Genomic DNA, 55,092 nt, shown 5'->3' with positions numbered 1-55,092 from the left:
GTTTACGGCACTGCTGCTTGCCGACGCGGTCGAGAAGGGCACCCTCGGCCTCGACACGCCGGTCTCCTCGCTGCTGCCGGCGAGCGTCGTCATGCCTGAGGACAAACAGATACCGATCACGCTCGAGCATCTGGCGACACATATGTCCGGCCTGCCGCGGCTGCCGGACAATCTGGTTCCGGCCGACGACAACGACCCTTACGCCGACTACGATACCGCCAAGCTCCATGCTTTCCTGTCGAGCCACCAGCCGACGCGGAAACCCGGTGTCGAGCACGAGTACTCCAATCTCGGTGCCGGCCTTCTCGGCCACATCCTCGGCCTGAAGGCGGGCCTTTCCTACGAAGATCTCGTCGCAATCCGGATCTCGGCCCCCCTGGGCCTGAAGGACACGGCCATCACCGTGCGGCCCGATTGGACTGGACGGCAGGCCAAGGGCTACGATGCGGCGCTGGATCCTGCCAGCGACTGGCATCTGGCCAGCCTGCAGGGTGCGGGCGCATTGCGCTCGACCGCCGATGACATGCTGACGTTTCTGGCGGCGGCCATGGGCAAGACGCCCTCGCCGCTGGCGCCCGCCTTCGCGTCCATGCTGGCGACCCGGGCGCCGATCGGCAACGGCGATAACGATCAGCAGGCGCTCGGCTGGGTGATTTCGGGCAAGGGCGACGACCAGATCATCTGGCACAATGGCGGCACCGGTGGCTATCGATCCTTCGTCGGCTACCGTCCATCGACCGGGGTCGGCGTCGTGGCGCTGTCCAATGCATCGACGGAGATCGGCGTCGACGATATCGGTCGACATCTGCTCAATCGCAACGCGCCACTGGCCCCGGCCGTCACCCCGCGCACCGCCGTTGCGGTCGATCCCGCAACCTACGACGCCTATCTCGGCACGTACCGGCTTCATCCCGGGTTCGAGCTGACGATCTTTCGCGACGGAGACCGCCTGTTTGCCCAGGCAACCGGCCAGGACCGGCTGGAGATCGTGCCGGAGGCGGAGCATCGTTTCTTCACGAAGCTCATCGATGCGCAGATCAGCTTTACACTCAAGGGCGGGCGCGCCGAAAGCCTGACCTTGCATCAGGGCGGGCGCGACATGCCGGCTCCGCGGGTCGAAAAATGATAAAATGATTTGGTCTCCCGCCTGCCAGACAGGCGGGAGACGGTCCGGTATCGATCAGAAGATCAGATCGATGGCGAAGTAGCTCAAGGCCGAGATTGCCGCTGCGGCCGGCATGGTGATGAACCAGGCAATGACGATGTTGCCGGCAAGGCCCCAGCGAACCGCCGAGACACGGCGGGCGGCACCAACGCCGATGATTGCGCCGGTGATCGTGTGCGTCGTCGAGACCGGAATGCCGAGCCAGGTGGCGGCAAAGAGCGTGATCGCCCCGCCGGTTTCGGCGCAGAAGCCCTGCATCGGGTTGAGCTTGGTGATCTTCGAACCCATGGTGTGGACGATGCGCCAGCCGCCGAACAGCGTGCCGAGCGCGATCGCCGCCTGGCAGGTGATCACCACCCAGAACGGCACGTAGAATTCCGAGCCGAGATAGCCCTGCGAGTAGAGCAGCACCGCGATGATGCCCATGGTCTTCTGCGCATCATTGCCGCCGTGGCCGAGCGAATAGAGCGAGGCCGAAATGAACTGCATCACCCGGAAGGTGCGGTCGACGGCAAAGGGCGTCTGGCGCACGAAAATCCACGAAACGATCAGCACCAGAAGCAGCGCCAGGAAGAAACCGATCGCCGGTGACATGAAGATGGCGCCGACGGTCTTCAAGAGACCGGTCCAGACGATGGAACTGAAGCCGGTGCTCGCAAGACCAGCGCCGACAAGGCCGCCGATCAGCGCGTGCGACGAGCTCGACGGGATGCCGAAGAGCCAGGTGACGATGTTCCAGACGATCGCGCCGATCAGTGCCGAAAAGATCACCAGCGGGGTGACGATGCCGGGATCAATGATGCCCTTGCCGAGGGTTTCGGCCACGTGCAGGCCGAAGAACAGGAAGGCGATGAAGTTGAAAAAGGCCGCCCACATGACCGCGTATTGCGGCCTGAGCACCCGCGTCGAGACGATTGTCGCGATCGAGTTGGCGGCGTCGTGCAGACCGTTCAGGAAGTCGAAGAACAGCGCGATGCCGATCAGCCCGACGAGCAACGGAAAGGCGAGCGTCGCATCCATCAGACGTTCTCGATCACGATGCCGCTGATTTCATTGGCGACGTCCTCGAAGCGGTCGACGACCTTTTCCAGTTCGCCGTAGATCTCGCTGCCGATGATGTAGGCCATCGGGTTGCTGGCGCCGTGGCGGCGGAAGAGATCCTTGAGGCCCTGGTCGTGCAGCTCGTCGGAGCGACCCTCGATGCGGGTGATTTCCTCGGCAATGGCGATGAGACGGACATGGTTGGCGCCGATGCGATCAAGCAGCGGAATGGCCTCGGCGATCAGGTGCGCCGCCTTGACGACGGTGGTGCCCATTTCGCGCATGCCGGGGTCGAAGCTCTTCTGCTCGAACAGCCGGATCGTCTTGACCGTCTTGTGCATCATGTCGATGGCGTCGTCCATCGACTGGATCAGGTCCTTGATGTCGCCGCGGTCGAACGGCGTGATGAACGAGCGGCGGACCGCCAGAAGCACTTCGGCGGTGATGTGGTCCGCCTCGTCCTCAAGCGCGACGATCCGGTCGCAGTGTTTTTCCATGTCGTCGCCACCGGCAAGCAACTTGTCGAGCGCGTCGGCGGCACCGACGACGGTGCGCGAATGGTTTGCGAAAAGATCGAAGAAGCGATCCTCGCGGGGAAGAAGTTTGCGGAACCAGGCCAGCATCACACGTGTATCCATCTGTGGATTGTCATGCGGCTGTCATATTTCACCAGGTCCTTTATGAAAAGCACCGAATCAAAGGGGTTTGTCGCCTTTCCCCTGTCGATATCGGCCTATCCTGCGCGATATTGCGGCGCTGCCCATTTCGCCTTGCCTTGGCAGGCGCTTTCGTCCTAGCTGGCGCCCACTGTCGAATCCGGACTGCCGATGCCCAACAAGGTCTTTCTCAACCGACTGAAGCTTACGGAGTTCCGCAACTATGCGGCGCTCTCGCTTGAGCTCGACCAGCGCCATGTGGTGCTGACAGGGGAGAACGGCGCCGGCAAGACCAACCTCATGGAAGCCGTCTCTTTCCTTTCGCCCGGCCGCGGCCTCCGGCGCGCCGCCTATGCGGACGTGACCCGGGTCGGCGCCGGCGACGGGTTCTCGGTCTTTGCCGAAGTCGAGGGCATGGAGGGCTTAGTCGAGATCGGCACCGGGACTGCCGGCGTCACGGAAGGGCAATCCCGACGGCTGCGGCTGAATGGAACACCGGCAGCGACCGTCGACGAGCTGACCGACCATCTGCGCGTTCTCTGGCTCACGCCGTCGATGGACGGGCTTTTCACCGGCTCCTCTTCCGACCGCCGTCGCTTCCTCGATCGTCTCGTGCTTTCACTCGACCCGGAACATGGCCGGCGTGCAAGCGAGTTCGACCGGGCGATGCGCAGCCGCAACCGGCTGCTTGGCGACTATCGCCCGGACCCGGCCTGGCTGACGGCGATCGAGAAGGAGATGGCCGGGCTTGGTGTCTCGATGGCGCTGGCGCGGCAGGAAATGCTCGGCCTGCTGGCGGCACTCGTCGAGCGCACTGTCGATGACAGCGTGTTTCCTTCCGCCCTGCTTTCGCTTTCCGGTTTCCTCGACGATGAGGGCCATCGCCCGGCCTATGATCTCGAAGAGCAGTACCTGACGATGCTGCGCGAAGGGCGACCACGCGACGCGGCCGCTGGACGAACCCTCGACGGGCCACACCGGAGCGACCTCATCGTTCGCCATCGCAAGAAGGACATGGAAGCGGCGCGCTGCTCGACCGGCGAACAGAAGGCGCTGCTCGTCGGCCTGGTGCTGGCGCATGCGCGCCTTGTCGGCGACATGACCGGCCATGCGCCGGTGCTTTTGCTCGACGAAATCGCCGCCCATCTCGACGTCAACCGGCGCGCGGCGCTGTTCGATCTCGTCGACAATCTTGGCGGCCAGGCCTTCATGACCGGAACCGACCAGGCGATGTTCGAGGCGCTCAGCGAGCGCGGCCGGTTCCTCACCGTTTCGCATGGCAGCGTTACGGGATAGGCAACAGGGAACGAGGAAGAGAGTTTGCGGTTTTCCGCCCGCGTCCCGCTCTCACGTGCATGCAGCGGAATGGACGAGGAGGATGTGGCCATGACCGGTGAGACCAGGCTCGATCAAGCGGAGATCGCCCGCTACGCCCGCCATATCGTGCTGCCGGAAATCGGCGGCGCGGGCCAGCAGAAACTGAAGGCGGCGAGCGTGCTGGTGATCGGCGCCGGCGGGCTCGGTGCCCCGGTGCTCGTCTATCTGGCAGCGGCCGGCATCGGCCGGATCGGCATCGTCGATGACGACACCGTCGCGCTCTCCAACCTGCAGCGGCAGATCATTCATCGCACCCAGGATATCGAGCGCGCCAAGGTCGAAAGCGCCGCCGAAGCGATTGGCTCGCTGAACCCGCATGTCCGTGTCGACGAACACAGGCTGCGGCTCACCCCTGCCAATGCCGAGGCGCTGTTCCGGCAATACGATCTGGTGATCGACGGCTCGGACAATTTCGATACGCGCTACCTTGCAGCCGATACGGCGGCATCGGTCGGCATTCCGCTTGTCACGGGCGCCGTCGGGCGGTTCGACGGATCGCTGACGGTGCTGATGCCCTATCGCGCCAGCGCCGATGGACGGCCGAACCCGTCCTATCGCGATCTCTTTCCCGAACCGCCGCCGGCCGGCGTCGTGCCCTCCTGCGCCGAGGCCGGCATTGTCGGTGCGCTCACCGGCGTCATCGGCACGCTCCAGGCGATGGAAGCGATCAAGGTGATCGCCGGCTTCGGGGAACCGCTGGTCGGCCGGCTGTTGATGTATGATGCGCTTTCGGCACAGTTCAACACCATCCGCTACCGCCGCCGGGCATAGAGCAATTCCAGGAAACGTGTCTAACGGTTTTCCGTACTGAATTGCGTCATGGCGGGGGGTTAGCAACCCGAACGGCAGCCGCGTCGCACATCTTCGAGCCAATGAGAGCCGCAATGCAGATCTTTCGCATCGACCAGGATTTCGACCGGCATGAGGCGCTGCTGACGCTGATCCTGGATGCCTTCGCCTCCATGGACGGACGGATCGATCCGCCGTCGTCTGCGCATGCGCTGAGTGTCGAAACGCTGCGGCAGAAGGTTGCCGACGAGATCGCCTTCGGCGCCGACGACGGCGAGCGCCTCGTCGGTTGTGTGTTCCTGAAACCGGAGAGCGACTGCCTTTACGTCGGCAAGCTCGCCGTGGCGCCGGACGCCCAGGGCAAAGGCATTGGGCGCCGCCTTCTGGCGGAGGCGGAAACGACGGCACGGGCACTGAAGCTCCCGGCCCTGAGGTTGCTGACCCGTGTCGAACTCGTCGAGAACCACCGCGCCTTCGGCGCTTGCGGCTTCAGCCAGACCGGAACGATGTGCCATCCCGGTTTCACCCGGCCGACGGCAATCGAGATGCGCAAGGCGCTTTAAGCCGCCAGCACGACATGCGCTGCCTCTGCGGCAGCGCCATGCTCAATCGGCTGATCAGTCGCGGCCGGGCAGCACGCGGTCCGGCGGGCGGTGGCCGTCGAAAAAGGTGCGGATGTTGATCACCACCTTCTCGCCCATGTCGACGCGCCCTTCGAGCGTCGCCGAGCTCATATGCGGCAGGAGAACGACCTTGCCCTCGCCGGCAAGCTTGATCAGCTTCGGATTGACCGCCGGTTCGTTCTCGAAGACGTCGAGCCCGGCGCCGGCGATCTTGCCCTCGCGCAGCGACTTGATCAGCGCCGTCTCGTCGATGATGCCACCGCGCGCAGTGTTGACGATGTAGCTGTCCGGCCGCATCAAAGCGAGGCGGCGGGCCGACAGAAGATGATAGGTCGCGGGCGTCGAGGGGCAATTGACCGAAACGATGTCGACGCGGGCGAGCATCTGGTCGAGGCTGTCCCAATAGGTCGCCTCCAGCATCTCTTCGGTTTCGGCCTTCACCCGGTGGCGATTGTGGTAGTGGATCGACAGGCCGAACGCCTTGGCGCGGCGCGCGACGGCGGTGCCGATGCGGCCCATGCCGACGATGCCGATGCGTTTTCCGGCAATGCGCCGACCGAGCATCCAGGTCGGCGACCAGCCGGCCCACTCACCCTTGCGATCGGTCAGGATCTGCGCACCTTCGGCAAGCCGTCTCGGCACGGCGAGGATCAGCGCCATCGCCATGTCGGCGGTGTCCTCGGTCAGCACATTCGGCGTGTTGGTGACGGTGATGCCCTTGCGGGCGGCCGCGTCGACATCGATGTTGTCGACGCCGTTGGAGAAGCTGGCGATCAGTTTCAGCTGCGGTCCGGCCTGCTCGATCAGCGCCGCATCGATGCGATCGGTGACCGTGGGCACCAGCACGTCGGCGCGCTTGACGGCAGCGACGAGTTCCGGCTGGCTGCGCGGCGTGTCGTCGATGTTCAGCTCCGCATCGAAGAGTTCGCGCATGCGCGTCTCGACGATATCGGGCAGCTTGCGGGTGATGTAGACCGAGGGCTTCTTCTTGCTTGTCATTGCTGCGACGGGCCTTGTTGACGGGTCCTTAACCAAGTTGGGCGATACTTTCTCCCTGTAGCCGCAATTTCTACCAGACCCCACCGGGAAGACAAACAAAACTCGCGCCTTCGTCCCCGCGATTTGAGCCCCCTGTGTTGGGCCCGAAGTGAACTGCGCCTGCAAAAGCTAGTGCCACGGAAAATGGGCTTCGTCATGCGTCACGTCATTTCCAGATTCTCGCTCTCGTTGATCGCCGCCTTCCTTGGCGCAGGGATCATGACGTCGGCGGCTTACGCTCAGGCTGCCAAGGGCGCCAGCGGACTGCCATTGCCGCGCTTCGTCAGCCTGAAGTCGAAGAGTGTCAATCTGCGCATCGGCCCGAGCGTCGATTACGCGGTCGCCTTCCGCTACATGAAGCCGGGCGTGCCGGTCGAAATCATCCAGGAATACGACAACTGGCGCCGGATCCGTGACGCCGACGGCACCGAAGGCTGGGTGAACCAGGCGCTGCTTTCGGGCGACCGCACCGCGGTGACAGCCCCCTGGATGCGCGGCAAGGGTGAAGGCGTCTTCGTCAATATGCGCCGCGATCCGCAGGGCACGTCCCCGATCGTCGCCCGGATGGAACCGGGCGTCATCGTCCATGTCGGCGAATGCAACGGCGACTGGTGCCATGCCGAGACGCAGGGCGTGGAAGGCTGGATCGCCCAGAGCGAAATCTGGGGCGCCTATCCCGGCGAGGCCTTTAAGTAAGGCCGCGCCGAAGCTTCATCACATCATTCAGAAACGATCAGACCAGATCGGCCTGCTCGGCGGCGGCCGAAAGCGATACCATCGGCCGCGGCCCGATCTGGCCGATGACGATGCCGGCGGCGAGGTTGCCGAGCTTGCTGCAGTCTTCCAGCGAGCGGCCGGTCGTGTAGCCGTGAAGGAATCCCGCTGCATAGAGATCGCCGGCGCCGGTCGTGTCGACCACCTGGGCGATCGGCGTTGCGGCGACGCGAACGCGTTCGTCACCGCGCACGACCACCGAACCTTCTTCGCTGAGCGTCACGGCTGCAAGCTTGCAATCCTTGGAGAGCTTTTCCAGCGCCAGATCGAAATCCTCGGTCTCATAGAGCGCCAGCGCCTCCTGCTTGTTGGCAAAGACGATGTCGACCGTTCCGGATCGCATGAGCTCGAGGAACTCGTCGCGGTAGCGATGAACGCAGAAGCTGTCGGACAGCGTGATCGCGGTCTCGCGACCATTGGCGTGGGCAATCCTTGCGGTTTCGCGGATCGCATCCTTGGCGCGGGGCGGATCCCAGAGATAGCCTTCGAAATAGGTCACCTTCGACTGGGCGACGACGTCGGCTTCGACGTCCTCGGGGCCAAGCTCGACGCAGGCGCCGAGATAGGTGTTCATCGAGCGCTCGCCGTCTTCAGTGACGAAGATCATCGAGCGCGCAGTCGGCGGCGTGGTCTCCAGCGGCTTGGTCTCGAAATAGACGCCCTGGGCGCGGATGTCGTGGGCAAAGATCTCGCCGAGCTGATCGCTGGCGATCTTGCCGAAGTAGGCGGCGCGGCCGCCGAGGCTGGCGACGCCGGCCGCGGTGTTTCCGGCGCTGCCGCCGGAGGCTTCGACCGCCGGGCCCATACGCGAGTACAGCAACTCGGCCCGCTCGGCATCGATGAGGTTCATGGCGCCCTTGATGATACCGTTTTCGGTAAGGAAGGCGTCGTCGCAGCGCGCAATGATATCAACGATGGCGTTGCCGATCGTCAGCACGTCGTATGTTGTCATGAACCTCGTCCGGTCTCCGTGATGGCCGGTGTTCGTTAATACCGGTTTTCCGGCCATTTGGAAGACAAAAGACGCGACGTTGCAGTCATCATGCCGTTGGAAGTGCGTTTTCCTCGTAGGCGGCTGCGAATTCGGCGCTCGGCGGGATTGGCTTGATGATGTCGATCAGCACGCCGTTCGGATCGGCGGTGATGAAATGGCGCTGGCCGAAGTCTTCGTCGCGCAGGGTCTTGAGGATCGGCAGGCCGGCGGCAACCGCCTCCTCGTAGATGCGATCCGGATCCTCGACCTCGAAGTTCAGAAGCAGGCCACGGGTGGGCGCCCGCGCTTCTTCGGGGATCGTCTCGTGGCGATAATCGAGCACGGCCAGCGTCACATGCTCGTCTTCGACCGACTGCAGATGCACGTACCAGTCGGCGGTGAACAGCGCCTCGAAACGGAAATGTTCGATATAGAAGGCGGCCGTCGCGGCAACATCCGCCGTCATGATCACCGGATAATAGCTCGTCGATTTCATGGCTTTTCCTCACCTCGGTAATATCATACACTCTGTATGTTTCTTCAATTAACATACAGGCTGCATGTATGCAACAAGAAAACGCCCGCCGCTCGAACCGTGAACGCTCCGACACGACGCGCGCCGCGATCCTCGATGCCGCCCGCGGTCTGTTCGTCAGTCGGGGCTATGCCGATACGTCGACGCCGGATATCGTAGCGGCAGCCGGCCTGACGCGAGGCGCGCTCTACCACCATTTCGAGGACAAGAAGGCGCTGTTTCGCGCGGTCGCCGAGCGCGAGGCGGGGAACGTCGCGGCCGCGATCGAACAGGCGACGGATCTCGATCTTGCCGCACGCGAGGCACTGAAGGTCGGCGCCCGCGCCTATTTCGACGCCATGCGCGAGCCAGGGCGGATACGGCTGCTCCTGCTCGACGGACCGGCCGTGCTCGGCAAGCATGAGATGATGGCGATCGATGCGGCCAATGCGCAAAGAACGCTCGAGGAGGGTATTGCCGAGGCCATGGCCCCGGCCGCCGTTGCGCCCGAAAAGCTGTCGGCCATGGCGTCGCTGCTCTCGGCCGCCTTCGACCGCGCCGCGCTCGACATCGCCGACGGCGCTTCCACCGAGCTTTATACCGAGACGATCGGCAGCCTGATCGACCGGATGGTTGCGCCTTAAGGCGTGGCTGGTCGCGGCAGAGGCGGTCAGCCCGGCGCCTGGACGATCTGCTGCGGCAGTTCGACCAGCGGCGCCGGGATGTCACAGGTCTTTTCCGGCGACTTGCAGATATCGGCGATGACGCAGCGCTCGCATTCGGGCTTGCGCGCCTTGCAGCAATAGCGGCCGTGCAGGATCAGCCAGTGATGCGCATGGTAGATATACTCGTCCGGAATGATCCGGATCAGCTTGTCTTCCACCTCGTCCGGGGTCTTGCCCGGTGCCAGACAGATGCGATTGGCAATGCGCAGGATATGGGTATCGACCGCGATGGTCGATTGGCCGAAGGCCATGGAGAGCACGACATTGGCAGTCTTGCGGCCGACCCCGGGAAGCCTGACCAGTTCTTCGCGCGTGCGCGGCACCTCGCCGCCGAAATCGCGGATCAGCATTTCGCTGAGCGCGATGACATTCTTCGCCTTGTTGCGAAAAAGCCCGATGGTCTTGATGTAATCGCGCACCTTCTCCTCGCCAAGCGCCAGCATCTTTTCCGGCGTATCGGCAGCGGCAAAGAGCGCCCGCGTCGCCTTGTTGACCCCGGCATCGGTCGCCTGGGCCGAGAGTGCAACGGCAACGACGAGCGTGAACGGATTGACGTGCTCCAACTCTCCCTTCGGTTCCGGGCGCTGGATCGAGAAGCGGCGGAAGATTTCCCTGAGCTCGTCCTGGCTATAGAAGCTCTTGACCCGCGGGTTTGCCCGGCGGCTCGTCTTCGCTTTTGCGGCCCCCGGTTTTGCAACGCGCAGTTTCGCAGCACCTGGGGGCAATTTCGGCTTCACGTTTTTCATGATGCATCTATAGTCAAAGGTCATGAACAATGGCAACGCCACCCCAGCTGACGAGGAGCCACCGGTCTTCACCGCCGCGCTCACGCCCTATCGTTCCCTCGGGCGAAAGGGTTTCAGGATCTTCTTCCTGATTGCTGGCCTGCTCACCCTCGTGCACGCCTTCGTCTTCCTCGTCATCGGCGCCTGGCCGATCGTGTTCTTCTTCGGTCTCGACTACCTGCTGCTGTTCGGCGCCTTCTGGCTGAACTACCGCTCGGGGCTCAGCCGCGAAGAGGTCAGCGTCTCCAGATCCGATGTGTCGGTGCGCAAATTCACGCCGTCCGGCCAGATCAGCGAGCATCGCTTCAATCCCTTCTGGGCGCGCTTTTATGTCGCCCGGCACCAGGAGATCGGCATCGTCTCGATGACGCTCAGCGGTGGCGGCCGGCGCACGGACATCGGGTCGTTTCTCAACCGCGACGATCGCGAGACCTTTGCGCTGGCGCTCTCGGGCGCGCTTGCGACCGTTCGCCGTCGCTGACGCCGACAAACGATCCTGATCGTCGCATCCACTCAAGTTTCGGGTGGCTGCGACCCGTCCAAGTGATTACCTGTGACATGACAGGAGACGAGCCATGAACATTGCGACATCGCTACCCACCGACATCACGCCGAAAGGCACCGACTACGATACGGTCAGCCGCGTGATCGAAATGCTGACCGAGGACTATCGCGACCAGCCGTCGCTCGAAACGGTGGCGCAGCGGCTGAAGCAATCGCCGACGCAGTTGCAGAAGGTCTTTACCCGCTGGGCCGGGCTTTCGCCGAAGGCTTTCCTTCAGGCCGTGACCCTCGATCACGCCAAGCGCCTGCTGCGCCAGGAAGACATGCCGCTCTTGGAAACCAGCATCGAGGTGGGCCTCTCCGGCCCGAGCCGGCTGCACGACCTGTTCGTCACCCACGAAGCGATGTCACCGGGCGAATGGAAAGCACGCGGCGACGGCCTGACGATCCGCTTCGGCTATCATCCCTCCCCCTTCGGCACGGCGCTGGTGATGATCACCGATCGCGGACTGGCCGGCCTTGCCTTCAACGATGCCGGCGGCGAGCAGGCGAGTTTCGAGGACATGGCGCAGCGCTGGCCGAACGCCAGCTACATCGAGGACAGCGCGGCGACGGCCCAGTACGCCGCACGCATCTTCGAGCCCTCACGCTGGCAACAGAACGAACCGTTGCGCATCTTCCTCATCGGTTCCGATTTCCAGATCCGGGTCTGGCAGGCGCTGTTGAAGATCCCGCTTGGCTGCGCCACCACCTATTCGAGCATCGCCGGCACGATCGGCCAGCCGACCGCGTCGCGCGCGGTGGGTGCTGCGGTCGGCCGCAATCCGATCTCCTTCGTCGTGCCCTGCCATCGCGCGCTCGGAAAGAGCGGCGACCTCACCGGCTATCACTGGGGCCTGACGCGCAAGCGCGCAATCCTTGGCTGGGAGGCGGGCATGGCCGCCGACGGAACCATCTGACGGCATCGGTCAGGACACAAAAAAGGGGCGCCTGGCGCCCCTTTTTCGATCGTTGCAGTTAGGCTCAGTGCGCGGCGGACATGTCGCCGAGCACTTCCTTGGAAGCGACGGTCGAGTTGGCGTTGAGCTTGTAGACCATCGGCACGCCGGTCGCGAGGTTGAGCTTCAGGATCTCCTCCTTCGTCAGGCGATCGAGCACCATGACCAACGAGCGCAGCGAGTTGCCGTGGGCGGCGACCAGCACCTTCTGGCCGGACAGCACGCGCGGCAGGATCTCGGTCAGGTAGTAGGGCCAGACGCGGGCGCCGGTGTCACGCAGGCTTTCGCCGCCCGGAGGCGGAATGTCATAGGAGCGGCGCCAGATATGCACCTGCTCTTCGCCCCACTTCTCGCGGGCGTCGTCCTTGTTGAGGCCCGAGAGATCGCCGTAGTCGCGCTCGTTGAGCGCCTGGTCGCGGATCGTTTCGAGCTGGGACTGGCCAACCGCGTCGAGCACGAACTGGCAGGTGCGCTGGGCGCGGATCAGCGACGAGGTGAAGGCGATGTCGAACTTGATGCCGTAGTCGGCGAGCGCCTTGCCGCCGGCCTTGGCTTCCTCGACGCCGAGTTCGGTCAGGTCCGGATCGCGCCAGCCGGTAAACAGGTTCTTCAGGTTCCAGTCGCTCTGGCCATGCCGGACGAGGACGAGGGTGCCGCTCATGTCGAATTCCCCTTGATCGTGAGAGTGAAAAGGTCAGTTGAGCCCGAGCACGTCGAGCATCGAATAGAAGCCGGGTTTCTCGCCGCGCGCCCAGAGCGCCGCGGTGACGGCGCCGCGCGCGAAGATCGAGCGGTCGGTGGCGCTGTGCGACAGGGTCACCTGCTCGCCTTCGCCGGCAAGGATGACCGAATGTTCGCCGATGACCGAGCCGCCGCGCAGCGTCGCAAAGCCGATCGTGCCCACCGGGCGTGCACCGGTATGGCCGTCGCGCACCCGTACGGAGTGTTCGGCAAGCCCGATATCGCGGCCCCTGGCGGCCGCTTCGCCGAGCAGCAGAGCGGTGCCGGACGGCGCGTCGACCTTGTGCTTGTGGTGCATTTCGAGGATTTCGATATCCCAGTTCGCAGGCCCGAGCGCGCGGGCGGCCTTTTCGGTGAGCACGCCGAGCAGGTTGACGCCGAGGCTCATATTGCCCGACTTGACGATACGGGCGTGGCGCGCGGCAGCGCGGATCTTCGCCTCGTCGTCGCCGGAGCAACCCGTCGTGCCGATCACGTGGACGATCCGCGCCTGGGCGGCGAGCCCGGCGAATTCGACCGTTCCTGCTGGTGCAGTGAAATCGAGCACGCCTTCGGCAGCAACGAAAGCTTCGAGCGGCTGGTCGGTGACGGGCACGCCGATCGGGCCGAGACCGGCCAGCTCACCGGCATCGCGACCGATGAAGGGCGAGCCCGGTCGTTCGACGGCGGCATGCAGTCGGACGCCGTCCATCGCGTGAACCGTCCTGATCAGGGTCTGCCCCATGCGGCCTGCCGCACCCACCACCACGAGCTTCATATCATCAGCGCCCATCGGTGATTTCCTTCTTGTCCGCTATTGGATTTCGGCGCCGGCAGGCGCTTCGGCAGCCTGGTCTTCGGCAGACTGGCCCTGGAGATTGTGGAGGCGAGCGTAGAGACCGTCCGGTCGCCGTGCAAGCTCGGCATGCGTGCCTTCCTCGACGGCCGCCCCGTCCTTCATGACGATGATCTTGTCAGCGTTGACGACTGTCGAGAGGCGATGGGCGATGACGATCACGGTGCGGCCGCTCATGGCATGGTCGAGCGCCTTCTGCACCGCCGCTTCCGATTCCGTGTCGAGCGCCGAGGTGGCCTCGTCGAGCAGCAGGATCGGTGCGTTGCGCACCAGCGCGCGGGCGATCGACAACCTCTGGCGCTGGCCGCCCGAGAGCGTCATGCCGTTTTCACCGACCGGCGTGTCGTAGCCCTGCGGCTGCGCCAGGATGAAGTCATGTGCATAGGCGAGCCGTGCTGCTTCCTCGATATCGGCGTCGGTGGCATCGACGCGGCCGTAGCGGATGTTGTCGCGGATCGAGCCTTCGAAGAGATAGGGTTGCTGCGACACATAGGCGATGCCCTTGCGCAGCGACTGCTTCGTCACGTCGGCAATGTCCTGACCGTCGATCAGGATCTGGCCCGAAGCAGGATCGTAGAAGCGCGGAATGAGGCTGATGACCGTCGACTTGCCGGCGCCCGAGGGCCCGACCAGGGCCGTCGTCTTGCCACCTTCGGCGGTGAAGCTGACACCCTTCAGCACCTCGTCGCCATTGGCGTACTTGAAGCGGACGTCACGCAGCTCGACCGCAGCGTCCGTCATGACCAGTTCCTTGGCGTCGGGCTTGTCGCGCTGGTGCGGCACGGTGTCGAGGATCTCGTAGACCATGCGGGCGTTGACGGCCGCACGCTCGAGCGAGACTTGGAGGCGCGCCAGACGGCGGGCCGGATCGTAGGCCATCAGCAGCGCGACGACGAAGGCGAAGAAGGCGCCCGGCGGCACATCGGCATAGATCGCGCGGAAGGCGGAATAGGCAAGCACGGCGGAGATCGCGAGACCGGCGAATGTTTCGGTCATCGGCGCCGTGCGCTCGCTGAGCCGTGCAATACGGTTTGCCCGGTTCTCGGCGCGGTCGACGATCGTCTCGACCTTGCCGCGAAGCTCGCTCTCCATCGTGAAGGCCTTGACGATGGTGATGCCCTGGATCGTTTCCTGCATCGCGCCGAGCACGCGGCTGTTGACCTCGATCGCCTCGCGCGTTGCCGAGCGCAGGCGCCTTGAAACATAGCGAAGGCCAAGCAGGAGCGGCGGCGCCGCGACGAAGACGATGATCGACAGCAGCCAGTCCTTGGCGAACATGACGCCGACCAGGCCGATCAGGGTCAGGAGGTCGCGGGCGATCGAGGTCACCGTCAGATTGAGAACGTCGCGGATGCCGCTGACGTTCTGGCTGATCTGTGCGGCGAGCTGTGCCGATCGTGTCTCGTTGAAGTAGCCGACACTCAGCGCCATCAGGTGCGCATAAAGCCGGCGCTGGTAGCGTGCGACGATGTTGTTGCCGATCTTCGACAGCGCCACGGCCTGTCCATAGGTGGCAAAGCCACGCAGGATGAAGGCAAAGAGGATCGCGCCGCAGACGAGAAGAACGATGTCCGCCCGCTTGTTGGCGAAGGCTTCGTTGATCACGGTTTCCATGATCGAAGCGGTAAAACCGGTCGTCGCCGCGACCACGGCAAGGCAGCCGATGGCAAAGGCATAGCCGCGAATATGGTCGCGGCCGTTTTCGGCGATGACCCGCTTGAGGATGCCGCTGATCGTATCGGAATCAACCGCGTGCTGTTTTTTATTGCTGGCGCTCAAAAAGCCCGTCTTCCCTGGAACCCATCTGGCGAACCGGCAACCGGCCCGATCTTTCCCGGCGCTCTATAGTGGTTTGATGTCGCTTTGGCGAGTCTTTGCACACTCCTCCGGCGTCAGCTTCTCCAGCGGCGTCCCTCCGTTGCAACACCGAAGTCCCTCGGCGTGCGCGCGAAGGCAGCCAGTCCCGACAGCGCCGCCATCGGATGGATGACGGCAAAGGTCGGGATCGTCTTCATCAGCGCTGTGTGCGGCGCCTTGTCTTCGAAAGCTGCCCTGAACGGTGATTTCAAAAGCGCCGGCAGGATCTTTTGCGAAATGCCGCCGGCGAGGAAGACGCCACCGCGGGCCATGAAGATCAGCGCCATGTCGCCGGCGACACGGCCGAGATAGGTGCAAAACAGCGAGATCGTCTCGATCGCCGCCCGGTCGCTTTCGGCAAGCGCGTTGCTCGTGACCTCGGCGGGATCGTTCAGCACCGGATCCACGCCATCGGCAGCGCAGACGGCGCGATAAAGGTTCATGATGCCGCGACCGCACAGGATCTGCTCGCCGGCCATGCGGCCCTCGATCGGGTCGAGGAAAGGCCAGATGTGGAAATCGCGTTCCGTGCGCGGACCGATATCGACATGGCCGCCTTCGCCGGGCACCGGAAACCAGGTGTGCTGGGCAAAGACCAGCCCGCCGACCCCGAGACCCGTGCCCGGCCCAAGAACGACGCGCGACGTCAACGGGCGAACGCTGCCGCCGCCGATCTGCACCAGGTCTTCGTCGGCCGGTGCTGCAACGGCCAGCGCCTGCGCTTCGAAATCGTTGATGATCAGCACGTCTTCGAGGCCGAGCTTCGACAACATGTCGTTGGGCTTGATCACCCAGCCGGCATTGGTGAGCGGGATCTCGTCGCCACGGATCGGACCCGCCACCGCAAGGATCGCCGAGCGCGGCTGGACGGACGTCTTGTCGAGGATGCTCTTTTGCAGCGCCTCTTCGATCGTCTCGAAATCGCCGGTCTTGATCGGCGGCAATTGCTTCGGCTCGGCAAAGGCGTCGATCAGCAGGGCAAAACGCGCATTGGTGCCGCCGATGTCACCGATCAGGATCGGAAAGGGGAAAGCGTTTTCACTGGTGCCGGGCATCGCGAGCTCCATGCTGATCGTCAAGGCAGGTGGGTTGATGTCTAGCAGCTAGAACAGGTCGAGGAAACGTGGCTGCAGCTCTCGTGTCGTCCTGCCGCCCTCAAGCACGACAGGCGACCACGATCATGATTTCGGGCTGAAGTCGGTCAGCTGTTCGGCCGTCGCGCGGTTGAGCGCCATCGGAATGTCATAGACGATCGCCAGCCGCATCAACGCCTTCACGTCGACGTCATGCGGCATCGCCGTCAGGGGATCGACGAAGAAGATCAGAAGCTGAACCTCGCCGGTGGCGATCATGGCGCCGATCTGCTGGTCTCCGCCAAGCGGACCGCTTTTCAGCCGGGTGACGTCGAGCCCGGGGCAAACATCCAGCACCCGCCCGCCTGTCGTGCCGGTCGCAACGATGCGCCAGCCGGACAGAACCGCCTCATGCGCCTTGGCGAAGGCGGCGAGATCGTCCTTCTTCTGATCGTGAGCAATCAGGGCAATGCACTTCCGATCCGGCATCCCGGGCCTCGCCACAAAATTTAAATCGATTTGATCGGGCTATACATGAGCGCCGACGCAATGGGAAGACTGCGGCCCGCAAAGCGTGACGGGCCGCCTCGGCCTATTGCGCAGTCGGGCGCGCGGCGGGGACGGGAATATCGGCCGGCGGTACATCGCCAGCGGCGGCACCGATCACCTGTTCGATGCCCTCAGCCGGAGCCGGGGCGGCAACCCTTGCGCCACCGCCGAAGGTGGCAGCCGCTTCGGACACGGGCGCCGGGCCGTCCAAAACCAGCGCGCAGGCCTTCGGCAGATCGGCCAGCGTCGTCACCTTCGGCTTCACCGGCTTTTCATTCGGCTTCTTCGTCGGCTTGGCCCAGGGCTCGTCGGTGAACCACCAGGCAAGCGACTTGTCGCAGCCGTCGCCTTCCGGCACGGCCGCCTGGTCCTTGCAGGTTGTCGAGCCCGCCGGGCACTTGATGCGGATGTGGAAATGATAGTCATGGCCGTAGATCGGGCGGACCTTGCCGAGGTTCGAACGGTCCCCGGTCCACGTATCGCAGAGCTTCTTCTTGATCGCCGGATTGACGAAGACGCGCTCCACCTGCGGGTAGCTGGCGGCCAGCATGATCAGCTGCGCGTGCTTCGGCGTCCAGATCGAGCGGTCGACCGTCAGGAACTTGTTCTTCTGCAGCATCGACGTTGCCGAGATATCCTCGCGCTCGCGATAGGAGAGCGTGCGCTGCGGCATCGGGGTCAGCCAGATGTCGGCGTCGAGGCCGATCTGGTGGGATGCGTGCCCCGACAGCATTGGTCCGCCCCGCGGCTGCGAGATGTCGCCGAGCAGAAGGCCGGGCCAGCCGACCTTTTCAGCGGCATCGTGCGAGAACCGTTCGATCAGCGAAATCATCTGCGGGTGGCCCCAGCGACGGTTGCGCGACAGCCGCATCGCCTGCCACGTCGGTCCGTCCGTCGGGATTGCGACGCCGCCGGCAAGGCAACCCTTGGCATAGAAACCGTAGGAATTGGTCGGCATTTCGGCCGGCAGGGCCTTGGCGCCGAACAGCGTCTTTGCCGGCGTGCCGTCCGCATAAGCGCTGTCGGCGATCAGCAGACTCGTTCCAAGCACAAACGCCAGGAGCGCCGAGCCGCAACGTCGAAGTGGAGCAACCATGTATTTCGTCCCGTCGATTTACGCAGACCCAGGCGCCGATGAGCGGCTTGCCCTGTCCACGATCCCCTATCCTAAAGCCGGGTCTTTGCCCGAGCCTTGTGAGTCGCACGCCTCACCGGGATGTGACGGAAAAAATTCGCCTGATTTGCGGCAGTGCCTGTCAATTGCCCGGATTTCGCCTATGCTCGGACAAAAGAAGGTTGAAATATAAAGGGGTACGGGCTGGATGCCACACGTCTGCAGGACCATGAAACCTGGCCTCGCCGCCGCGTTCTTTACAGCGATCCTTCTCCTTCCTGCTGCAGCCAATGCCCAAGAACAGCCGGTCTGGCGCTACGGAACGTCGTCCATCGGCGCGTTGAAGTACAAGCAAGACTTCGCCCGCTTCGACTACGTCAATCCCGACGCTCCGAAGGGCGGGGAGTTGCGGATGTCCGAGAGCGGTACCTTCGACACGTTCAATCCCATCCTTTCCAAGGGCGAGGCGGCGAGCGGCGTCACCTCGCTCGTCTTCGACACGTTGATGAAATCGGCCGAGGACGAGATCACCACCACCTACGGCCTGCTCGCCGAGGGTGTTTCCTATCCCGACGACATCGCCTCAGCGACATTTCGCCTGCGCGCCGAGGCGAAATGGGCCGACGGCAAGCCGGTGACACCGGAGGACGTGGTCTTCTCGTTCGAAAAGGTGAAGGAACACAATCCGCTTCTGTCCAACTACTACCGCCACGTGGTTTCGGCGGAAAAGACTGGCGACCGCGACGTCACCTTCCGCTTCGACGAGAAGAACAACCACGAACTGCCCAACATTCTCGGCCAGTTCCCCATCCTGCCGAAGCACTGGTGGGAGGGGCAGGACGAGAAAGGCAACAAACGCGACATTAGCCGCACGACGCTGGAGCCGGTCATGGGTTCCGGCCCCTACAAGATAGCCTCATTCCAGGCCGGCGGCTCCATCCGCTTCGAACGCAGGGACGACTATTGGGGCAAGGACCTCAACGTCAATGTCGGCCAGTACAATTTCGGCGTGATCAGCTACGCCTTCTTCACCGACAGGAACGTGCAGTTCGAGGCGTTCCGTGCCGGCAATGTCGATTTCTACCAGGACAACAGCGCCAGCCACTGGGCCACCGCCTACGATTTTCCGGCGATGAAAGATGGCCGCGTGATCCGCGAGGAGATCGAGAACCCGTTGCGCGCGACCGGCATCATGCAGGCCTTCGTGCCAAACATGCGCCGCGACAAGTTCAAGGATCAGCGCGTGCGCGAGGCGCTGAATTGCGCCTTCGACTTCGAGGATCTGAACCGCAGTCTCGCCTATAATGCCTTCCAGCGCGTCGACAGCTTCTATTGGGGTACCGAGCTTGCCTCCAAGGGGCTGCCCGAAGGGCGCGAGAAGGCAATCCTCGAAGAACTCAAGGACAAGGTTCCCGCCGACGTCTTCACGACGCCCTACACGAACCCCATCAACGGTGAGCCGCAGAAAGTGCGCGACAATCTGCGCAAGGCGCTCGCGCTGTTCAAGGAGGCGGGCTATGAGCTCAAGGGCAACCGCCTGGTGAACGTGAAGACCGGCGAGCCCTTCAGCTTCGAGTTGCTTCTGTCCAATCCGTCCTTCGAGCGCACGGTCACCCCGTTCATCAACAGCGTGAAGAAGATCGGTATCGACGCCCGCATCCGTACCGTCGACGATTCGCAATACACCAATCGCGTCAGAAGCTTCGACTATGACATGATCTACGGCATCTGGGCGCAGACACTGGTGCCTGGCAACGAGCAGATCGACTACTGGGGTTCGAGTTCGGTCAATCAGACGGGTTCGAGAAACTATGCCGGCATTGCCGATCCGGCGATCGACGAGCTGATCCACAGGATCATCTTCGCGCCGAACCGCGAGGAACTGGTGGCAACGACCCGAGCGCTCGACCGCGTTCTCCTCGCCCACCACTATGTCGTGCCACTCTTCTATTCGAAGTCGGTGCGTGTCGCCTATTGGAACCACCTCGCCCACACGAAGGAGCTTCCCTACTACGGAACAGGCTTCCCGGATGCCTGGTGGTCGAAAAACGCACCCCCCAAATGAAGTCCTTGCACTCCGGTGGCGTCTCGATTCCAAATGCAAAAAAACGAATCACTGAAACAAGCCCGGATCCGGGTTGACGCCGCAAGGAGACACAGGGATTGAGACACCATAGCCGGCACGCCGACGCTTCGCGGATAAGGGCCTCAGCCCTCACGTCGATCGAAAGGCTCGCCTGATGGGTGCCTATATCCTGCGCCGCCTGCTTCTGATGATCCCGACGATCTTCGGGATCATGGCGATCTCGTTCGCCATCGTGCAGTTCGCACCGGGCGGCCCGGTCGAGCAGGTGATTTCGGATCTCACCAATGCCGGCGGCTCCGATCGCCTGTCGGGCAGCAGCGGCGACCTGATGCAGGCCGGCGGCGACGAGGGCGGACGCTATCGCGGCGCGCAAGGGCTCGACCCGGAATTCATCGCCAAGCTCGAAAAGCAGTTCGGCTTCGACAAGCCGCCGCTCGAACGCTTCGCCACGATGATGTGGAACTACATCCGCTTCGATTTCGGCGAGAGCTTCTTCCGCAACACGTCGGTGATCGATCTCATCAAGGAGAAGATGCCGGTCTCGATCTCGCTTGGCCTGTGGATCCTTCTGCTGTCCTACGCGATCTCGATCCCGCTCGGCATCAAGAAGGCGGTGTCCGACGGCTCGGCCTTCGATGTCTGGACCTCCGGCATCATCGTCGTCGGCTATGCGGTGCCGAGCTTCCTGTTCGGCATCCTGCTGATCGTCGTTTTCGCCGGCGGCTCGTTCTTCGACTGGTTTCCGCTGCGCGGCATCGTCTCCGACAATTTCTGGCAACTGCCCTGGTGGCAGAAGATCCTCGACTACATCTGGCACATGACGCTGCCGCTGATCACGCTCCTCTTGTCGGCCTTTGCGACGACGACGCTTTTGACCAAGAACTCCTTCATCGACGAGATCAAGAAGCAGTATGTCACGACGGCGCGCGCCAAGGGTCTCAACGACCGCCAGGTGCTCTACGGCCACGTATTCCGCAACGCCATGCTGATCATCATCGCCGGCTTTCCCGGCGCCTTTATCTCGGCCTTCTTCACCGGATCGCTTCTGATCGAATACATCTTCTCGCTCGATGGCCTCGGCCGGCTCGGTTATGATTCGGTGGTCAAGCGCGATTACCCGATCGTCTTTGCCACCCTCTTCATCTTCTCGCTGATGGGCTTGCTCGTCAGCCTCCTGTCGGACCTCCTCTATACCTGGGTCGATCCGCGCATCGACTTCGAGCGGAGGGACGTCTGATGGCGAACGCGACGACCTCTCCGGCAAGCGCGCCGGCACCGGCATCGCGGGGCTGGCTGTCGCCGGTCAATCAGCGCCGCTGGCAGAACTTCAAAGCCAACCGGCGCGGATACTGGTCGCTCTGGATCTTCCTTGCGCTCTTCGGCCTGAGCCTTGTCGGCGAACTCATCGCCAATGACAGGCCGATCGTCGCCTCCTACAAGGGCGAGCTTCTCTTCCCCGTCGTCGTCGACTACCCGGAGGAAAAGTTCGGCGGGTTCCTCGCGGAAACCGACTACCGTTCCGACTTCATCCGCGACGAGATCGAGGCCAATGGCTGGATGATCTGGCCGCCGGTCCGCTATTCGTACCAGACGGTCAACTCCAACATCCCGCATTCGGCGCCGACCAAGCCCTTCTGGCTGATGGACAAGGAACAGCGCTGCTCGGGTTATCCCGAAGGGCTCAATGATCGAAACTGCGTGGTCGGCAATCTCAACTGGCTCGGCACCGACGACCAGGCCCGCGACGTCTTTGCGCGCATGATCTACGGCTTCCGCATCTCGGTGCTGTTCGGCCTGACGCTCACCATCGCCTCGGCGGTGATCGGCGTTTCGGCGGGCGCCGTCCAGGGCTATTTCGGCGGCTGGACCGATCTTCTGATGCAGCGCTTCATCGAGATCTGGTCGTCGATGCCGGTGCTCTACATCCTGCTCATCATCGCCGCGATCCTGCCGCCGGGCTTCTTCATCCTGCTCGGCATCATGCTGCTCTTCTCGTGGGTCGGTTTCGTCGGCGTCGTGCGCGCCGAGTTCCTGCGGGCGCGCAACTTCGAATATGTCAACGCCGCACGCGCGCTCGGCGTCGGCAACGGCACGATCATGTATCGCCACCTTCTGCCCAACGCGATGGTCGCGACGTTGACCTTCCTGCCCTTCATTCTCTCCGGTTCGATCACGACGCTGACCTCGCTCGACTTCCTCGGTTTCGGCATGCCGCCAGGATCGCCCTCGCTCGGAGAACTGATCGCCCAGGGCAAATCCAACCTGCAGGCGCCCTGGCTCGGCCTGACCGCGTTCTGCGTCATGTCGATCATGCTGTCGCTGCTGATCTTCGTCGGCGAGGCGACACGCGATGCCTTCGATCCGAGAAAGACGTTCCGGTGAGCGCGACGATGACAGAACCCCTCCTCTCCGTCCGCGATCTCTCGGTTGCCTTCCACCAGGGCGGCAACACGTCCATCGCCGTTGATCACATCTCCTTCGAGATCAAGCGCGGCGAGACCGTGGCCCTCGTCGGCGAATCGGGCTCCGGCAAGTCGGTCTCGGCCAATTCGATCCTGAAGCTTCTGCCTTACCCTTCGGCGAGCCATCCGAGCGGCGAAATCCTGTTCAACGGCAAGGACCTGCTGAAGGCCAGCGGTGCCGAGCTGCGCAATGCGCGCGGCAACGACATCACCATGATCTTCCAGGAGCCGATGACTTCGCTCAACCCGCTGCACTCGATCGAGCGGCAGATCGGCGAAATCCTCGAATTGCACCAGGGGCTGGAGGGCGCCGCCAGGCGGACGCGCATCCTCGAGCTTCTGAACCAGGTCGGCATCCGCGAGCCGGAGAAGCGCTTGAGCGCCTATCCGCACGAGCTTTCCGGCGGCCAGCGCCAGCGTGTCATGATCGCCATGGCGCTTGCCAACCGGCCCGAGCTCCTGATCGCCGACGAGCCGACCACGGCGCTCGACGTCACCGTGCAGGCGCAGATCCTCGAGCTCCTGAAAAAGCTCAAGGACGAGCATGGCATGTCGATGCTGTTCATCACCCATGACCTCGGCATCGTGCGCAAGATCGCCGACCGGGTCTGCGTCATGACCAAGGGCAAGATCGTCGAGACCGGGCCGACCGCCGAGATCTTCGCCAACCCGCAGCATGCCTATACCCGCCATCTGCTCGCTTCCGAGCCGAAGGGCAATCCACCGCCGTCGGACGCATCGAAGCCGATCGTGATGGAAGCAAGCGACATGAAGGTCTGGTTTCCGATCAAGGCCGGCTTCCTGCGCAAGGTGGTCGACCATGTAAAGGCGGTCGACGGCATCGATCTGAAGCTGCGCGCCGGCCAGACGCTCGGCGTCGTCGGCGAATCCGGGTCGGGCAAGACGACGCTCGGCCTGGCGCTGACGCGGCTGATCTCGTCGAAGGGCCGCATCGCCTTCGTCGGCAAGGACATCGACCGCTACAGCTTCAACGAGATGCGGCCGCTTCGAAACCGGATGCAGATCGTCTTCCAGGACCCCTACGGCTCGCTCAGCCCGCGTATGTCGGTCGCCGATATCATTGCAGAGGGGCTGAAGATCCACGAGCGCGCGCTCTCCGACAACGAACGCGACGGCCGCGTCGCTTCGGCCCTCGAGGAGGTCGGCCTCGATCCTTCGACCCGCTGGCGCTATCCGCACGAGTTCTCCGGCGGCCAGCGCCAGCGCATCGCCATTGCCCGCGCCATGGTCCTGAAGCCGCAATTCGTCATGCTGGACGAGCCGACCTCGGCGCTCGACATGAGCGTGCAGGCGCAGGTGGTCGATCTCCTGCGTGAACTCCAGAGCAAACACGATCTCGCCTATCTGTTCATCAGCCACGATCTGAAAGTCGTGCGTGCGCTTGCCAACGAGATGATCGTGATGCGCATGGGCAAGGTAGTGGAACAGGGGACGGCCGAGCGCATCTTCAATGCGCCGAGCGAAGACTACACCAAGGCGCTGATGGCCGCCGCCTTCAACCTCGAAGCCGTCAATCTCACCGCGATCCGCCAGTAGAGAACCAGCCATGTCCGCCAAGAGCCCCGTCATCGTCGACCTGAAGTTCATTCCGGAAGAGGTGGAGGTAGCACTTCGCGGAGCCTTCCCTGATCGCGAGGTGATCAACCGCGCCGATGCGGTCCATCACAATCGCGATCTCTCGGGGATCGACTATGCCGTCGTGTGGAAATCGGCGCCGGACCTCTTCGACCGCGCGCCCGATCTCAAGGTGGTGTTTTCCGGCGGCGCCGGGGTCGATCACGTGCTGACGCTTCCCGGCCTTCCTGAAGTGCCATTGGTGCGCTTCGTCGACCAGACGCTGACGACGCGCATGAGCGAATGGGTGGTCATGCAGTGCCTGATGCACCTGCGCCAGCACCGCGCCTACGAGGCTCTGGCGGCAAAACGCGAATGGCGCGACCTGACCCAGCCGGAGGCCGCCGACATCACCGTCGGCATCATGGGCATGGGCGTTCTCGGCCAGGACGCCGCCCGCAAGCTTTCGGCGATGGGCTTCAGGGTGATCGGATGGTCGCGCAGCAAGCGGGACGTTGCCGGCATCGAGACCTTCGGCGGCGACGAGCTCGACGCCTTCCTGGCGCGCACCGATTTCCTGGTTGGCCTGCTGCCGCTGACACCGGACACGCGCGGCATCTACAACATGCGGCTTTTCGCAAGGCTCAGCCGCAACGGCCCGTTCGGCGCGCCCATATTCATCAATGCCGGTCGCGGCGGCAGCCAGGTCGAGGCCGACATCCTTGCCGCTCTCGACAAGGGCGTACTCGGCGGCGCCTCGCTCGACGTCTTCGAGACGGAGCCGCTTGGCCCCGACAGCCGCTTCTGGAACCTGCCTGATGTCTACGTGACCCCGCATGTGGCGGCATCCTCCGACGTCAAGGCGCTGTTCCGTCACGTCGAACAGCAGATCGCCCGCTTCGAAAGCGGGCAGCCGCTGGAGCATGTGGTCGATAAATTAGCCGGCTACTGACCTTCGACCGGAAGGCCAATGCCAGGAGCGCCCGGTTTCAGGGACGGCGATAGCCCGTGGGCTGGTCATAGAGCCAGCCGATCCGCTCGATCGAGGCTTCCAGCCCCTCGCGCGCCACGGTCATCGTGTGGCCGTTGGCATGGATCAGCGTTTCCTCGTCTTCCATCAGCGCCACGTGGCCCTTCCAGAAGACGAGGTCACCGCGCCTGAGTTCCTCGCGGGCAATCGGCGTTCCAAGGCCCGCCGCCTGCATGTCGGAATCACGCGGCGCTGCCCTTCCGACCATCATCATCGACAGTTGCACCAGGCCGGAGCAGTCGATTCCGAAGCCGGAGCGCCCGCCCCAGAGATAGGGCGTCTCGACGAAACGGGCGGCGACCGAGACATAATCTCCGGCAATGACGCTTGCGACCTCGATCACGTGGTTGGCGATCACCGCCTGGCCACCGTCGAGCAGGAAGTAGCGGGTGCCCCGCGTCTCGCGCTCGTCGACAACCGTCACCCGGCTGCCCATCGACAGCGGATAGACGGTGGGCAAGCGCAGATCGTGGCCGGTGTAGACGAAGGTGCGCGGGACCGAAACGATGTGCGTCGGGCTTTTCACCACCGGCGCGAGGCAATATTCCGGCAGATAGCCGACATAGCCGTCGATATCGGCCTTCACCCAGCACCAGCTCTCGTTGGTGTCGAGCACCCGGACCGATTCGCCAAGCAAGAGTTCCGTGTCTGTGCCGCAGGCAAGGTCAGGCCTGGCTCTGAGCGGCGTCACAGGCACAGAGATGCGCGCAACGCTTCCCTCGACATAGCGTTCGGCCTCGACGACGCCACGAAGGCGGCTTTCGGCAAGGTCGGCGCGATAGGCATTCAGGCGGCGGTCGGGAAGTGTCGACATGTCTACTCACTTAGGCTGTTTGCGGCCCTGAACAATGATCAAGTCACCGAATTTCTCAAGGTATAGAGCACCGTCAACTGTCCTTTTGATGACGACGTTGCGGCGATCGCGGTCATCGCGAACCCGGTCGACGAGGCCAAGGGCGCCCATCGTGTCGAGCGCGCGCGTAATGACCGGCTTGGTGACGCCAAGCGTCGCCGCCAGACCGCGCACGGTATGCGGCGGCGGCACCAGATAGATGTGCAGAAGGATGGCCAGCTGGCGCAGGGTCAGGTCGCGGCTGTCGGCGTGAACCTGGGCGAGCGACACCGAATGCCAAAGCCCGAGGGCCTGGGAGGGCGTAAGCTCGATCGGCAATGGCGGCTCCTGCGTCGTAGACGATGATCCGCCACGATAGCGGCGGATCGTTACGCAAGCGTTTCTTTTGCCGTACCGGACCGCGCCGGGCCGGTTTACGCAGAAAGCTTCTGGATGTGGTGGTAGAGCGCCCGGATCGCCTGCGCCTCGCCGCCGACAGGCGAATGCGGCCGTTCGGACGGCGCCCAGCCGAAGATATCGAAATGGACCCAGCTTTTCGCCCTGGTGACGAAGCGCCTGAGGAACAACGCCGCGGTGATCGAGCCGGCCATTCCGCCCGCCGGCGCGTTGGTCAGATCGGCGATGCGGGCCGAGACATCCTTGTCGTAGCCCGAATAGAGCGGCATGCGCCACATCGGATCGTCGACCTCCAGGCTCGCCTCGGAGAGATCGTGGGCAAGGACGGCATCGTCGGTGAAGAACGGCGGCACGTCAGGACCGAGCGCAACGCGCGCGGCACCGGTCAACGTTGCCATGTCGACCATGAGGTCGGTCTGTTCCTCGTCGGCATAGGCGAGCGCGTCGGCGAGGATGAGCCGGCCCTCGGCATCGGTGTTGTCGATCTGCACCGTCAGGCCCTTGCGGCTGCGGTAGATGTCGCCGGGGCGGAAGGCATTGGCGGAAATCGAGTTCTCGACCACCGGTACGATGACGCGCAGGTCGACCTTGAGCTTGGCATCCATGATCATCAGTGCCAGGCCGAGCACGTTGGCGGCACCGCCCATGTCCTTCTTCATCAGGAGCATGGAAGCCGACGGCTTGATGTCGAGACCGCCGGTATCGAAGCAGACGCCCTTGCCGACCAGCGTCACCTTCTTGTGGCCCTTCTTGCCCCAGCGCAGTTCGAGAAGGCGCGGCGCCTCGGCGCTGGCGCGCCCGACGGTGTGGACCAGCGGGAAGTTCTGCGTCAGCAGCGCTTCGCCCGTTATGACCGATACATCGGCCTTGTAGTGAGCCGCGAGCGCCCGGAAGGCGGCCTCGAGCGCTTCAGGCCCCATGTCGTTGGTCGGCGTGTTGATGAGGTCGCGCGCCAGGAAGACGCCCGCGAGCTGCCGCTTGATGTCGGTCGCGTCCGCATCGGCCGGGATCAGCAACGTCGGCGCCTCGCCCTTCATCGACTTGTAGCGCTCGAAACGATAGGAGCCGAGGCCGTAGCCGAGCGCCAGACGGTTGGCGGTCAAAGGCGCCGTCTCGATATGCCATTTGCCGGCCGGCAGGGCACGCGCAAGCTTGCCCGCCAGGAATGGTGCGTCGGACGGATTGTTGCCGAGACCGAAGAGGGCTCCGCCGAGATGACCGTCGGCAGACGGGATCAACAGCACCGCACCGGATTCGGCGGTGAAGCCCGCCTTGCGCGCCCAGTCCAATGCGATCGGATCGATCGTCCCCGTCTCGATATGCGCCGGCGTGACCGCGAAGATCGGCAGGGTCTTGCCGGCGCTGGTGTTGAACGGCGACGGCCGCTCGATGAACTGATAGGGAGCCATGAAAGTCCTCGGCTTGCAGGGGATGGAATCGCGCCATTAACGCTCTGTTAGGGTTAACAGATTATTGCTGGAGTGAAAGTTGCGCCGATGTTGTCTGAAGTTCAGGTGCGCGAATGCATGCCGGGGACACTCATGGCCAAACGCACGACCTCATCCTTTAAACACGTTCGGTTCCTCCAGGGCGCAGCAATTACGCTCATGGCGCTCTCGCTTGCGGGCTGCGCCAATCAGCCGAAGAAAGAGCTGACCACGGGCTCGATTTCCAGAACCTCGAAGCCCGTGCAGTCGATGACGGCAACGGAGCTTTCGCAAGCGGCCGAAAGCATCGGCCAGGCCTATGAGAAGAACCCTAGAGATCGCGAAGCGGGGCTCAATTACGCCAATCTGCTGCGCATGACCGGCCGCAACGAACAGGCGCTTGCGGTGATGCAGCAAGTCGCGATCAATCATCCGGCTGACCGCGACGTGCTTGGCGCCTACGGCAAGGCGCAGGCCGCGGCCGGACAGCTCGAACAGGCGCTGGCGACGATCGGCCGGGCCCAGACCCCTGATCGTCCCGACTGGAAACTGAAGTCCGCCGAAGGCGCAATCCTCGATCAGCTCGGGCGCCCGCAAGAAGCGCGCAGCCGCTACCGCGAAGCGCTCGACCTCAAGCCGAACGAGCCGTCGGTGCTGTCCAACCTCGGAATGTCCTATCTTTTGACCAAGGATCTGCGCACCGCCGAAACCTATCTCAAGTCGGCCGCCGCACAGCCGGGCGCCGATAGCAGCGTTCGCCAGAACCTGGCGCTCGCCGTCGGCCTCCAGGGACGCTTCCCGGAAGCAGAGACGATCGCCCGCCAGGAGCTGTCCAGCGAGCAGGCGGAGGCAAACGTCGCCTATCTTCGCTCGATGCTGTCGCAGCAGGGCGCATGGAAGCAGCTCGCCAAGGCCGACGAGGCAAAAGCGGCGACCAACTAACAAGCGAGCGTCGCCACTTCACACCTTGGACCTCGTCGCCATTGCGCGGCCCGCCGCCAGGCCGACGCACGGGCCACGCGGGATATCAAGTCACAGTAGCGGTTTAGAACCTGTCGGCGACCTGGATGCCGGCCGGGCCGAGGATGACCGCAACCAGCACCGGCAGGAAGAACAGGATCATCGGCACCGTCAGCTTCGGCGGCAAGGCTGCGGCCTTCTTCTCGGCCGCGTTCATGCGCTGGTCCCGGCTTTCCTGCGCAAGGACGCGCAGGGCCTGGCCGATCGGCGTGCCATAGCGGTCCGCCTGGATCAGGGCCTGAATGACCGACTTGACCTCTTCAAGGCCGGTGCGTTGGCCGAAATTCTCGAGCGCCACCCGACGTTCTGGCAGAAAGGAAAGTTCGGCCGTCGTCAGCACCAGCTCCTCGGCCAATGGCTGCGACTGGGCGGCGATCTCGTCGGCGACGCGCCGCATGCCCAGTTCCATCGACAGACCCGATTCGACGCAGATCAGGAGAAGGTCCAGCGCGTCCGGCCAGGCGCGGCGGATCGACGTCTGGCGCTTGGAGACGGCGTTGGCGACGACGATGTTCGGCGCATAGAAACCCAGATAGGCGAAGCCGATCGCGAAGAAGAGGCGCACCATCATCGGCTTCTCGGCGAAATTGCCGAGAACGAAGATGTAGACGATGGCAACCAGCAGAAACAGAAACGGCAGGCAGAAACGGGCGAACAGGAAGGTGTTGAGCGCGTTTTGCGAACGATAGCCGGCCATCTTCAGCCGGTTGACCGTCTTGTCGTCCACAAGCGCCGTGCGCAGGTTGAGGCGGTCGACGACCTGGCGGATGGAGGCATTGTTCTGGCCACGCAGGCTCGCCCGGCCGTTCTGCAGTTCGGAGGCGAGTCGCGCCCGCTCGCGCGCGCGGATCTGCTCGCGCTCGCTTGCAACCGACTTCATCCGCTTGCCGAGATCGCCGCGCTCGAAGAACGGCACGACGAGCGAGTAGAACGTCGCAAGCACGGCAAGCGAAACCAGAACGGCAAAGACGACGTTCGGATCGGTCAGTGTCTTGATCAGGCCCGTGTCCATCCCTGCCCCTCAGATGTCGAAGTTGATCATGTTGCGCATCACCCAAATGCCGATGCTCATCCAGGCGAGGCCGGCGCCGATGATCAGATGGCCGCGCGGATCGGTAAAGAGCACCATCATGTAGGCCGGCGACGTTGTGTAGACCAGGAAGGAAACGATGAACGGCAGCGCGCCGATGATGCAGGCCGATGCCTTGGCCTCCATCGACATGGCGCCGACTTTCGCCTTCATCTTCTTGCGTTCGCGCAAGACCCGCGACAGGTTGCTGAGCGCTTCCGACAGGTTGCCGCCCGCCTGAGCCTGGATCGCGATCACGATCGCGAAGAAATTGACCTCGGGCGTCGGGACGCTGTTGACCATGCGGGCGCAGGCCTCGGTGACACTCAGCCCGACCTGCTGGGATTCGACCACGCGGCGAAACTCGGTCTTGACCGGCTCCTGGCCGTCGGAGGCGATGAGGCGGAGCGCATCGTTGAGCGGCAGACCGGACTTGATCGAGCGAATCATCACCTCGAGCGCGTTCGGGAACTCGTTCAGAAACTTCTTGCAGCGCCGCTTGATCAGAAAACCGACCAGCCAGCGCGGCAGGCCGAGGCCGAGAATCACGCCGACGCCGGCGCTGATCAGCGCCCCAAAGCCCAGGATCAGGGCGACGAGAAAGGCAAAGCCGCCAAAAATTCCGCTGAACACGTAAAAGCGCCCGACGGTGATCGGCAGGTTCGCCTGAGTCAGGCGCATCTTCATCGAGGGGGTGGCTTTCGCCGAGCGCTCAAGCTGCTTCTTTTCAAGTTCTTTCAGCGAATCCTGAACCGACTTGCGCCGTTTCGACAGTTCGCTCACGCGGTCGCGCGCAGCCTTGATCTTGGCGCGATCCGTTTCGGCCGCGCTGATCTTGCGCACCCGGCCTTCCGCCTTCTTTTCGCTTTCGATGCGCGAGAACAACAGGCCATAGGCAAGCGCTGCCGCGGAAACGGCGACCAGGACGGCCAGGGCGAGAATCGTGATGTCTATCCCGAACATCGCGGCTCCTAGCTCTTGTCCATGGCGTCGAGCGTCGCGGCCAGGCGCTTGTCCTCGTTGAAATAGCGGGCGCGGTCCCAGAAATGCGGCCGGCCGATGCCCGTCGAAACGTGACGTCCGATGATGCGCCCGTTGGCGTCCTCGCCGTCGATCTCGTATCGCATGAGGTCCTGGGTGATGATCACATCGCCCTCCATTCCCACCACTTCCGTGATGTGGGTGATGCGGCGAGAGCCGTCACGCAGGCGCGAGGCCTGGATGATGACGTCGACCGATCCGGCGATGATCTCGCGCACGGTCTTGGCCGGCAGCGTATAGCCGCCGAGCGCGATCATCGATTCCATGCGGCTCAGGCATTCACGCGGCGTGTTGGCGTGAATGGTGCCCATCGACCCGTCATGGCCGGTGTTCATGGCCTGCAGGAGGTCGAAGACTTCCGGGCCACGCACTTCGCCGACGATGATGCGTTCGGGCCGCATGCGCAGGCAGTTCTTGATGAGATCGCGCATGGTGATCTCGCCCTCGCCTTCGATGTTCGGCGGGCGTGTTTCCAGGCGCACGACATGCGGCTGCTGCAATTGCAGTTCGGCCGTGTCCTCGCAGGTGATGACCCGCTCGTCGGCATCGATGTAGCGCGTCAGGCAATTGAGCAATGTCGTCTTGCCCGAACCGGTACCGCCGGAAATGACGATGTTGCAGCGGACGCGACCGATGATCTGCAGAAGGACGGAGCCTTCGGTCGTAACCGAACCGAAGCGCACGAGCTGCTCCAGCGTCAGCTTGTCCTTCTTGAACTTGCGGATGGTCAGTGCCGTGCCGTCGATGGCGAGCGGCGGGGCGATGACGTTGACGCGCGAGCCGTCCGGCAGGCGCGCGTCGCAGATCGGGCTCGATTCGTCGACGCGGCGGCCGACCTGGCCGACGATGCGCTGGCAGATCGACAGGAGCTGTGCATTGTCGCGGAACCGGATCTCGGATTCCTGCACCTTGCCGGCGACTTCGATGAAGGTCTGGCCGGCGCCGTTGACCATGATGTCGGCAATGTCATCGCGGGCAAGAAGCGGTTCGAGCGGTCCGTAGCCGAGCACGTCGTTGCAGATGTCGTCGAGCAGTTCTTCCTGCTCGGAAATCGACATCGCGAAGTTCTTGATGGTGATGATGTCGTTGACGATGTCGCGGATTTCCTCGCGCGCGCTCTCGGTGTCGAGCTTGGCGAGCTGCGAAAGATCAATCGTGTCGATCAGCGCGGAAAAGACCTGCGATTTCGTATCGTAGTAATCTTCCGTGCGCGCCTGCCGGCGCCTGGCCTGGGGTGCGGCGGCGGACTGCGGACGCGGGCTTGCGGACGGCGCTTCCGCAAGGACGGGGACGGCCCGTTCGATCGTCAGCGGCTGCGCGGCAGCCACAGGCGGCGGAGGGGCGGAACCCGGGGTGCCGCCTTTGCCGATGCCTTCGTTTCCGCGTTTGCCAAACATGTGCGTGATCCTGTGTCCTTACTTCCGGCCCAGCGCTGCCAGCATCTTGCCAAGCCCGCCGCGCCGCGCCTTCTTCATCGTCACGCGGCCGGTCAGAAGATGGGCGAGTTGCGAGAAGGTTTCGGCCACCGGCGCCTTCTTGTCGATCTCGGCAATCATGCGGCCGCTGTTCGAGGCGTTGCCGAAAAGGGCGGCGTCGAAGGGGATGATCGCAGCCGCTTCGATCTCGAGCGAATCGCAGAATTCGTTGGCGGCGATCTCCGGGCGCTTCGGCATGCCGACCTGGTTCAACACCAGATGCGGCGGCTTGTCGTTGGGGCGCAGCTTCTTCATCGCGTCGAGCAGGTTCTTGGTGTTGCGCAGGCTGGCAAGATCGGGAACCGCCGTGATCACCACTTCGTCAGCCTCTCCGAGCACCGCGCGCGTCCAGTCCGTCCAGAGATGCGGAATGTCGAGAACCGAAACGGGGGCGCTGCGCTGGAGGATTTCGAGGATCGGATGGAAGGCTCCGGTCTCGAAGTCGTAAGCGCGATCGAGCATGGACGGAGCCGCGAGCAGCGACAGATGCTCGGAGCACTTGGTCAAAAGGCGATCAAGGAAGACCTCGTCCAGCCGCTCGGGCGCAAAGACCGCTTCTGCGATACCTTGCGGCGGGTCCTGGTCGAAATCGATGTTGGCGGTGCCATAGGGCAGATCGAGATCCGCCAGGATGGTTTCGGTCGAAAACAGGCTGGAAATGCCCCAGGCGCAATTGTGTGCGATCACCGACGAACCGCAGCCACCCTTTGCGCCGACGAAGGCGATGCTGCGCCCGAGAGGCTCGGCGTCCGGATCGACGAAGATCGCCGAAACGGCCGTCAGGATATCGGGCATCGATACCGGCGCGACCATGTATTCGGAAATGCCGTTGCGGATGAGCTCGCGATAGAGGCCGATGTCGTTGTGCTTGCCGACGAGGATGACCTTGGTGCTTGGGTCGCACACTTCGGCGAGCGGCGCCAGTTCCGACAAAAGCGCGCGCGGCTCGGTCGATGTCTCGAGGATGATGAGATTGGGCGTGGATACGGTCGAAAACATGTTGGCGGCCGCATCGATGCTGCCGCTGTTGATGCGCAGGCTGACCTTCGCCATGCGCCGATCCTGACTGCAGCGCTCCATCAGCCGCAGCATCGTGTTGCTCTCGCAGAAGGCGTGTATCGAAATGCGCGGCAGGGGGCGAACCTGCTCCAGATCGCTTGCGCGCGTGTCGAGGGCGGCGTCGTCCGCCTCGCTGCTCGTTTCGATCTTGTAGTCGATCGTGCTCATGTCTTCATCCCGCCAGTATCAGTTGAAGATGACGACTGGGCCGTCGCTCTTCTCGGTTCCGCGCCAGTCCTTGATCACCTGGCCACGCTGCTCGGCATCGATCGGCGACATCTGGCGCGGACCCAGGAGGTCCGTCGGATTGGCGATCTGGGCGGCCAGGTTCGATTGCGAGGCGCAGCCGAAATTGTAGTAGTTCTTGTTCTGCATGGTGTTGAGGGCCATGTCCTCGGGCCAGGTGCCGCATGGCCCCGTCTGCGCGGTGATCGCCACGTAGCTCAGGCGGATGGGCGCTGCGTCGCCGTAGGGGCCGGCATCGTAGCTGGTCTCGAGCAGGCGCTTGGCAGGCACGCCGCCCGCAACAAGCGCGCTTCTGATATCCCGGCGCATGGCCTGGGCTGAATGGCTGTTGGCGGCACCGCGCGGCATCATGATCTGTACGACGCCGCTCGACGCATTGCGATAGTCCGCGGCAAACCCGGCGATGACGTCACGCGTGCCCTGCGTCAGGCGGCGATCGCCCGAAGCGATCGGGATGTCGATCGTGCGTTCGCTTTCGGCAAGAACGATCGGGTGCCGGGTGCGGTAATCGTCCGGGATCGACCCGGTCGCCAGATTGTCCCGCGTGCCGCAGCTGGCGAGCAGGATGCCCGCAAAGGCCAGAACGGCCGCGCGGCTCGCAAACCTTATGGATACGCTGTATGGGCTCGCGGACATGGCATTCGGCCTTTCAGAATGCGCGTTGCGTTCGGTTCGAAGCGTCAAGGCCGACCTCATTTGTAAATGAAGCCGACATTGCCGTGGTACTGGCCTGCCGGAGCGGCTGCCTCCGGCCGGCCGTAGATACGGTTGACGCGGCCAAGGAAATAGCTGTCGAGGTCATTGGCCGGATTGAAATTATCATCGGGCCTGGAGATCGCGCTTCTGGGGACGGGGCGGACGAGATAGGGGGTGGCGATGATCACCAGCTCGCTCTCGTTGCGCACGAAATCCTTGCTGCGGAACAGGGTTCCAAGCACCGGGATCTTCGAGGCCCCGGGCAGGCCGGACATGGCCTGGCGAATGTTGTCCTGCACGAGGCCGGCGATCACGATCGAGCCGCCGGACGGCAGTTCGACGCTGGTCGAGGCCTCACGCTTGCGGATGCCAAGGAAGGTATTTCCGGGAACCGTGTTCATGCCGTTGCCGGTGACGACGGACCCCTCATAGGTCGGTTCGGAGACGTTCGTCTCGATCTGCAGACTGATGCGTCCCGGTCCGAGCACGACCGGCTTGAAGTTCAATCGTATGCCATATTCGACGTCGTTGACTTCGCGCGTCACCTTGGTTTCACCGTTTTCGGTGGTGACTTCCTGGGTGCCCGGCAGACGGAACTCCCCGCCGACGTAGAACTTCGCTTCCTGACCGGAAATCGCCGTCAGGCTCGGCTCGGCCAGTGTGCGCATCACGCCGGCCTGCTCCATCGCGTTGATGTAGCTGGAAATCGTCGTGCCGCCGATCGTCTTGTTGATCACAGCGTTGGCAGCGACGCCGACCGCATCGCCGAGGTTTGTCGGATTGCGGAAACCAATGCCGCTTTCGCCGTCGCTGATGCGGCCGTTGAAACCGAGCTGCTTCAGCACCTGGCGGCTGACTTCGGCCACCGTGACCTTGAGGTTGACCTGATCGTCACCGTCGATCGTCAGAAGATTGACGATCTGAGAGACCTGGCGATCTTCGGCGAAGATGTCGGCGTCACCGTTGTTGCCCTGGGCGGTGATGTTGCGGGTGGTCGCCTCGCCGCCTTTGAGGAAGGCTTCCGCGAGGTCCACGGCGCGCGTCGAATCGAGTGGCGTTCTGACCGTGCCGGTCAGGACGATGTTGTCGGAGATGATCTCGACTTTGATATCGGCGTCCGGGATGAAGCGGCGCAGGTTCGACTGGAGATTGGCGATGTCGCGCTCCACCTCGATGTCGAGGCTGACGATCTCCTCGCCGTTCGGCCCGAAGACAAAGATGTTGGTCTGCCCGACGGACTTGCCGAAGAGATAGATGCGCCTGGACGTGCGGGTCACGGCGTCGGCGAGCGACGGGTCCGCCACCAGGATGTCGTGGGCATCCGCAGGCAGATCAACGACCACGGCCTTGTTCAGGCCGATGCTGACCTTCTTCTTCACGCCCGGTCCGCTTTCGACGATCCGCACAACCGAGGAAGCGGCCGCGAGCGCGACCGTCGGCGCCGGCAGATACATGCCGGTAAGCGCCAGGCAGAATGATAGGCCGGCTGCGACAGACGCCCGAAATTTGTTTCCGCTCCGTTTCACCTTAAGCCCCGTTCTCACCTGGTTATTGCTGCGTTTGGCCAACGGAGCCATCGTTCTTGACGATGGAACCGGACTTGATGATCTGAATGCTCGGCTGGCCGTCACCGCTCAGAAGATGCTCGGCCGCGTCGGTATCCGGCTCCTGTGCATCGGCGACGCTTCTGAGCGCCAGCGAAATGCGTTCGGCCATCTGTTGCGCCACCGTCATCACCTTCGACTGGTCCGGCGTCAGCTCCAGCGTTGCCGTCGTTCCGACGACCGCTCTCGTGCCGTCTTCCTTTTCCTCGACCTGCTGGTCGATCGCCAGGACCCGGACGTTGCTGAGCACGGTTTCGGTCAGATAGAGGTCACCATCGCCCTTGCGGACCATGATGACGTCCACCCGGTCATTGGGAAGAATGAAGCCACCAGCGCCGGTGGCGACGGTGATTTCCGTCGCGACGGCACGTTTTCCTGCCGGCAGCAGCGACGACATGATGCGGTTGGAGCTGTCAGCGACCTTTTCGTGACGCACCGGTTCGCCGTTGAAGATCGGCAGGCGGACGACCGCCCCGCTCAGATCGTCGATTGCCTGAGGCTGGTTTTCCTCGGTGATCAGTCCGTCGACCACGCCGTCCTTCGGCCAGGCCATCCAGTGGATCGAATCGCCGCCGAGGCGCGATCCGACCGGCAGGCTCTTGCTCGCGACCAGAACATTGACGGTGGGCGCGCGCTCGACAACCGGTTCAGCCGACATCGGCGCAGGGGCGCGCGTCAGCTTCATCGCCAAAAGACCAGCCATCGCAGCCGAAAGAACGGCCACTGCCAGTATGATGATGCGAACCGGTTTCATGATTTTCCGAGCCCCGAAGAAATGCCAGGGTCAGATTGATCAGGAATTGGTGTAATTATGGTTAACGGATTACTTATGAGTGAAGTTAACGAAGGATGACTTCACGGCGCTTGCTTCCCGCTCAGGAGAGGCGGGCAAAGGCCGCTTCCACCAGCGGCGAAGAGGGATAGGCTGCAAAACCGCCGAGCGCGATCGCGACGCCATAGGGGATCTTCCTCGCGGTCAGCAACAGCTGCGGAAACGGAATGCCGCTTGCAAGGATGGCATTCTCCTGCCTGCGCAAGAGCAGGATGCCGACCGTCAGCGCACCGCCGAAAATCGAGACGTAGAGAAGGAAGGCCGCCAGAGATGGCGTGAGCCCGAACCAGATCGCACAGGCGGTCAAGAGCTTGGCGTCACCGCCCCCCATCACATTGGTCGCAAACAGGCAGAAGCACACGGCAAAGACCGCCACGGCCGCTGCCAGATGAAGGCCGATCTCGCTGAAGCCGAGCCCGACGAGCGGCGCCACCACGAGGAACGACGCCAGAAGGATGATGGAAGCCCGATTGGGGATCGTCATCGTCAGTAGGTCGCTGAACGCTGCAAAGCCGAGGCAAAAGGGAAAGATCACGAAGATGGCGGCTTCAGTCATGTTCCCGGTCTCCCGAAATCTGGGGCATGTGACCTGCAAACAGGATCGCAGGTTCCATAGATACAAATGGAGCCGCCCTTGAGGCGGCTCCATCGTCGATCCAGAACGAATGCCGGATCGTCAGACTTTCCCGGCTGTGCTTGTCTGCACCTTGGTGCCGACGCCGCTGAAGGTGTCGTCCAGCGCATCGCCGAGAACACCTGCGCCTGCAATCAGTGCAACCGAGATCAGAGCTGCAATCAGGCCGTATTCGATGGCAGTCGCACCGGACTCGTCCTTCAGCAGGCGGTTAATAATCGACTTCATAATAACCTCCTCCGTTCGCGGCGGCAGGTCGATTAAAGCTTGTCGGCAGCAGTCGTCATCTTTTCGCCGAGACCGTCGAACAGGATGGTCAGCTGGTCGCCGAGGGTCGTTGCGCCGGCGATGAGGGCAACGGAGATAAGCGCGGCGATCAGACCGTATTCGATGGCGGTCGCGCCGGACTCGTCCTTCATAAGACGGGCAAAAATCTTCTTCATGATGATTCTCCTACTTCGCGTTTGTTGGTCAGCACTTCCGCCAACTGTTGCCGTTGATCGGATGACCTCAAACTAGTCCTGGCGCATTGCCATCGACTTAAGGAAGGCGGTTACCTGAAGGTTAACGGACCATCGCTGATTTTTGGGTAAACGAACAGAAAACGCGTCGCCCCCAACCGATCCCAAAACGACACCCTTAACGGTTCATTCACCAAGACGGGCAAATATGGTTCGAGCGCCACCCAGGAACCCGTCATGACCCTGCCTTCCGCCCGCGGCCGAGCCGCCTTTCTCGCTTTCGCCATCGCCCTGACTTCCGCGACGGCGGCCGTTGGCGCCGAAGACGAGATGATGCGTGTCTATATGGACCACGCGCGCGTGCTCAAGCTCGACCGCCCCGTCAGCAAGGTGATCATCGGAAACGCCGACGTGGCGGACGCGACGGTCGCGGATGCCCGGACCATCGTCATCACCGGCCGCAACTTCGGCACGACCAATCTTGTCATCCTGGACCAGGACGGCAACGCCATGGTCGACGAGCGGATCCTGGTCTCAATCGACGAAGGCAACACAGTGCGCATCTACAAGCAGACGTCCCGCACGGTGCTGTCCTGCACTCCCAATTGCGAGCGTCACGCGGATCGCAAAACCACAGGTAGCACCAACTAGATTTTATGGGTTCAAACCGCGAATTTCGTTAAAATGCACCCGACCCTCGGGAACGAAATGTCAATGGTTGCTTCATAATCTGCCGCCCGTCTGGCGTAACATGATGGGACGGCACAATGAGCATCGAGCAGGCAGTCGAGCGCCCGGGCGCAGCGAAAATCCGGAAAAAAGGCATTCTCAGCCGCTTCGCTCGCAACCGCGAAGGTACGTCGAGCATCGAATTCGCCATCCTCGCCGTGCCCTTCTTCCTCGTGGTGTTCGCCTCTCTCGAGACCTTCGCCGCCTTTTATGGCGACCAGCTGCTGGCCAACGCGACAGAGACGATGGCACGCAAGATCCGCACCGGCCAGATCACCTTCGACCAGAAGAAGGCCACGTACATGGACCAGGCGAAGTTTCGCCAGGCCTTCTGCGATGAAATCTCCGTCCTGCTGCGGTGCTCGGCGACCGAAGCCGCCCAGCCCTCGCTCTTTTATCTGGACGTGCGGCCGGTCGCAGACCTCAGCAAGTTTCCCGTCGCCATCCCGCGCAAGGCAGGCTCGAACGATATCGATGTCGGCGACTTCAAGTTCGCGCCCGGCGGGCCGGGCAGCTACAACGTCCTGCGCGCCTATTATCGCTGGAGCGTCATCACCGACCTTGTCAGGCCGTATATCACCAATCTGCGGACCGCCGGCGCCAGCATGCCGAGCGACTACCTCATGGTGGCGACCGCCACCTTCCGAAACGAGAGCGAGTGAGGCCTCCCCGTGAAGCAGATCGCCATGCAACAGATCCTTCGCCTCAAGTCTCTTTGCGGACGCCTCAATGCACTCAGGCATGACAGACGGGGCGTCGGAGCCGTCGAGTTCGCGATCGTCGCGCCGCTCTTGATCATGATCTATCTTGGCGCCTTCGAACTCTCGGTCGGCTTTACCGTCGCCGGCAAGACCACGCGCGCCGCGAGCGCCGTCGCCGACATCGTCGCGCAGCACCCCGACGTCAACAAGGCCTTCCTGAAAAATGTCTCGAACGTTGCAAAGAGCATTCTGGCGCCGTTTGAAAACGCAAACTACACGCTGAGGCTCACGGGCATCACGGTCACCGGCGCCAACGAGGGAACCGTGCTGTGGTCACGCGACCAGGCCGGCGGCACCCCCTACCCCGTCAACTCAAAGGTCAAGCTCCCGGGTCAATTCTCGACCGCAACCTCCTTCGTCATCCGCTCCGAGCTCACCGTCCCACATCAGTTGCTGCTCTATGCGCCGAACCTCGATTCGACGGCAAAGACGATCAACCTTTCCAAAACGGCATATTTCAACGCGCGTCTCTCCAAACCGATTGCCTGCAGCGATTGCTGACCGGCCGAAGCCCGGCCGCAATCGTCCTGGCGCAATTGCATTGAACATCTGACGGCGCTATCCCTTCGGGACTGTGCGGGGCCGCCAAGGGCGTCCTTGCGCTGTTTCCGAAGCTCCGAGCCGTGACGCTTTCGCGTGCTCGCAATCAGGTGCACCATGGCGCGCGCATTTCTATTCGTTCTCGATTCCTTCGGCATCGGCGGAGCGCCGGACGCCGAAGCCTTCGGCGACATCGGCGCCAACACGCTCAGCCATATTGCCGAGTTCTGCGCCGCCGGCGCGGCCGACCGGCCGGGCCTGCGCGAAGGCCCGCTCAGCCTGCCGAACATGTCGGCGCTCGGCCTGATCCATGCCGCCAAGCTCGCGACCGGCACCGTCCCACCGGGGATGCCGGTGCCCAACCGGGTCTATGGCGTCTATGGCACAGCAAGCGAGGTCTCGCGCGGCAAGGACACGCCATCCGGTCACTGGGAGATCGCCGGAACCCCTGTCATGTTCGACTGGGGCTACTTCACGACCGAAGGCGACGCCTTTCCACCCGAACTCGTCGAGGCGATCTGCCGCGAGGCGGAAATCCCCGGCATCCTCGGCAATTGCCATGCCTCCGGCACCGACATCATCGTGCGCCACGGCGAAGAGCACATGCGAAGCGGCAAGCCGATCTGCTACACATCATCGGACTCGGTCTTCCAGATCGCCGCGCACGAACAGACCTTCGGGCTCGAGCGGCTGCTTGGCCTTTGCCAGATCGTGCGCCGCCTGCTCGACGACTACAACATCGGCCGGGTCATCGCCCGCCCCTTCATCGGCGCCAGCCCCCAGACCTTCACCCGAACCGGCAATCGTCGCGACTATTCGGTGCTGCCGCCCGAACCGACCCTGCTCGACCGGCTGGCCGACGCAGGACGTACGGTCCACGCGATCGGCAAGATCGGCGATATCTTTGCCCATCAGGGCGTGACGAAGCTGACCAAGGCCGACGGCAACATGGCACTGTTCGATGCGAGCCTGGCGGCCATCGACGAAGCCGAGGACGGCAGTCTCATCTTCACCAATTTCGTCGATTTCGACATGCTCTACGGCCATCGTCGCGACGTTGCCGGCTATGCCGCGGCGCTCGAAGCCTTCGACGCGCGCCTGCCGGACCTCGACCGCCGCCTGCAACCGACCGACATCGTCATCCTGACGGCCGACCACGGATGCGATCCGACCTGGCGCGGCACCGACCACACCCGCGAGCGAGTGCCGGTGCTGATGTTCGGCCCGTCGCTGCGCAGCCGCTCGGTCGGCGTCGCCAGCACCTTTGCCAATATCGGCGAAACCGTCGCCAAGCACCTCGGCATCGCGCCGGGCCACCATGGGAGAAGCCTCATTTGACCGCAAATCTGAAGAAGGCGGAGCTGCATTGCCACATCGAGGGCGCGACGCCGCCCGAGCTCGCCCTTGCTCAGGCCGAGAAATACGGCATCGACACCCGCGCGATCATTCGCGACAAGGCCTATGTCTGGGAGGACTTCACCAGCTTCGTGAAGTGTTATGACGCCATCGCGTCGCTGTTTCGCACCGAGGAAGACTATGCGCTGCTCGCCGAAGCCTACCTGACCGAGCTCGCCGAAGTTGGAACAATCTATAGCGAGATCATCGTTTCGCCCGACCATGGCAACACGATCGGTCTCGGCGCACATGCCTATCTAGAAGGACTTGCGGCCGGGATGGAAGCCGCGCGACAGAAGACCGGGATCGAATCGCGCATGCTGATTACAGGCATTCGCCACCTCGGCCCGGAATCCGTGGTCAGAACCGCCGAATTCGCAGCCAAACGCGAGCATAAGCTCGTCACCGGCTTCAACCTTGCCGGTGAAGAGCGCATGCACAAGGTCGCCGACTTCGCTCGTGCGTTCGACATCGTGCGCGACGCGGGCCTGGGGCTCACGATCCACGCAGGTGAATTGTCGGGCGCCTTCAGCGTACGCGATGCACTCGACCACGTGCGGCCTTCACGCATCAGCCACGGGGTACGGGCGATCGAAGACAAGGAACTCGTGCAGCGCCTTGCTGACGAGGGCGTGGTGCTCGAAGTCTGCCCCGGCTCCAACATTTCGTTGCAGGTCTTCCCGGATTTTGCCTCGCATCCGCTTCGCGCGCTTCACGAAGCCGGCGTACGCGTCACGCTCAACTCCGACGATCCGCCGTTCTTCCATACGTCGCTGGCGCAGGAATACGACATCGCCTCTGAAGTCATGGGCTTTACCGACGAGGAGATCAACGGCATGACCAGGACCGCGATCGAGGCTGCCTTTGTCGACGAGGCGACGCGGCAGCGCCTGCTCGCCCGGATCTGAGGCCACAAGCACGATTTGGATTGGTCGGCTGGGGATGACCTTGTCCGACCGGCCAACGCCCTTGCGGCGGCAGCGCATTCCATGGAAAAAGGACGGATACAAAAATCCGGAAAGGTGAGCCATGAACGGCGTTACAGTGATCGATCATCCGCTTGTCCAGCACAAGCTGACCATCATGCGCAAGAAGGAGACCTCGACAGCGGGTTTCCGTAGGCTTCTCCGTGAAATTTCGACGCTGCTCTGCTACGAGGTGACGCGCGATCTCGAGCTGACGATGGAGCGCATCGAAACGCCACTGCAGGAAATCGAATCGCCGATCCTCGAGGGCAAGAAGCTGGTCTTCGCCTCGATCCTGCGCGCCGGGAACGGCCTCCTGGAAGGCATGCTCGAACTGGTGCCGTCGGCGCGCGTCTCGCACATCGGTGTCTACCGTGACCACGAGACGCTCGAAGCGGTGGAGTACTACTTCAAGGCACCGGAAAGCCTGTCGGAGCGCCTGATCATCGTCGTCGACCCGATGCTCGCCACCGGCAACTCGTCGATCGCGGCCATCGACAAGCTGAAGGAGCGCGGCGCCAAGAACATGCGTTTCCTCTGCCTGCTCGCAGCACCCGAGGGCATCCGCAACTTCCAGAGCGCGCATCCTGATGTGCCGATCTTCACCGCATCGATCGACAGTCACCTGAACGAACTCGGCTACATCATGCCCGGCCTTGGCGACGCGGGCGACCGCATGTACGGCACCAAGTGATTTTCTGATCCTTAACCAGGATCACAGGTCGACGAACAAGCCGCCGCCACCCGGCGGCTTTTTCATGCCGCCTTAGGTTTCGGCTGCTCTACTGGCGCCAGCATCCGCTGCCATCGAAAGGTGATGTCCGTGCTTGTCCGTCTTATCTCGTTGGTTGGTGTGGCCGTTCTTGCGGCGATGGTGGTCCCTCACCTTGCGACCCGCGTTCTGAACCAGGCGGACGGCAGCGCACCGGCACCAGAAGCGACTCGGCCGGTCGCGACGGCAAGTTACACAACGGGACGAAGCGTCGTGCTCGACGCGGATGGCAGAGGCCACTTCTTCGGAACCTTCCGCATCAACGGTCGCACCGAACGTGGGCTGGTCGATACAGGTGCCAGCACGATCGCGATCAACATTTCGACCGCGCGCCGGATTGGCATAGCGCCGAGCGCGCTGTCCTTCACCGCACGTGTCAACACCGCCAATGGCGAGGTCGAGGCCGCGCCGGCCACGCTCAACCGGATCGAGATCGGCGGCATATCGGTCAGGGACGTGCAGGCGCTGGTGCTACCCGACAAGGCGCTCTCCGGCACGCTGATTGGCATGACCTTCCTCAACCGCCTATCGTCCTTCCGGGTCGAAGACGGCGCCCTGCACCTCGTCAGGTAATCTTTGCCAGGACCGGCGGCCGCATGGGCGGTTCGACGTCGTCGATCGTATAGAGTTCGAGGAGACGCCGGCGCGCGGCCTCGGCCGTATCGCGGTCTGCGGCGTGGACGAAGGCGAGGAGTTCGCCCTTTTCCATCGGCGTCCCAAGCGGCTTCAGCGCGTCAAAACCGACGCGATGATCGATCCTGTCGTCCGGATGCGAACGGCCGCCGCCGAGCGCGATCACGGCGACGCCCAGTTCGCGGGTCTTGCAGGCGACAAGATACCCTGACCGCTGCGCCTCGACCGGGAGGATGACCGGTGCGCGTCCGAGATAGGCCGTGGAGCGCTCGACGAAATCGGCCGGGCCACCAAGCGCGTGCACCATCCTGCCGAAATGTTCGAGCGCTGCGCCGCTGCCGAGCACTTGGCGCGCCAGTGCCTCGCCCTCATCCGCATCAGCGGCGACGCCGCCAGCCATCAGCATTTCCGCCGCAAAGGCCAGAACGACCGTTTCAAGCCGCGTTCCATGCTTCTCGCCGCGCAGAAATGCGAGGCAGTTGTCGATCTCAAGCGCATTTCCGGCCGCATCAGCCAGCGGCTCGTTCATGTCGGTCAAAAGTGCTGTCGTGCGAACGCCGGCGCCGTTGGCGACGTCGACGAGCGCGCGCGCCAGGATCTCCGCCTCCTTCTGATCGCTCATGAACGAACCATTGCCGAGCTTGACGTCGAGCACCAGCGACTGCAGGCCTGCGGCGAGCTTCTTCGACAGGATCGAGGCGGTGATCAGCGGCACGGAATCGACCGTGGCCGTCACGTCGCGGATCGCATAGAGGCGTTTGTCGGCCGGCGCGAGATTGGCCGTCTGGCCGATGATCGCGCAGCCGATCTCGTCCACCGTCCGGCGGAAAACCTCCGAAGTTGGCTGGATATTGTAGCCGGGTATCGATTCCAGCTTGTCGAGCGTGCCGCCGGTATGGCCGAGGCCCCGGCCTGATATCATCGGCACGGCGAGGCCGCAGGCCGCAACGATCGGCGCCAGCATCAAAGAGACGTTGTCGCCGACACCGCCGGTCGAATGCTTGTCGGCAATCGGCCGGCCGATCGAACGCCAGTCCAGCGTCTCGCCGCTATCGCGCATCGCGAGCGTCAGCGCCACGGTTTCGTCGCGGTCCATTCCGGAGAACCACACGGCCATGGCAAAGGCAGCGACTTGGCCCTCCGAGATCAAACCATCGGAGAGACCGCGAACGAAGTCGGCGATCTCGGCGGGATCGAGCCGCTCGCCGTTGCGCTTGCGCCGGATCGTTTCCTGGGGAAGCCTGGTCACGCGCCGCGAACCTTGTCTGCCGAGATCATCTCTTTCAGGATCGCCGCAAGCCGCCTGCCGCCGATCGGCGCCATGTCCTTGGTCTCGTGGTGGCTGAGTTCGCCTCCCGTCATGCCGGCGCCGAAGTTGGTGATCACCGAAGCGGCAACCACCCGCATTCCGAAGAAGCGTGCAAGGATGACTTCCGGAACAGTCGACATGCCGACGGCGTCGGCGCCAAGAACACGCGCCATGCGGATTTCTGCCGGCGTCTCGAAGCTCGGGCCGGAAAACCACATGTAAACACCATCCGGAAGCGGGACGCCGAGACGGGCCGCACTTTCCTGCATCTTGCCGGCAAGCTCCGCATCATAGGCGTTGGTCATGCCGACGAAACGGTCATCGCTGTCGACGCCAATCAGCGGGTTGAAACCGGAGTAGTTGATGTGATCGGAGATCCGCATCACCGATCCCGGTGGTAGATCCTCGCGCAAGGAGCCGGCAGAGTTGGTCAACACCAAGCATTCGACGCCGAGTTGCTTCAGGGTTTCCAGCGGCACACGCATCGCATTGGCGTCGCCCTGTTCGTAATAATGAACACGGCCGGAAAGCATGACGACCGGCACGCCGCCGAGCGTTCCGGCGACCAGTTCGCCGGCGTGGCCCGAAACGCTGGAGACCGGAAATCCCGGTATCTCGGCATAGGAAAGCCGCAAGGTCTCGTCGAGGGCTTCGACCAGGGTGCCGAGGCCGGAGCCGAGCACGATGCCGTAACGCGGGGAAAGGCCCTGAAGCCGGGCCTTCAGCATGTCGGCAGCCGCGGTCATCCGAGGATCTCTGTCTCGAAGCTGTGGGGCAGGAGATCCGATAGCGCCAGGGTCTTCTTCACACCGGTCTCGTCACAAAGGAATATGCGCGTGCTAGCGCCGGAGAACTCGGCCAGGCGCTGCCGGCACCCGCCGCAAGGCGGGCAAAGTGCCAGCTTCTCCGCGATGACGGCGACTTCCTTGATCTTGCGCTGACCCGCCATCACCATGTGGCTGATGGCGGTGGTTTCGGCGCACCAGCCCTCGGGGAACGACAGGTTCTCGATGTTGGCGCCGGTATAGATCTTGCCATCCTCGGCACGGATCGCCGCGCCGACCGGGAATTTCGAATAGGGCGCGTGGGCCTTGGCCATCGCTTCGCGCGCCGCCTCGAACAGTTCCTTTTCCATGGTTCTAGCGCTCCTTGACATAGGGGACACCGCCGGCCTTCGGCGGAATGGCCTTGCCGATGAAGCCCGCGAGCAGGATGACGGTGAGGATATAGGGCAGCGCCTGCATCAGCTGCACCGGCACCTGGCCGATCAGCGGCAGCGGATTGCCCTGCAGGCGGATCGCCAGCGCATCGAGGAAGCCGAAGAGCAGGCACGCAAGCATGATGTTGAACGGCCGCCACTTGGCGAAGATCAGCGCGGCAAGCGCGATGTAGCCCTTGCCGGCGGTCATGCCCTTGACGAAGCCTGCGGTCATGGCCAGCGACAGGTAGGCGCCGGCAAAACCGCACAGGATGCCGCAGCAGATGACGGCGCGATAGCGCATCCAGATCACCGAAATGCCGGCAGTGTCGACGGCGCCCGGGTTTTCGCCGACCGCGCGCAGCCTCAGGCCGAAGCGGGTCCGGTAGAGGATCCACCAGCTGATCGGCACCATGGCGAAGGCAAAGTACGTCAGAAGGAAATGCCCGGACAGCAGATCCGAATAGATCGGGCCGAGGATCGGGATCTCGCGGATGCTGTCGGCATAGGGGAAGGTAATCGTCTGAAAGCGGGCCCCTTCGGCAAGCGCCGGCGTGCGGCCGCCCTGGCGGAACCAGGCTTCGCCGAGAATGACGGTGGAGCCGGCGACGATGAAGTTGATGGCAACGCCTGAGACGATCTGGTTGCCGCGCTGGGTGATCGAGGCGTAACCATGAACCAGCGACAGCGCGACCGAGATCAGGATCGCGGCCAAAAGTCCCATCCAGACGGACTGGGTGACGGCGGCGACAGCACCTGCGGCAAAGGCCGCGCCGAGCATCTTGCCCTCGAGACCGATGTCGAAGATGCCGGCGCGCTCGGTGAAGAGACCGGCAAGCGCTGCAAAGATCAGCGGGACGGAAACGCGGATGGTGGACTCAAGGAGCACCACGATGACGTGGAAGAAATCCATGGCTCAAGCTCCCTTGGTCTGTGCGACGACGGCCGCGCGCCGGTCCGAGCCGGCAAACAGCCGCGCGATCGCCGGACGAAACATGTTTTCAAGCGCGCCGGCAAAGAGAATGACGAGGCCCTGGATGATGACGATCATGTCGCGGGAGATGGACGGCATTTCGAAGGAGATTTCGGCGCCGCCCTGATAGAGCATGCCGAAGAGCACGGCCGCCGGGATGATGCCGGCCGGATGCGAACGACCCATCAGCGCCACGGCGATACCGACGAAGCCGGCGCCCTGCACGAAATCGAGCTGCATGCGCCCCTGTTCGCCCATGATCGGGTTGAGCGCCATCATGCCGGCGAGGGCGCCTGAGATCATCATGGTGATCACGGTCAGGCGGCTTTCGCTCATGCCGGCATAACGGGCTGCCGAGGGGCTGTGGCCCATGGTGCGCATCTCGTAGCCGAGCTTGGTGCGCCAGATCAGGAGCCAGACGCAGAAGGCGGCAACCAGCGCCAGGAGGAACGAGACGTTGAACGGCGCCGTGCCGATGTCGAGCCCGAAGATGGCGAGCAGCCAGTCGAGCTTCGGCAATTGTCCGCCCTCGGCAAAGGTCCGGGTCTGCGGCGACATCGAGCCGAGCGGCTTCAGCACGCGCGTCAGCAGATAGACCATCAGGCTCGAGGCGATGAAATTGAACATGATCGTCGTGATGACGATATGGCTGCCGCGCTTGGCCTGAAGCCAGCCGGGCAGGAAGGCCCAGGCGGCGCCGAAGAAGGCGGCGCCGAGGATCGCCAGCGGGAAGACCACGAACCAGGGCATCGTCTGGTCGAGCCAGAGGCAGGCAAGCGCCACCCCGATGCCGCCGACATAGGCCTGGCCTTCGCCGCCGATGTTGAACAGGCCGGCATGGAAGGCGACCGCGACCGCAAGGCCGGTGAAGATGAATGTGGTGGCGTAATAGAGCGTGAAGCCGATGTATTCGCCGCGGCCGAAGGCGCCGTTGATCAGGTGATATGCCGCTTCAAACGGATTTTCGCCGACGAGCAGCACCACGAGGCCGGCAACGAGGAAGGCGACGGCAAGATTGACCAGCGGGACGAGGCCATATTCGACCCAGCCCGGGAGCTTAGCATAGGGATTGCTCATTCTGCGGCCTCCTTGCGGCCTTCGACACCGGCCATCAACAGGCCGAGTTCGCCTTCGGTGGCGTCCGGATCGCGTTCGCCGACGACACGGCCGGCGAACATGACCAGGATGCGGTCCGAAAGAGCGCGGATTTCATCGAGTTCGACGGAAACCAGGAGCACAGCCATGCCCTGGTCGCGCATTTCGATGATCCGTTTGTGGATGAATTCGATGGCGCCGACATCGACGCCACGGGTCGGCTGGCCGATGATCAGCACATCCGGGCCGCGCTCCATCTCGCGCGCCAGCACGATCTTCTGCTGGTTGCCGCCGGAGAAATTGGCCGTTTTCAGCCGCGGATTCGGCGGGCGGATGTCGTATTCGGCGATGCGCTGTTCGGCGTCCTTGCGGATCGCGTCGATGTTGAGGAACACCCCGTTCAGGTAGCGCTTGTCGTGGTGGTAGCCGAGGATGGCGTTCTCGCACTCCTCGAACTTCAGGACGAGGCCGACGTGGTGGCGGTCTTCCGGCACGTGCGCGAGACCCCGGTCGCGCAGGTCGCGCGGGTCGGCGCGGCCGCTGACATCGATCGGCTTGCCGTTGAGCTGGACCGAACCGGAGACGGCGCGACGAATGCCGGAAATCGCTTCGAGCAACTCCGACTGGCCGTTGCCGGCGACGCCGGCGATGCCGACGATCTCGCCGGCCCGAAGCTCGAACGAGACATTGTCGACCATGGTGACGCCACGACCATCCTTGACCGTGAGCCCATTGACCGAAAGCTTGGTCGCGCCGGGCTTGGCTTCGCCCTTTTCCACGCGCAGCAGCACCCGCCGGCCGACCATCAGCTCGGCGAGTTCTTCGACCGAGGTTTCGGCCGTCGTGCGGGTCGCCACCATCTCGCCGCGGCGCATGACCGACACCTCGTCGGTGATCGCCATGATCTCGCGCAGCTTGTGGGTGATGAGGATGACGGTCTTGCCCTGGCTCTTCAGCTGCTCGAGCACGCGGAAAAGATGATCGGCCTCGGCCGGGGTCAACACGCCGGTCGGCTCGTCGAGGATGAGGATGTCGGCGCGGCGGTAAAGCGCCTTCAGGATCTCGACCCGTTGCTGCAGGCCAACGGGCAATTCCTCGATGACGGCATCAGGATCCACCTCCAGCGCATATTCGCGTTCCAGCCGCTTCAGCTCTTCCCGGGCCTTGGCGATGCCCTTGTTGAGGATCTGGCTGTCCTCGGCGCCGAGCATGATGTTTTCGAGAACGCTGAAGTTCTCGACGAGCATGAAGTGCTGGTGAACCATGCCGATACCGGCGGCAATCGCAGCATTGGGATCACGGATCGCGACCGGTTTGCCATCGACGAGGATCTCACCGCTATCGGCCTGGTAGAAGCCATAGAGGATCGACATCAGGGTCGATTTTCCCGCACCGTTTTCGCCGATGATGCCGTGAATCGTCCCTTTTCGGACCTTTAGATTAATGTTCTTGTTGGCGTGGACCGGACCGAAACTCTTGTCGATCCCACGCAGCTCGATGGCAATATTGTCCATATTGGCCTTGCGATCCCCAAACTGGCCCGCTTCGGCATTCTTCCCAGAAACCGTGCCGGCGATTTTTTTACCATTTGGTATAAGTTTATCATCGATTTTTCCGGGCGGAAGCCCTCAAACCGAGATCTCCTTATACTCTCACCGGATCGCTGATGAGAGTCCAGCGTGAATATACACAGGCACTTGGCCAACAAAAAACCGGCGACAACGGGTGTCGCCGGCCGCATTTTGACGGGTTTTGCGGTTCAGGCTGATCGTACAGGCGCAAGCAACCGGAGCGCATTCAGGGTGACGAGCACCGTGGCGCCGGTGTCGGCCAGAATGGCGGGCCAAAGGCCGGTCACGCCGATGATCGTGGTGACCAGGAAGACGGCCTTCAGGCCGAGCGCGATGGTGATGTTCTGGACGATGTTGCGCATCGTCGAGCGTGACAGCCGGATCATCGCCGCCACATCGCCCACCCGGCCATGCAAAACCGCCGCATCGGCCGTTTCGAGCGCCACGTCGGTGCCGCCGCCCATGGCGATGCCGATATCGGCGGCGGCGAGCGCCGGCGCATCGTTGATGCCGTCGCCGATCTTGGCGACGTTGAAGCCTTCGGCCTTCAGCTCGCGAACGATGCGCTGCTTGTCCTCAGGCAACAGTTCGGCGCGAACCTCCATGCCGAACTGGCGGCCGATCGCTTCGGCCGTGCGGCGGTTGTCGCCCGTGAGCATGACGACGCGCAGGCCCGCATCCGTCAAAGCCTTGACGCCGGCGGCCGCATCGGCACGCGGTTCGTCGCGCATGGCGATGGCGCCGGCGATCCTGCCATTGGCGACCAGCACCGAGACCGTCTTGCCCTCGTCGTTCAGCGCGGTCACCCGTGCTTTTTCCTCTGGCGTCATCGGTGCCCGCTCGGCAGCGGCCTTTGGCGAACCGAAGAACAAGGCAACGCCCTCGACGGCGCCTTCGAGGCCCTTGCCGCCAACCGCATTCACGGTCGCGATACCGGGGACGACAACGCCGTCGGCCGCGCTCCGCTCCAGGATGGCACGGGCGAGCGGATGGCTGGAGCCCTGCTCAAGTGCTGCGGCCAGGCGCAGAATTTCGGTCTCCGACCGACCGAAGCCGACAACGTCGGTCACCTTCGGCTTGCCTTCGGTCAGCGTCCCGGTCTTGTCGAAGGCGGCGGCTGTAACCTTGCCGACATTTTCAAGCACGGCGCCGCCCTTCATCAGCAGGCCACGACGGGCTCCGGCCGAGAGGCTGGCTGCAATCGCCGCCGGTGTCGAGATCACCAGTGCGCAGGGGCAACCGATCAGGAGAATGGCGAGGCCCTTGTAGATCCATTCATCCCAGACGCTGCCCCAAAGAAGCGGCGGCAACACGGCAACCAGCGCCGCCACCACGACGACACCGGGTGTGTAATAGCGGGAGAAGCGGTCGATGAAGCGCTCGGTCGGCGCCTTGCTCTCCTGCGCCTCTTCCACCATGCGGACGATGCGGGCGATGGTGTTGTCGGCCGCAGCCGCCGTCACCCGCACACGCAACGCGCCCGAACCGTTGACGGTCCCGGCAACGACGGTATCGTCGACATCCTTGCGCACCGGCGTGCTTTCGCCGGTCACCGGCGCCTCGTCGACGGCGCTCTCGCCCGAGAGCACCACGCCATCAGCCGGGATCCGGTCACCCGGGCGCACGAGAATGACGGCCCCGACGCTGAGCGTCTCGGCGGGAACTTCGTCCAGCCGACCGTCGCGCTCGACGAACGCCGTTTTCGGCACGAGCGCCGTCAGCGACTGGATGCTGGCGCGCGCCTTGCCGGCCGCGACCCCCTCCAGAAGCTCGCCGATCAGGAAGAGCAACACCACCATGGCCGCTTCCTCGGTCGCGCCGATGAAAACCGCGCCGACGGCGGCGATCGTCATCAGCATCTCGATCGAGAACGGCGTGCCCATGGTGGCGGCGGCAAACGCGCGACGCGCGATCGGCAGCAGACCGACCAGCATGGCGAGCGTGAAGATCCAAGGCTCGGTGGCAGGCACCAGCTTTCCGACTGCATAGGCTGCGATCAGCGCAAGGGCGCTCGCGATCGTCAGCTTGCCCTTGCCCGATTTCCACCAGGGTCCGCTCGTCGGACCATGGTCATGGCCGTGCAGTCCGATCGCGGCTGCTTCGCCTTGGCTCTTCGACCCCGCTCCGCCCTCGTGGCGATGATCGTGGTGGTCATGGTCATGGTCATGGTCATGGTTATGGTCGTGGTCGTGGTCGTGACCATGATCGTGATGATGGCCATGGTCGCCGTGGTCGTGCCCGGAGCAGACATGCGCCGGCGCCTTTTTTTCGTGGATCTGGCCAGCAGCGATCGGATGCAGGCGATAGCCGAGCTTGCCGACCTTGCTGACGATCGAGGTCGAAAGATCGTTTTCATCAGTGAACTTGACCGACATCGTGCCCGCCGAAACGGAAACAGAGACGTCCTCGACGCCCGATAGCCTGCGCACGGCCGTGTCGATCTTGGTCGCGCAGGATGCGCAATCCATGCCTTCGACGCGATACCGGGCCTCGCGAATAGTGCTCGCCATAACTTGCTCCTTCAATCTTGAAGCAAAGCTACGACCTCTAGCAACTAGAGCTACAAGGCAAATCTGCAGCGCGGATGCAGTTTTATAAGCTCTATCTGGAGAGGAAGCGGATGACCCAGTCGGCGATCCCCCTATAGGGCGGTTTCACCAGATCGCTTGGCGCCGGATCGTATTTCCTGACCACCGGCATCGCCTTGGAAAAGGTCAGAAAGCCGTCGCGGCCGTGATAGTGGCCCATGCCGCTGGCGCCGACGCCGCCGAAAGGCAGGTCGTTGCAGCCGAACTGGTAGAGGGTGTCGTTGATGCAGACGCCGCCAGCGACGACGCGAGAGAGGATGGCCTCGATTTCGCTCTGGTCCTGACCAAAGCAATAGAGCGCCAATGGCCGGTCGCGGTCGAGCACATAGTCGATGGCCCGGTCGATCGAGGCGTAGCTGATGACAGGCAGGATCGGCCCGAAAATCTCTTCGGCCATGACAGCGCTTTGCCCGTCCGGATCCACGACCAGCGTCGGCGGCATCAGGCGGTCTCTTGATCGGGTATCCGGGGATCGGGCGTCCAGCGATCCGTCAAGAAGCGGGATCACCGCACAGCCCCGGGCCGCGGCATCGGCGAGCAGGTGGTTCAGGCGTTCATGCTGCGTCGCATTGATGATGGACGTGTAGTCGTCGAGCCGTCCTTTCACCGGATAGCGGTTCGCCACCTCCTGTTTCATAAGCGTGATGAAAGCGTCACGCTTGCTTTCGGGAACCAGGACATAATCGGGCGCAATGCAGGTCTGGCCGGCGTTGAAAAGCTTGCCGGTTACGATGCGCGCTGCGGCCGGGCCGAGATCGGCCGTTTCGCCGATGATCGCCGGCGACTTGCCGCCGAGTTCCAGCGTCACCGGCGTCAGATTCTGAGCGGCTGCCGCCATGACCTTGCGGCCGACCGCGGTGGAGCCGGTGAAGAACAGGTGATCGAAGGGCAGGGAGGAGAAGGCGGCCGAGAGCTCGGCACCACCAAGTGCCACCGCCACCCGCGTTTCGGCAAAGACCTCGGCAAGCAACGAGCGGAGGAATTCCGCGGTCCGAGGCGTATGTTCCGATGGCTTCAGGAAGACGTGGTTGCCGGCGGCAATCGCCGCCGCCAGGGGCGCGAGCGCGAGGTTGACCGGATAGTTCCACGGCGAAATGATGCCGACGACGCCGAGCGGCACGAAGCGTATTTCGGCCTTCGCCGGCCAGAGCTTCCAACCGGCCTTGCGCCGTTCCGGGCGCGCCCAGTGCCTGAGCTTTGCCAGAGTGTGGTCGATTTCCGAGAGCACGACGCCGGCTTCGCCGAGCAGCGTCTCGTGGCGCGCGCGGTGGCCGAAATCCTGATCGATCGCCTCGCACATTTCCTGCTTGCGCGCGCTGAGGCGTTCCCTGAGACGGACGAGGTCCGCACGTCGCTGCTCCAGGGTTGGGCGATCTGCGCGCCATGCGCTCTTGAGGCGATCGAAGGAGGCGCGCAGTTGATCTGGGGTATTATCGTTTGTTGACATAGGCTTCGGTCGAGCGGGCAAGCAGATACTGGGCGGCATAATAGGTCCCGAGCACCCACAACGCGTTATAGGGGATCTGCCAGCGGAAACGGCCGTAGGCAAGAAGCGTGTCGCTGAGCATGAACAACAGGCCGCCATAGGCCGCATATCGCCCGGTTGCCTCCCGCGGCGTCCCCTTCAATTGCAGCCCGCGGGAAACCGCTTGTGCAGCCATGACGCCAAGCGCCAACGCGTAGATGATAACGGGGATACGCATTGCCGACGGCAGCGACGTCCACAGCCCACCGACGACAGCCAACGCAAGCAAACCGAAAACGCAGAACACGAGAGGATGGGCATTCAGCTTGGCGTCCCGGGTAAGCGCAAAGATGTAGGCGCAGTGGGTCAGCAGGAAGCAGATCAATCCGGCGAGGAAATAGTCTCCCGGCAGCATGAGAAACGTGTCGCCCGCCGCGGCAGAGACGAGGCCGATCGCAACGGCAAGGCCGTAGCTGCGTGACGAAGCCGGCATGTTTCGCAGCACGGCCACCAGCAGCAACAGCGTTGCCGTCGGCTTGGTCAGGTAGTGCAACCACCGCCAGGCGGAATGATCATCGCCTGCAAGCAGGCTGCCTGTTATCGCCAGACCCGCACATAGAAAGAAGACGGTATAGACAGAGCGATTTTGCTCCACCTTCAAGGTCCCCTGATACGTCATTGTGTTGAACTCCCCGCCGCCCGAACCTTGAATGGCTCGCTCCCTGACGGAGATAGTTTCTATTTCTGCGCGCTTGTCCAGTTGCCCCTGCTCAACCGAACACGGGAAAGCTGCACTTGGCATGTTCCGCCTTGACCATCGCAGCGGCCCATAAACGTCAAAAGCCCGCCGGATATGTCCGGGCGGGCTTTTTTTGATTTGGTTGCGGGGGCAGGATTTGCGGATATCTGTCCCGCTTCGTCGGCTGCGCCTCCTTGCGGGCCCCTGAAGAGGTGTTAACTCCTCGACCCGTTACCAATAAAAAACCCGCCTTGAAGGCGGG

The 55,092-nt window shown here is 63.4% G+C and carries 55 protein-coding genes (1 of these 55 only partly in view); 21 read left to right on the top strand and 34 right to left on the bottom strand.

Features of this window, described 5'->3' with window-relative positions:
- Window positions 1-1,126 carry the 3' portion of a serine hydrolase gene (locus tag VGO12_RS14195; RefSeq protein WP_327513394.1) on the top strand. Its footprint begins 233 nt before the window's first position, so only the last 1,126 of its 1,359 coding nucleotides appear in the window; its start codon lies off the left edge, out of view; the stop codon is at window positions 1,124-1,126.
- A 54-nt stretch (window positions 1,127-1,180) separates the two neighbouring features.
- On the opposite strand, the gene VGO12_RS14190 is transcribed toward VGO12_RS14195, so the two are convergent.
- Window positions 1,181-2,185: an anion permease gene (locus tag VGO12_RS14190; protein WP_327513393.1), complete on the bottom strand. Its 1,005-nt coding sequence runs from the start codon at window positions 2,183-2,185 to the stop codon at window positions 1,181-1,183.
- On the bottom strand, window positions 2,185-2,829 hold the full coding sequence (locus VGO12_RS14185) for a DUF47 domain-containing protein (RefSeq protein ID WP_327513402.1): 645 nt from the start codon (window positions 2,827-2,829) through the stop codon (window positions 2,185-2,187). Before VGO12_RS14185 ends, VGO12_RS14190 begins: the two co-directional genes overlap by 1 nt.
- A 204-nt stretch (window positions 2,830-3,033) precedes the next feature.
- Here VGO12_RS14185 and recF point away from each other — a divergent pair, with 204 nt between their 5' ends.
- The 3 genes from recF to VGO12_RS14170 all read left to right on the top strand — a co-directional run bounded on the left by recF (window position 3,034) and on the right by VGO12_RS14170 (window position 5,591).
- A complete protein-coding gene (gene recF, locus VGO12_RS14180) occupies window positions 3,034-4,158 on the top strand; it encodes a DNA replication/repair protein RecF (RefSeq protein WP_327513392.1) in 1,125 nt (374 codons plus the stop codon).
- 90 nt (window positions 4,159-4,248) lie between these two features.
- Entirely contained in the window at window positions 4,249-5,010 is a 762-nt protein-coding gene (locus VGO12_RS14175) for a molybdopterin-synthase adenylyltransferase MoeB (RefSeq protein WP_327513391.1), read from the top strand.
- Between the two features lie 113 nt (window positions 5,011-5,123).
- A complete protein-coding gene (locus tag VGO12_RS14170) occupies window positions 5,124-5,591 on the top strand; it encodes a GNAT family N-acetyltransferase (protein ID WP_327513390.1) in 468 nt (155 codons plus the stop codon).
- Between the two features lie 54 nt (window positions 5,592-5,645).
- On the opposite strand, the gene VGO12_RS14165 is transcribed toward VGO12_RS14170, so the two are convergent.
- Complete coding sequence (locus tag VGO12_RS14165) at window positions 5,646-6,650, bottom strand: D-glycerate dehydrogenase (RefSeq protein ID WP_327513389.1); 1,005 nt, start codon at window positions 6,648-6,650, stop codon at window positions 5,646-5,648.
- A gap of 183 nt (window positions 6,651-6,833) precedes the next feature.
- On the opposite strand from VGO12_RS14165, the gene VGO12_RS14160 reads away from it, so the two are divergent.
- On the top strand, window positions 6,834-7,385 hold the full coding sequence (locus VGO12_RS14160; RefSeq protein WP_327513401.1) for an SH3 domain-containing protein: 552 nt from the start codon (window positions 6,834-6,836) through the stop codon (window positions 7,383-7,385).
- Between the two features lie 37 nt (window positions 7,386-7,422).
- Here the strand turns inward: VGO12_RS14160 and VGO12_RS14155 are convergent, their stop codons facing one another.
- Window positions 7,423-8,415 (bottom strand): adenosine kinase, encoded by a 993-nt coding sequence (locus tag VGO12_RS14155; protein ID WP_327513388.1) that lies wholly within the window; start codon window positions 8,413-8,415, stop codon window positions 7,423-7,425.
- 88 nt (window positions 8,416-8,503) lie between these two features.
- Window positions 8,504-8,932 (bottom strand): VOC family protein, encoded by a 429-nt coding sequence (locus VGO12_RS14150; protein WP_327513387.1) that lies wholly within the window; start codon window positions 8,930-8,932, stop codon window positions 8,504-8,506.
- Window positions 8,933-9,000: 68 nt separating this feature from the next.
- On the opposite strand from VGO12_RS14150, the gene VGO12_RS14145 reads away from it, so the two are divergent.
- Entirely contained in the window at window positions 9,001-9,594 is a 594-nt protein-coding gene (locus tag VGO12_RS14145; RefSeq protein WP_327513386.1) for a helix-turn-helix domain-containing protein, read from the top strand.
- Between the two features lie 26 nt (window positions 9,595-9,620).
- Here VGO12_RS14145 and nth read toward each other — a convergent pair whose 3' ends face one another.
- Window positions 9,621-10,421 (bottom strand): endonuclease III, encoded by an 801-nt coding sequence (gene nth / locus VGO12_RS14140; protein ID WP_327513385.1) that lies wholly within the window; start codon window positions 10,419-10,421, stop codon window positions 9,621-9,623.
- A gap of 22 nt (window positions 10,422-10,443) precedes the next feature.
- Between nth and VGO12_RS14135 the strand changes: the two genes are divergently transcribed.
- Window positions 10,444-10,941: a DUF2244 domain-containing protein gene (locus tag VGO12_RS14135; RefSeq protein ID WP_327513384.1), complete on the top strand. Its 498-nt coding sequence runs from the start codon at window positions 10,444-10,446 to the stop codon at window positions 10,939-10,941.
- A 94-nt stretch (window positions 10,942-11,035) separates the two neighbouring features.
- The gene (locus VGO12_RS14130) at window positions 11,036-11,923 is read left to right on the top strand and encodes a bifunctional helix-turn-helix domain-containing protein/methylated-DNA--[protein]-cysteine S-methyltransferase (RefSeq protein WP_327513383.1); all 888 of its coding nucleotides are present in this window, start codon (window positions 11,036-11,038) and stop codon (window positions 11,921-11,923) included.
- Between the two features lie 64 nt (window positions 11,924-11,987).
- On the opposite strand, the gene VGO12_RS14125 is transcribed toward VGO12_RS14130, so the two are convergent.
- From VGO12_RS14125 to mepA, 6 genes are all read right to left on the bottom strand, one after another.
- Complete coding sequence (locus tag VGO12_RS14125; protein WP_327513382.1) at window positions 11,988-12,623, bottom strand: 2,3-bisphosphoglycerate-dependent phosphoglycerate mutase; 636 nt, start codon at window positions 12,621-12,623, stop codon at window positions 11,988-11,990.
- Window positions 12,624-12,656: 33 nt separating this feature from the next.
- Entirely contained in the window at window positions 12,657-13,475 is an 819-nt protein-coding gene (gene dapB, locus VGO12_RS14120; RefSeq protein WP_327513381.1) for a 4-hydroxy-tetrahydrodipicolinate reductase, read from the bottom strand.
- 21 nt (window positions 13,476-13,496) lie between these two features.
- Window positions 13,497-15,317: an ABC transporter ATP-binding protein gene (locus tag VGO12_RS14115; protein WP_327513380.1), complete on the bottom strand. Its 1,821-nt coding sequence runs from the start codon at window positions 15,315-15,317 to the stop codon at window positions 13,497-13,499.
- A 113-nt stretch (window positions 15,318-15,430) separates the two neighbouring features.
- On the bottom strand, window positions 15,431-16,450 hold the full coding sequence (locus VGO12_RS14110; RefSeq protein WP_327513379.1) for a glucokinase: 1,020 nt from the start codon (window positions 16,448-16,450) through the stop codon (window positions 15,431-15,433).
- Between the two features lie 123 nt (window positions 16,451-16,573).
- Window positions 16,574-16,957, bottom strand: coding sequence for a methylglyoxal synthase (locus VGO12_RS14105; RefSeq protein ID WP_327513378.1), 384 nt, complete (start codon window positions 16,955-16,957; stop codon window positions 16,574-16,576).
- 103 nt (window positions 16,958-17,060) lie between these two features.
- Window positions 17,061-18,113 carry a penicillin-insensitive murein endopeptidase gene (gene mepA, locus VGO12_RS14100; protein WP_327513377.1) on the bottom strand — a complete coding sequence of 351 codons (1,053 nt, stop codon included), beginning with the start codon at window positions 18,111-18,113 and terminating at the stop codon, window positions 17,061-17,063.
- Window positions 18,114-18,339: 226 nt separating this feature from the next.
- Here mepA and VGO12_RS14095 point away from each other — a divergent pair, with 226 nt between their 5' ends.
- The 5 genes from VGO12_RS14095 to VGO12_RS14075 all read left to right on the top strand — a co-directional run bounded on the left by VGO12_RS14095 (window position 18,340) and on the right by VGO12_RS14075 (window position 25,206).
- Window positions 18,340-20,196 (top strand): extracellular solute-binding protein, encoded by a 1,857-nt coding sequence (locus VGO12_RS14095; protein ID WP_327513376.1) that lies wholly within the window; start codon window positions 18,340-18,342, stop codon window positions 20,194-20,196.
- A 175-nt stretch (window positions 20,197-20,371) separates the two neighbouring features.
- Entirely contained in the window at window positions 20,372-21,454 is a 1,083-nt protein-coding gene (locus VGO12_RS14090) for a microcin C ABC transporter permease YejB (RefSeq protein ID WP_327513375.1), read from the top strand.
- Window positions 21,454-22,599 (top strand): ABC transporter permease, encoded by a 1,146-nt coding sequence (locus VGO12_RS14085; RefSeq protein ID WP_327513374.1) that lies wholly within the window; start codon window positions 21,454-21,456, stop codon window positions 22,597-22,599. Before VGO12_RS14090 ends, VGO12_RS14085 begins: the two co-directional genes overlap by 1 nt.
- A gap of 8 nt (window positions 22,600-22,607) precedes the next feature.
- Window positions 22,608-24,236, top strand: a complete 1,629-nt coding sequence (locus VGO12_RS14080; RefSeq protein WP_327513373.1) for an ABC transporter ATP-binding protein — start codon at window positions 22,608-22,610, stop codon at window positions 24,234-24,236.
- 10 nt (window positions 24,237-24,246) lie between these two features.
- Window positions 24,247-25,206, top strand: coding sequence for a glyoxylate/hydroxypyruvate reductase A (locus VGO12_RS14075; RefSeq protein ID WP_327513372.1), 960 nt, complete (start codon window positions 24,247-24,249; stop codon window positions 25,204-25,206).
- 37 nt (window positions 25,207-25,243) lie between these two features.
- Here the strand turns inward: VGO12_RS14075 and VGO12_RS14070 are convergent, their stop codons facing one another.
- From VGO12_RS14070 to VGO12_RS14060, 3 genes are all read right to left on the bottom strand, one after another.
- A complete protein-coding gene (locus VGO12_RS14070) occupies window positions 25,244-26,098 on the bottom strand; it encodes an NlpC/P60 family protein (protein WP_327513371.1) in 855 nt (284 codons plus the stop codon).
- Between the two features lie 6 nt (window positions 26,099-26,104).
- Complete coding sequence (locus tag VGO12_RS14065; RefSeq protein ID WP_327513370.1) at window positions 26,105-26,455, bottom strand: helix-turn-helix domain-containing protein; 351 nt, start codon at window positions 26,453-26,455, stop codon at window positions 26,105-26,107.
- A gap of 95 nt (window positions 26,456-26,550) precedes the next feature.
- On the bottom strand, window positions 26,551-27,942 hold the full coding sequence (locus VGO12_RS14060; RefSeq protein WP_327513369.1) for a M17 family metallopeptidase: 1,392 nt from the start codon (window positions 27,940-27,942) through the stop codon (window positions 26,551-26,553).
- Window positions 27,943-28,140: 198 nt separating this feature from the next.
- Between VGO12_RS14060 and VGO12_RS14055 the strand changes: the two genes are divergently transcribed.
- Window positions 28,141-28,902 (top strand): tetratricopeptide repeat protein, encoded by a 762-nt coding sequence (locus tag VGO12_RS14055; RefSeq protein WP_414650723.1) that lies wholly within the window; start codon window positions 28,141-28,143, stop codon window positions 28,900-28,902.
- Between the two features lie 103 nt (window positions 28,903-29,005).
- Here the strand turns inward: VGO12_RS14055 and VGO12_RS14050 are convergent, their stop codons facing one another.
- From VGO12_RS14050 to VGO12_RS14005, 10 genes are all read right to left on the bottom strand, one after another.
- Complete coding sequence (locus VGO12_RS14050) at window positions 29,006-29,992, bottom strand: type II secretion system F family protein (RefSeq protein WP_327513367.1); 987 nt, start codon at window positions 29,990-29,992, stop codon at window positions 29,006-29,008.
- Between the two features lie 9 nt (window positions 29,993-30,001).
- Window positions 30,002-31,012, bottom strand: a complete 1,011-nt coding sequence (locus tag VGO12_RS14045; RefSeq protein ID WP_327513366.1) for a type II secretion system F family protein — start codon at window positions 31,010-31,012, stop codon at window positions 30,002-30,004.
- Between the two features lie 8 nt (window positions 31,013-31,020).
- Window positions 31,021-32,487 (bottom strand): CpaF family protein, encoded by a 1,467-nt coding sequence (locus VGO12_RS14040; RefSeq protein ID WP_327513365.1) that lies wholly within the window; start codon window positions 32,485-32,487, stop codon window positions 31,021-31,023.
- Between the two features lie 18 nt (window positions 32,488-32,505).
- Entirely contained in the window at window positions 32,506-33,792 is a 1,287-nt protein-coding gene (locus tag VGO12_RS14035; protein ID WP_327513364.1) for a CpaE family protein, read from the bottom strand.
- An 18-nt stretch (window positions 33,793-33,810) separates the two neighbouring features.
- Window positions 33,811-34,506 (bottom strand): CpaD family pilus assembly protein, encoded by a 696-nt coding sequence (locus tag VGO12_RS14030; protein WP_327513363.1) that lies wholly within the window; start codon window positions 34,504-34,506, stop codon window positions 33,811-33,813.
- A 56-nt stretch (window positions 34,507-34,562) separates the two neighbouring features.
- Window positions 34,563-36,020 (bottom strand): type II and III secretion system protein family protein, encoded by a 1,458-nt coding sequence (locus VGO12_RS14025; RefSeq protein ID WP_327513362.1) that lies wholly within the window; start codon window positions 36,018-36,020, stop codon window positions 34,563-34,565.
- Window positions 36,021-36,114: 94 nt separating this feature from the next.
- Window positions 36,115-36,924 carry a Flp pilus assembly protein CpaB gene (gene cpaB, locus VGO12_RS14020; RefSeq protein ID WP_327513361.1) on the bottom strand — a complete coding sequence of 270 codons (810 nt, stop codon included), beginning with the start codon at window positions 36,922-36,924 and terminating at the stop codon, window positions 36,115-36,117.
- A gap of 121 nt (window positions 36,925-37,045) precedes the next feature.
- Complete coding sequence (locus tag VGO12_RS14015; RefSeq protein WP_327513360.1) at window positions 37,046-37,558, bottom strand: prepilin peptidase; 513 nt, start codon at window positions 37,556-37,558, stop codon at window positions 37,046-37,048.
- 120 nt (window positions 37,559-37,678) lie between these two features.
- A complete protein-coding gene (locus VGO12_RS14010) occupies window positions 37,679-37,864 on the bottom strand; it encodes a Flp family type IVb pilin (RefSeq protein ID WP_327513359.1) in 186 nt (61 codons plus the stop codon).
- A gap of 32 nt (window positions 37,865-37,896) precedes the next feature.
- Window positions 37,897-38,079: a Flp family type IVb pilin gene (locus VGO12_RS14005; RefSeq protein ID WP_327513358.1), complete on the bottom strand. Its 183-nt coding sequence runs from the start codon at window positions 38,077-38,079 to the stop codon at window positions 37,897-37,899.
- A 255-nt stretch (window positions 38,080-38,334) separates the two neighbouring features.
- Here VGO12_RS14005 and VGO12_RS14000 point away from each other — a divergent pair, with 255 nt between their 5' ends.
- From VGO12_RS14000 to VGO12_RS13970, 7 genes are all read left to right on the top strand, one after another.
- A complete protein-coding gene (locus VGO12_RS14000; RefSeq protein ID WP_327513357.1) occupies window positions 38,335-38,748 on the top strand; it encodes a pilus assembly protein N-terminal domain-containing protein in 414 nt (137 codons plus the stop codon).
- 116 nt (window positions 38,749-38,864) lie between these two features.
- Window positions 38,865-39,488, top strand: coding sequence for a TadE/TadG family type IV pilus assembly protein (locus VGO12_RS13995; protein ID WP_327513356.1), 624 nt, complete (start codon window positions 38,865-38,867; stop codon window positions 39,486-39,488).
- Between the two features lie 24 nt (window positions 39,489-39,512).
- On the top strand, window positions 39,513-40,088 hold the full coding sequence (locus tag VGO12_RS13990; RefSeq protein ID WP_327513355.1) for a TadE/TadG family type IV pilus assembly protein: 576 nt from the start codon (window positions 39,513-39,515) through the stop codon (window positions 40,086-40,088).
- Window positions 40,089-40,244: 156 nt separating this feature from the next.
- The gene (locus tag VGO12_RS13985) at window positions 40,245-41,465 is read left to right on the top strand and encodes a phosphopentomutase (RefSeq protein WP_327513354.1); all 1,221 of its coding nucleotides are present in this window, start codon (window positions 40,245-40,247) and stop codon (window positions 41,463-41,465) included.
- The gene (locus VGO12_RS13980; RefSeq protein WP_327513353.1) at window positions 41,462-42,430 is read left to right on the top strand and encodes an adenosine deaminase; all 969 of its coding nucleotides are present in this window, start codon (window positions 41,462-41,464) and stop codon (window positions 42,428-42,430) included. The genes VGO12_RS13985 and VGO12_RS13980 overlap by 4 nt, the downstream gene beginning before the upstream one ends.
- 121 nt (window positions 42,431-42,551) lie before the next feature.
- Complete coding sequence (gene upp, locus VGO12_RS13975; RefSeq protein WP_327513352.1) at window positions 42,552-43,181, top strand: uracil phosphoribosyltransferase; 630 nt, start codon at window positions 42,552-42,554, stop codon at window positions 43,179-43,181.
- Window positions 43,182-43,310: 129 nt separating this feature from the next.
- Complete coding sequence (locus tag VGO12_RS13970) at window positions 43,311-43,832, top strand: TIGR02281 family clan AA aspartic protease (protein WP_327513351.1); 522 nt, start codon at window positions 43,311-43,313, stop codon at window positions 43,830-43,832.
- Here VGO12_RS13970 and deoA read toward each other — a convergent pair.
- From deoA to VGO12_RS13925, 9 genes are all read right to left on the bottom strand, one after another.
- Window positions 43,825-45,141, bottom strand: coding sequence for a thymidine phosphorylase (deoA, locus tag VGO12_RS13965; protein WP_327513350.1), 1,317 nt, complete (start codon window positions 45,139-45,141; stop codon window positions 43,825-43,827). The two genes, VGO12_RS13970 and deoA, sit on opposite strands and share 8 nt — an antisense overlap.
- Entirely contained in the window at window positions 45,138-45,947 is an 810-nt protein-coding gene (locus tag VGO12_RS13960) for a purine-nucleoside phosphorylase (RefSeq protein WP_327513349.1), read from the bottom strand. Before VGO12_RS13960 ends, deoA begins: the two co-directional genes overlap by 4 nt.
- The gene (locus tag VGO12_RS13955; protein ID WP_327513348.1) at window positions 45,944-46,336 is read right to left on the bottom strand and encodes a cytidine deaminase; all 393 of its coding nucleotides are present in this window, start codon (window positions 46,334-46,336) and stop codon (window positions 45,944-45,946) included. Before VGO12_RS13955 ends, VGO12_RS13960 begins: the two co-directional genes overlap by 4 nt.
- A 4-nt stretch (window positions 46,337-46,340) precedes the next feature.
- The gene (locus tag VGO12_RS13950; RefSeq protein WP_327513347.1) at window positions 46,341-47,312 is read right to left on the bottom strand and encodes an ABC transporter permease; all 972 of its coding nucleotides are present in this window, start codon (window positions 47,310-47,312) and stop codon (window positions 46,341-46,343) included.
- Window positions 47,313-47,315: 3 nt separating this feature from the next.
- Window positions 47,316-48,449 (bottom strand): ABC transporter permease, encoded by a 1,134-nt coding sequence (locus tag VGO12_RS13945; protein WP_327513346.1) that lies wholly within the window; start codon window positions 48,447-48,449, stop codon window positions 47,316-47,318.
- Window positions 48,446-49,981: an ABC transporter ATP-binding protein gene (locus tag VGO12_RS13940; protein WP_327513345.1), complete on the bottom strand. Its 1,536-nt coding sequence runs from the start codon at window positions 49,979-49,981 to the stop codon at window positions 48,446-48,448. Before VGO12_RS13940 ends, VGO12_RS13945 begins: the two co-directional genes overlap by 4 nt.
- Window positions 49,982-50,226: 245 nt before the next feature.
- Window positions 50,227-52,548, bottom strand: coding sequence for a heavy metal translocating P-type ATPase (locus VGO12_RS13935; protein ID WP_327513344.1), 2,322 nt, complete (start codon window positions 52,546-52,548; stop codon window positions 50,227-50,229).
- A gap of 91 nt (window positions 52,549-52,639) precedes the next feature.
- On the bottom strand, window positions 52,640-54,073 hold the full coding sequence (locus VGO12_RS13930; RefSeq protein WP_327513343.1) for a coniferyl aldehyde dehydrogenase: 1,434 nt from the start codon (window positions 54,071-54,073) through the stop codon (window positions 52,640-52,642).
- Window positions 54,057-54,770, bottom strand: a complete 714-nt coding sequence (locus VGO12_RS13925) for a lysoplasmalogenase (protein WP_327513342.1) — start codon at window positions 54,768-54,770, stop codon at window positions 54,057-54,059. Before VGO12_RS13925 ends, VGO12_RS13930 begins: the two co-directional genes overlap by 17 nt.
- Between the last annotated feature and the right edge of the window lie 322 nt (window positions 54,771-55,092).

Origin of the sequence: Ensifer sp. (assembly GCF_035999135.1) — a bacterium.
In the GTDB taxonomy this organism is placed as follows: domain Bacteria; phylum Pseudomonadota; class Alphaproteobacteria; order Rhizobiales; family Rhizobiaceae; genus Ensifer.
This window is presented reverse-complemented; position numbering and strand designations above follow the sequence as displayed.

What these genes read in the sequence shown, in the direction of transcription:
- VGO12_RS14035 (WP_327513364.1), bottom strand. Translation starts at nt 33,792, where the DNA reads ATGAGCACGATCGACTACAAGATCGAAACGAGCAGCGAGGCGGACGAC.
- VGO12_RS13935 (WP_327513344.1), bottom strand. Translation starts at nt 52,548, where the DNA reads ATGGCGAGCACTATTCGCGAGGCCCGGTATCGCGTCGAAGGCATGGAT.
- VGO12_RS14165 (WP_327513389.1), bottom strand. Translation starts at nt 6,650, where the DNA reads ATGACAAGCAAGAAGAAGCCCTCGGTCTACATCACCCGCAAGCTGCCC.
- upp (WP_327513352.1), top strand. Translation starts at nt 42,552, where the DNA reads ATGAACGGCGTTACAGTGATCGATCATCCGCTTGTCCAGCACAAGCTG.
- VGO12_RS14175 (WP_327513391.1), top strand. Translation starts at nt 4,249, where the DNA reads ATGACCGGTGAGACCAGGCTCGATCAAGCGGAGATCGCCCGCTACGCC.
- VGO12_RS14030 (WP_327513363.1), bottom strand. Translation starts at nt 34,506, where the DNA reads ATGTCCGCGAGCCCATACAGCGTATCCATAAGGTTTGCGAGCCGCGCG.
- VGO12_RS14080 (WP_327513373.1), top strand. Translation starts at nt 22,608, where the DNA reads ATGACAGAACCCCTCCTCTCCGTCCGCGATCTCTCGGTTGCCTTCCAC.
- VGO12_RS14090 (WP_327513375.1), top strand. Translation starts at nt 20,372, where the DNA reads ATGGGTGCCTATATCCTGCGCCGCCTGCTTCTGATGATCCCGACGATC.
- VGO12_RS13945 (WP_327513346.1), bottom strand. Translation starts at nt 48,449, where the DNA reads ATGAGCAATCCCTATGCTAAGCTCCCGGGCTGGGTCGAATATGGCCTC.
- VGO12_RS14010 (WP_327513359.1), bottom strand. Translation starts at nt 37,864, where the DNA reads ATGAAGTCGATTATTAACCGCCTGCTGAAGGACGAGTCCGGTGCGACT.
- VGO12_RS14160 (WP_327513401.1), top strand. Translation starts at nt 6,834, where the DNA reads ATGGGCTTCGTCATGCGTCACGTCATTTCCAGATTCTCGCTCTCGTTG.
- VGO12_RS14095 (WP_327513376.1), top strand. Translation starts at nt 18,340, where the DNA reads ATGCCACACGTCTGCAGGACCATGAAACCTGGCCTCGCCGCCGCGTTC.
- dapB (WP_327513381.1), bottom strand. Translation starts at nt 13,475, where the DNA reads ATGGGCGCTGATGATATGAAGCTCGTGGTGGTGGGTGCGGCAGGCCGC.
- VGO12_RS14000 (WP_327513357.1), top strand. Translation starts at nt 38,335, where the DNA reads ATGACCCTGCCTTCCGCCCGCGGCCGAGCCGCCTTTCTCGCTTTCGCC.
- VGO12_RS13995 (WP_327513356.1), top strand. Translation starts at nt 38,865, where the DNA reads ATGAGCATCGAGCAGGCAGTCGAGCGCCCGGGCGCAGCGAAAATCCGG.
- VGO12_RS14015 (WP_327513360.1), bottom strand. Translation starts at nt 37,558, where the DNA reads ATGACTGAAGCCGCCATCTTCGTGATCTTTCCCTTTTGCCTCGGCTTT.
- VGO12_RS13955 (WP_327513348.1), bottom strand. Translation starts at nt 46,336, where the DNA reads ATGGAAAAGGAACTGTTCGAGGCGGCGCGCGAAGCGATGGCCAAGGCC.
- VGO12_RS14045 (WP_327513366.1), bottom strand. Translation starts at nt 31,012, where the DNA reads ATGTTCGGGATAGACATCACGATTCTCGCCCTGGCCGTCCTGGTCGCC.
- nth (WP_327513385.1), bottom strand. Translation starts at nt 10,421, where the DNA reads ATGAAAAACGTGAAGCCGAAATTGCCCCCAGGTGCTGCGAAACTGCGC.
- VGO12_RS13950 (WP_327513347.1), bottom strand. Translation starts at nt 47,312, where the DNA reads ATGGATTTCTTCCACGTCATCGTGGTGCTCCTTGAGTCCACCATCCGC.
- cpaB (WP_327513361.1), bottom strand. Translation starts at nt 36,924, where the DNA reads ATGAAACCGGTTCGCATCATCATACTGGCAGTGGCCGTTCTTTCGGCT.
- VGO12_RS14125 (WP_327513382.1), bottom strand. Translation starts at nt 12,623, where the DNA reads ATGAGCGGCACCCTCGTCCTCGTCCGGCATGGCCAGAGCGACTGGAAC.
- VGO12_RS13925 (WP_327513342.1), bottom strand. Translation starts at nt 54,770, where the DNA reads ATGACGTATCAGGGGACCTTGAAGGTGGAGCAAAATCGCTCTGTCTAT.
- VGO12_RS14060 (WP_327513369.1), bottom strand. Translation starts at nt 27,942, where the DNA reads ATGGCTCCCTATCAGTTCATCGAGCGGCCGTCGCCGTTCAACACCAGC.
- VGO12_RS14145 (WP_327513386.1), top strand. Translation starts at nt 9,001, where the DNA reads ATGCAACAAGAAAACGCCCGCCGCTCGAACCGTGAACGCTCCGACACG.
- VGO12_RS14190 (WP_327513393.1), bottom strand. Translation starts at nt 2,185, where the DNA reads ATGGATGCGACGCTCGCCTTTCCGTTGCTCGTCGGGCTGATCGGCATC.
- VGO12_RS14050 (WP_327513367.1), bottom strand. Translation starts at nt 29,992, where the DNA reads ATGGACACGGGCCTGATCAAGACACTGACCGATCCGAACGTCGTCTTT.
- VGO12_RS14135 (WP_327513384.1), top strand. Translation starts at nt 10,444, where the DNA reads ATGAACAATGGCAACGCCACCCCAGCTGACGAGGAGCCACCGGTCTTC.
- VGO12_RS14075 (WP_327513372.1), top strand. Translation starts at nt 24,247, where the DNA reads ATGTCCGCCAAGAGCCCCGTCATCGTCGACCTGAAGTTCATTCCGGAA.
- VGO12_RS14085 (WP_327513374.1), top strand. Translation starts at nt 21,454, where the DNA reads ATGGCGAACGCGACGACCTCTCCGGCAAGCGCGCCGGCACCGGCATCG.
- VGO12_RS14040 (WP_327513365.1), bottom strand. Translation starts at nt 32,487, where the DNA reads ATGTTTGGCAAACGCGGAAACGAAGGCATCGGCAAAGGCGGCACCCCG.
- VGO12_RS14070 (WP_327513371.1), bottom strand. Translation starts at nt 26,098, where the DNA reads ATGTCGACACTTCCCGACCGCCGCCTGAATGCCTATCGCGCCGACCTT.
- VGO12_RS14025 (WP_327513362.1), bottom strand. Translation starts at nt 36,020, where the DNA reads ATGTATCTGCCGGCGCCGACGGTCGCGCTCGCGGCCGCTTCCTCGGTT.
- VGO12_RS14170 (WP_327513390.1), top strand. Translation starts at nt 5,124, where the DNA reads ATGCAGATCTTTCGCATCGACCAGGATTTCGACCGGCATGAGGCGCTG.
- VGO12_RS13930 (WP_327513343.1), bottom strand. Translation starts at nt 54,073, where the DNA reads ATGTCAACAAACGATAATACCCCAGATCAACTGCGCGCCTCCTTCGAT.
- VGO12_RS14155 (WP_327513388.1), bottom strand. Translation starts at nt 8,415, where the DNA reads ATGACAACATACGACGTGCTGACGATCGGCAACGCCATCGTTGATATC.
- recF (WP_327513392.1), top strand. Translation starts at nt 3,034, where the DNA reads ATGCCCAACAAGGTCTTTCTCAACCGACTGAAGCTTACGGAGTTCCGC.
- VGO12_RS14110 (WP_327513379.1), bottom strand. Translation starts at nt 16,450, where the DNA reads ATGCCCGGCACCAGTGAAAACGCTTTCCCCTTTCCGATCCTGATCGGT.
- VGO12_RS13940 (WP_327513345.1), bottom strand. Translation starts at nt 49,981, where the DNA reads ATGGACAATATTGCCATCGAGCTGCGTGGGATCGACAAGAGTTTCGGT.
- VGO12_RS13960 (WP_327513349.1), bottom strand. Translation starts at nt 45,947, where the DNA reads ATGACCGCGGCTGCCGACATGCTGAAGGCCCGGCTTCAGGGCCTTTCC.
- VGO12_RS13985 (WP_327513354.1), top strand. Translation starts at nt 40,245, where the DNA reads ATGGCGCGCGCATTTCTATTCGTTCTCGATTCCTTCGGCATCGGCGGA.
- mepA (WP_327513377.1), bottom strand. Translation starts at nt 18,113, where the DNA reads ATGGTTGCTCCACTTCGACGTTGCGGCTCGGCGCTCCTGGCGTTTGTG.
- VGO12_RS14005 (WP_327513358.1), bottom strand. Translation starts at nt 38,079, where the DNA reads ATGAAGAAGATTTTTGCCCGTCTTATGAAGGACGAGTCCGGCGCGACC.
- VGO12_RS13990 (WP_327513355.1), top strand. Translation starts at nt 39,513, where the DNA reads ATGCAACAGATCCTTCGCCTCAAGTCTCTTTGCGGACGCCTCAATGCA.
- VGO12_RS14105 (WP_327513378.1), bottom strand. Translation starts at nt 16,957, where the DNA reads ATGCCGGATCGGAAGTGCATTGCCCTGATTGCTCACGATCAGAAGAAG.
- VGO12_RS14150 (WP_327513387.1), bottom strand. Translation starts at nt 8,932, where the DNA reads ATGAAATCGACGAGCTATTATCCGGTGATCATGACGGCGGATGTTGCC.
- VGO12_RS14185 (WP_327513402.1), bottom strand. Translation starts at nt 2,829, where the DNA reads ATGCTGGCCTGGTTCCGCAAACTTCTTCCCCGCGAGGATCGCTTCTTC.
- VGO12_RS14055 (WP_414650723.1), top strand. Translation starts at nt 28,141, where the DNA reads ATGGCGCTCTCGCTTGCGGGCTGCGCCAATCAGCCGAAGAAAGAGCTG.
- VGO12_RS14130 (WP_327513383.1), top strand. Translation starts at nt 11,036, where the DNA reads ATGAACATTGCGACATCGCTACCCACCGACATCACGCCGAAAGGCACC.